This is a genomic window from Rhodopirellula sp. UBA1907, from assembly GCF_002337565.1.
Taxonomy (GTDB): domain Bacteria; phylum Planctomycetota; class Planctomycetia; order Pirellulales; family Pirellulaceae; genus Rhodopirellula; species Rhodopirellula europaea.
In genome coordinates, this window is the sequence record NZ_DDGH01000098.1 from 16,440 (window position 1) to 74,110 (window position 57,671).

The 57,671-nt window shown below is 54.8% G+C and carries 31 protein-coding genes (1 of these 31 only partly in view); 25 read left to right on the top strand and 6 right to left on the bottom strand.

What is annotated here, in order from left to right; genetic code table 11:
* Positions 1 to 166 precede the first annotated feature (166 nt).
* Positions 167 to 964 (bottom strand): type I methionyl aminopeptidase, encoded by a 798-nt coding sequence (map, locus tag B2R17_RS23675; protein WP_008660853.1) that lies wholly within the window; start codon positions 962 to 964, stop codon positions 167 to 169.
* A 323-nt stretch (positions 965 to 1,287) separates the two neighbouring features.
* Between map and B2R17_RS23680 the strand changes: the two genes are divergently transcribed.
* The 3 genes from B2R17_RS23680 (at position 1,288) to B2R17_RS23690 (ending at position 7,205) form a co-directional block, all read left to right on the top strand.
* Positions 1,288 to 4,218 (top strand): secretin N-terminal domain-containing protein, encoded by a 2,931-nt coding sequence (locus tag B2R17_RS23680; protein WP_286765956.1) that lies wholly within the window; start codon positions 1,288 to 1,290, stop codon positions 4,216 to 4,218.
* The gene (locus B2R17_RS23685; RefSeq protein WP_008660850.1) at positions 4,215 to 5,906 is read left to right on the top strand and encodes a GspE/PulE family protein; all 1,692 of its coding nucleotides are present in this window, start codon (positions 4,215 to 4,217) and stop codon (positions 5,904 to 5,906) included. Before B2R17_RS23680 ends, B2R17_RS23685 begins: the two co-directional genes overlap by 4 nt.
* An 84-nt stretch (positions 5,907 to 5,990) precedes the next feature.
* Positions 5,991 to 7,205 (top strand): type II secretion system F family protein, encoded by a 1,215-nt coding sequence (locus B2R17_RS23690; protein WP_007328284.1) that lies wholly within the window; start codon positions 5,991 to 5,993, stop codon positions 7,203 to 7,205.
* Positions 7,206 to 7,346: 141 nt separating this feature from the next.
* On the opposite strand, the gene B2R17_RS23695 is transcribed toward B2R17_RS23690, so the two are convergent.
* On the bottom strand, positions 7,347 to 8,141 hold the full coding sequence (locus B2R17_RS23695) for a helix-turn-helix domain-containing protein (protein WP_390175928.1): 795 nt from the start codon (positions 8,139 to 8,141) through the stop codon (positions 7,347 to 7,349).
* Between the two features lie 288 nt (positions 8,142 to 8,429).
* On the opposite strand from B2R17_RS23695, the gene B2R17_RS23700 reads away from it, so the two are divergent.
* From B2R17_RS23700 to B2R17_RS23795, 20 genes are all read left to right on the top strand, one after another.
* A complete protein-coding gene (locus B2R17_RS23700; protein ID WP_286765957.1) occupies positions 8,430 to 9,599 on the top strand; it encodes a zinc-dependent alcohol dehydrogenase in 1,170 nt (389 codons plus the stop codon).
* A gap of 154 nt (positions 9,600 to 9,753) precedes the next feature.
* The gene (rbsD, locus tag B2R17_RS23705) at positions 9,754 to 10,161 is read left to right on the top strand and encodes a D-ribose pyranase (RefSeq protein ID WP_037252698.1); all 408 of its coding nucleotides are present in this window, start codon (positions 9,754 to 9,756) and stop codon (positions 10,159 to 10,161) included.
* Between the two features lie 42 nt (positions 10,162 to 10,203).
* A complete protein-coding gene (locus B2R17_RS23710) occupies positions 10,204 to 11,193 on the top strand; it encodes a D-ribose ABC transporter substrate-binding protein (RefSeq protein ID WP_099263223.1) in 990 nt (329 codons plus the stop codon).
* Between the two features lie 53 nt (positions 11,194 to 11,246).
* Entirely contained in the window at positions 11,247 to 11,846 is a 600-nt protein-coding gene (locus tag B2R17_RS23715; protein ID WP_286765958.1) for a DUF2291 family protein, read from the top strand.
* Complete coding sequence (locus tag B2R17_RS23720) at positions 11,843 to 13,378, top strand: sugar ABC transporter ATP-binding protein (protein WP_286765959.1); 1,536 nt, start codon at positions 11,843 to 11,845, stop codon at positions 13,376 to 13,378. The genes B2R17_RS23715 and B2R17_RS23720 overlap by 4 nt, the downstream gene beginning before the upstream one ends.
* Positions 13,372 to 14,343 (top strand): ABC transporter permease, encoded by a 972-nt coding sequence (locus tag B2R17_RS23725; protein ID WP_286765960.1) that lies wholly within the window; start codon positions 13,372 to 13,374, stop codon positions 14,341 to 14,343. The genes B2R17_RS23720 and B2R17_RS23725 overlap by 7 nt, the downstream gene beginning before the upstream one ends.
* Before the next feature lies 1 nt (position 14,344).
* Positions 14,345 to 15,292 (top strand): ribokinase, encoded by a 948-nt coding sequence (rbsK, locus tag B2R17_RS23730; protein ID WP_286765961.1) that lies wholly within the window; start codon positions 14,345 to 14,347, stop codon positions 15,290 to 15,292.
* Positions 15,289 to 16,740: a DUF1593 domain-containing protein gene (locus B2R17_RS23735; RefSeq protein WP_286765962.1), complete on the top strand. Its 1,452-nt coding sequence runs from the start codon at positions 15,289 to 15,291 to the stop codon at positions 16,738 to 16,740. The genes rbsK and B2R17_RS23735 overlap by 4 nt, the downstream gene beginning before the upstream one ends.
* A 33-nt stretch (positions 16,741 to 16,773) precedes the next feature.
* Positions 16,774 to 21,687 carry a nucleoside hydrolase-like domain-containing protein gene (locus tag B2R17_RS23740; protein ID WP_286765963.1) on the top strand — a complete coding sequence of 1,638 codons (4,914 nt, stop codon included), beginning with the start codon at positions 16,774 to 16,776 and terminating at the stop codon, positions 21,685 to 21,687.
* Positions 21,688 to 21,717: 30 nt separating this feature from the next.
* Positions 21,718 to 23,775, top strand: a complete 2,058-nt coding sequence (locus B2R17_RS23745; protein ID WP_286765964.1) for a nucleoside hydrolase-like domain-containing protein — start codon at positions 21,718 to 21,720, stop codon at positions 23,773 to 23,775.
* A gap of 5 nt (positions 23,776 to 23,780) precedes the next feature.
* A complete protein-coding gene (locus B2R17_RS23750) occupies positions 23,781 to 25,034 on the top strand; it encodes a serine hydrolase domain-containing protein (protein ID WP_286765965.1) in 1,254 nt (417 codons plus the stop codon).
* 362 nt (positions 25,035 to 25,396) lie between these two features.
* Positions 25,397 to 26,737 (top strand): nucleoside hydrolase-like domain-containing protein, encoded by a 1,341-nt coding sequence (locus B2R17_RS23755; protein WP_286765966.1) that lies wholly within the window; start codon positions 25,397 to 25,399, stop codon positions 26,735 to 26,737.
* Between the two features lie 215 nt (positions 26,738 to 26,952).
* Entirely contained in the window at positions 26,953 to 28,554 is a 1,602-nt protein-coding gene (locus B2R17_RS23760) for a DUF5060 domain-containing protein (RefSeq protein ID WP_286765967.1), read from the top strand.
* Between the two features lie 114 nt (positions 28,555 to 28,668).
* Positions 28,669 to 29,553 carry an NAD-dependent epimerase/dehydratase family protein gene (locus B2R17_RS23765; protein WP_286765968.1) on the top strand — a complete coding sequence of 295 codons (885 nt, stop codon included), beginning with the start codon at positions 28,669 to 28,671 and terminating at the stop codon, positions 29,551 to 29,553.
* Between the two features lie 52 nt (positions 29,554 to 29,605).
* A complete protein-coding gene (locus tag B2R17_RS23770) occupies positions 29,606 to 30,523 on the top strand; it encodes a ThuA domain-containing protein (protein ID WP_286765969.1) in 918 nt (305 codons plus the stop codon).
* Positions 30,524 to 30,601: 78 nt separating this feature from the next.
* Positions 30,602 to 31,993 carry a nucleoside hydrolase-like domain-containing protein gene (locus B2R17_RS23775; protein ID WP_286765970.1) on the top strand — a complete coding sequence of 464 codons (1,392 nt, stop codon included), beginning with the start codon at positions 30,602 to 30,604 and terminating at the stop codon, positions 31,991 to 31,993.
* The gene (locus tag B2R17_RS23780; RefSeq protein ID WP_286765971.1) at positions 31,990 to 33,279 is read left to right on the top strand and encodes a DUF1593 domain-containing protein; all 1,290 of its coding nucleotides are present in this window, start codon (positions 31,990 to 31,992) and stop codon (positions 33,277 to 33,279) included. Before B2R17_RS23775 ends, B2R17_RS23780 begins: the two co-directional genes overlap by 4 nt.
* A 110-nt stretch (positions 33,280 to 33,389) precedes the next feature.
* Positions 33,390 to 34,775: a putative sensor domain DACNV-containing protein gene (locus tag B2R17_RS23785; protein WP_286765972.1), complete on the top strand. Its 1,386-nt coding sequence runs from the start codon at positions 33,390 to 33,392 to the stop codon at positions 34,773 to 34,775.
* A gap of 184 nt (positions 34,776 to 34,959) precedes the next feature.
* Complete coding sequence (locus B2R17_RS23790; protein WP_414707398.1) at positions 34,960 to 35,244, top strand: ArsR/SmtB family transcription factor; 285 nt, start codon at positions 34,960 to 34,962, stop codon at positions 35,242 to 35,244.
* 3 nt (positions 35,245 to 35,247) lie between these two features.
* On the top strand, positions 35,248 to 36,849 hold the full coding sequence (locus B2R17_RS23795) for a hypothetical protein (protein WP_286765974.1): 1,602 nt from the start codon (positions 35,248 to 35,250) through the stop codon (positions 36,847 to 36,849).
* A gap of 20 nt (positions 36,850 to 36,869) precedes the next feature.
* Here the strand turns inward: B2R17_RS23795 and B2R17_RS23800 are convergent, their stop codons facing one another.
* Positions 36,870 to 38,669, bottom strand: coding sequence for a ShlB/FhaC/HecB family hemolysin secretion/activation protein (locus B2R17_RS23800; protein WP_339886772.1), 1,800 nt, complete (start codon positions 38,667 to 38,669; stop codon positions 36,870 to 36,872).
* A 409-nt stretch (positions 38,670 to 39,078) separates the two neighbouring features.
* Here B2R17_RS23800 and B2R17_RS23805 point away from each other — a divergent pair, with 409 nt between their 5' ends.
* Both B2R17_RS23805 and B2R17_RS23810 read left to right on the top strand, forming a co-directional pair.
* Entirely contained in the window at positions 39,079 to 51,843 is a 12,765-nt protein-coding gene (locus B2R17_RS23805; RefSeq protein WP_286765976.1) for a beta strand repeat-containing protein, read from the top strand.
* Between the two features lie 246 nt (positions 51,844 to 52,089).
* On the top strand, positions 52,090 to 53,031 hold the full coding sequence (locus tag B2R17_RS23810) for a metallophosphoesterase family protein (RefSeq protein ID WP_286765977.1): 942 nt from the start codon (positions 52,090 to 52,092) through the stop codon (positions 53,029 to 53,031).
* Positions 53,032 to 53,073: 42 nt separating this feature from the next.
* On the opposite strand, the gene B2R17_RS23815 is transcribed toward B2R17_RS23810, so the two are convergent.
* The 3 genes from B2R17_RS23815 to B2R17_RS23825 form a co-directional block, all read right to left on the bottom strand.
* Complete coding sequence (locus B2R17_RS23815) at positions 53,074 to 56,130, bottom strand: FG-GAP-like repeat-containing protein (protein WP_286765978.1); 3,057 nt, start codon at positions 56,128 to 56,130, stop codon at positions 53,074 to 53,076.
* 65 nt (positions 56,131 to 56,195) lie between these two features.
* On the bottom strand, positions 56,196 to 56,396 hold the full coding sequence (locus B2R17_RS23820; protein WP_008660822.1) for a hypothetical protein: 201 nt from the start codon (positions 56,394 to 56,396) through the stop codon (positions 56,196 to 56,198).
* 80 nt (positions 56,397 to 56,476) lie between these two features.
* Positions 56,477 to 57,671: the 3' portion of a DUF1559 domain-containing protein gene (locus B2R17_RS23825; RefSeq protein ID WP_037252167.1), read on the bottom strand. 38 nt of this gene lie beyond the right edge of the window; 1,195 of the gene's 1,233 nt are visible here — the last part of the coding sequence; its start codon lies off the right edge, out of view; it ends in the stop codon at positions 56,477 to 56,479.

Genomic DNA, 57,671 nt, shown 5'->3' on the forward strand with positions numbered 1-57,671 from the left:
CCTCACCCTCGCGTACGCCTGAACGGCGTCGCTCGACCTCTCCCCAAACTTCGTTTCGGGAGAGGTGCTGTACGCGAAAGCAGCCTAAATACCCGCGTCAACAAACTGGATCGCCTCGAAAACCAGGGCTGATGCCCAAACGGCTAATCCAAATGCCGCGGCCCGTTTAGAACTTGTGTCCCTTTTGGGGACCGTCCTTGGTTTGAGTCAGGATTTCTGGGCCTGATTCGGTCATCAAGATCGAATGCTCGAACTGTGCCGATGGGCGTCCGTCACGGGTTCGGACTGTCCATCCGTCCGCTTTGTCGCATTGGGTGTACCGCGATCCGGCGTTGATCATGGGCTCGATCGTGAAACACATTCCCGGGAACAACCGATCAATTCGGCTTTGGCGGTTCGGGAAGTGTGGAATCGATGGGTCCAGGTGAAACTGCTTGCCCAATCCATGACCGACATATTCGCGAACGACGGTGAATCCGCGGCCTTCGGCTTCCGGCACCACGGCTTCGCCGATCGTTGCCACTCGGCAACCGGGGGTTAGAGCGTCGATGGCCAAGTGCATGCAATCAAAGGCGCACTGGGTGACGGCTCGTTTTTCGTCGCTGACTTCGCCCAGCAAGAACGTTTCGCTTTGGTCACCGTGCCAGCCATCGACCACCGTCGTGATGTCAACGTTGATGATGTCGCCTTCTTTCAACTCGTAATCGTCCGGGATTCCGTGACAGATCACTTCGTTGACGCTGGTGCAGCAGCTCTTGGGATACTTCTGGTACCCGAGCGTGGCGGCGCGATAACCATGACCGTACGTCCAATCGTGGATCATTTGGTCGATCTTGCCCGTCGTGATTCCCGGTTTGACGTGTGGCCGAACGTAGTCCAGTAGCGCCGCATTCGCTTGGCCGGCGGCCCGCATCATGTCGCGTTGGGTTTCGGAAAGGATCAGTTTTCGTTGCTTGGTCAGCATGCTGCTAAATGGTGTCAGTTCGGATGAATTGGGGCCATCAAAGGCACGTCGCCAGCATAGCAGGTTTGAGGTGTTGGCAAACCCAAACGGCCTTGGATCCCGGCCAAGTGAGGGATCCGGGCAGGAATGATCGGTACAATCGGCGGTTTCGATCAATCCGGAACGCCCTCGGTCGGAACTTTTGTGGCCCCGAAGGGTTAGTTCGATACGGAACGAGACCATTTGCTCGTCCGATCGCTTTTCCGGCAACTATCCTGGCACCCGAGTTTCCAGGCAAACGATTTTCACTTCGCCCAGCTCGGTCCCACATCTTATCTATCGAAATGAATCGAATTGTTTCCAACGCGACGCAAGCCGCTACTGCTTGGTCAACCCGAGGATGCAACCCCACGCAAGTGGAGGCTCGCTCTTTCCGGACCGTGATTCGAAGAAGCCAGCGTGCCAAATGGGCCCTTCGCGGTGCCGCTCTGGCTGGGATGATCGTCCTGAGCTCAGGGGCACAACACGCCGCCGCCCAGGAGGCAACTGCGTCCGAAGCAGCCTCCGCAAACGCGAGCGTTGCCACGAACTCCGACAAAGAATTGCAATTCAATTTCTCAGGAGCACCTTGGGGCGATGTCCTTCGTTGGTTCTCTGAGCAAGCCGATTTGTCATTGCAGATGGATTCGGCCCCGGCTGGAACGGTGAACTTCACCGATCCGACGCAAACCTATTCCGTTGGCGAAGGCCTGGATTTGATCAACCGGCTGCTGCTCGATCGCGGCTGGGCCGTTGTTCGTCGAGGTCGCATGCTGTTGCTGGTGGACTTGGAAGCGGAGAACGCGGAAAAGCTGATCAGCGAAATGGCCGAATTGGTCACCCCGGACACGTTCGATCAACGCGGAAACAGCGACATCGTTCGTTGCGTGTTTCCTTTGGGAGGATTGTCGCCAGATGAAGCTCGCGAAGAGTTGTCACAGATCATCGGGCCTTGGGGACGCATCAATGTCTTGGCGGGAGCTCGCCAAGTCGTCGTGACGGAGACGGTCGGCAAGCTGCGTATCATCGAGACGGTTTTGTCCGCCGCCGAGGAAGCTCAATCGAGCGTCGTCGAAATTGCGCTGGAGCATCGAGCTGCGGAAGAAATTTTGGAAGTTGCGCGTCCGTTGGTTGGTCTGGAACCGGGTGAGAACCTCGGCGAAGACCTGCGTATCTCGGTTTCGTTCTACGGCGACCGAGTTTTCGCGACGGGATCGCCGGCGAAATTGTCGTTGTTGAAGAGCATCTTCACCAAAGCCGACAAGGCAATGCCCGGCAGCGAAGACGCAGAAGAAGTTGAAATTGTCAGACCCGTATTGAAAACGCACTCGGTTGCATCAGCAAACCTGCAGACCGCATTTGACGTTTTGCAAACGATGTTGGCCGGAACACCGGAAACTCGCATCGCTCTGGACACCAAGCGTGGCGTCATCGTCGCATCGGCTCGTCCCGAGACTCAGCAGTTGATCTCCGACACGATCTCGGAACTCGAAGGCGACGGAGACAACTTTGCCATCATCAACCTGCGTCGTTTGGAACCCGCCAACGCTCTGCTGACGATCAACAAGTTCTTTGGCGTGACCGAAACGGGAGGCCAGGGCCCAACGGTTGATGGAGATCCAGAAACCGGACGTCTTTGGGTTCGCGGAACAGCGGCGCAAATCGAAACGGTTAAACGTCTGATTGATGAGCTAGAAAATGATCCGTTGGCCGGTGGATTGGGTGAAAACGTTCGAGTCTTGCCAATGACCGGAACGTCTGCGAACCAAACACTTCGGCAATTGGAAAGTTTGTGGCCAATGACCGGCCGTGAGAATCGATTGCGAGTGATCGTGCCAACGTCCAATGAAGACGAACAACTGCAAGAAGACGGCCGAGACACACAACCAATCCGTCAGCAATTCCAACGCGATCTGGATCAGGAAGCGTCTTGGAATCAACGCGAATCGCACGGTAACGGTGAGTACTTGGTGCGAGCCTTCGACGAGTTGGACGTCAATGAATCGGATAGCTCGGAATCTGCGGATGACGAATCCGAAAGCGAAGTCGCCGGCCCAAAATTGCTGCAGGATGATTCTGCCAATCCACACGCTGGTGCTGAAATCGTCGTTCAAATGACTCCCGCTGGTTTGGTGATTGCATCGAAGGACAGCGAAGCTCTCGACGCCTTTGAGCAATTGCTCAGCTCCATCAGCACATCGTCAGGAATGGCCAGCGACTTGCCGACCATCTTTCGTTTGAAGTTCATCAAAGCCGAGGTGGCATCGGAATTGATCGCCAGCGTTCTCGGTGGTTCGGAATCGTCCTCGGGATCGTTGACTGAATCCGTCATGGGCGGACTCGGCGGCGGGATGCTGGGCGGTTTATTGGGCATGGGCGGCGGCGGTGGCGAAGAGGTTTCGAGCAGCCGATCGATCTTGACCAGTCGTGGCAGCGTCAACATCGTTGCCGACGGTCACTTGAACTCATTGATCGTTCAAGCCAGCCCCGCGGACCTGGAATTCATTCGGCTGGTGATCCGAGAGATCGACCAAGAGGAAAGCCCCGAGTTGGTGCGGACTGTACCACAGCCCCGGCTGATTCCGGTGATCTACCAAGAGGCTTCGGACGTTGCGACGATCGTGAAATCGGTTTTTGCTGAGAAGATGTACAAAGAGCAAAGCAGTGGTGGCGGCGGTGGCCGGCAACCTTCACCCGAAGACATCATCAACGCGTTCCGTGGTGGTCGCGGTGGACGAGGCGGCGGTGGTGGAGGAGCTGAAACACCGAAGAGCGAACCGACCAAGATCATTGTCGCAGTGGATGAACGCAGCAACGCTTTGGTTGTGACGGCGACGCCACAGGACTTTCAACAGGTCGAAGAACTGGTTGAGATTTTGGATCAACAAGGAATGGAACAAGAAGAACAAACCGTTGTCATGCCGATCGCGGGCGGCGTCCGCGCAGAAGTGTTACAACAAGCGTTGGAGTCGATGCTCGGCATCAAAGCCACCACGGCAACATCGACTAGCGGAGGTTCCAGCGGTGGATCATCCGGTTCATCTGGATCGGCACCCACCGGTTCGTCGCAGGAAGACATCCAGCGTCGTATTGAATTCTTCCGATCACGGTTCGGCGGTGGCGGCGGAACTCCAGGTGGCTTCGGCGGACGTGGGGGCACGACCGGACGTGGAGGTGGCGGAGACACAGGTCGCGGTGGTCGCGGCGGACAAACAGGCGGAGGACGAGGAAGATGATCATGCATGCTGGCGAGATTCTGCAACGACGCGGATTGCTGACGCCCCAACAATTGGAACAAAGCCGCAACGGTGACCCTCAATCGGTCGTCGACAACGCGGTGACCCTGGGGTACGTGTCGGCGCGAGATGCTCTGTCCGCGATCGCAGATGAGGTCGGCTTGGAATTTCGCGACCTTCGCACATCGGAAATTGATCTGTCCGCTTTGGAGGGATTCCCGCAAAAGCTGATCTATCGCCACTCCATGTTCCCGATCGGTTGGGACGATGGCGCTCTATTGGTTGCGACGGCAGACCCGTTTGATCTGTATCCACTCGACGAAGCCTGCGCAACGACCGGCAAAACGGTCGTACCTGTTGTTGCTGAGCGAAACGAAATCAGCCGCTTGGTGAAGAAGCACCTCGGTGTCGGTAGCGAAACAGTCGAAGGATTGGTCGCGGCGGCCGGCGACGAAGAAGTCGAATTGCTGGAGGGCATCGAGACCGACGGCAGTGAACTGTCGGAGATGGCACAGGAAGCCTCTGTCGTTCGGCTGGTCAATGAAATTTTGATCGAAGCAGTCGATTCGCGAGCCAGTGACATTCACATCGAATCGCAATCCGATGGTTTGGTCATTCGTTATCGGATCGACGGGATTCTGCATCCGCAACCGGTTCCTCCGGAGATCAATCGTTTCCAAGCGGCAATCATCAGCCGCCTGAAGATCATGGCTCGATTGAACATCGCCGAAAAGCGATTGCCTCAAGACGGTCGGATCAAACTCCGGGTTCACGGACGCGAAGTCGACATTCGTTTGAGTGTGATCCCCATGATCCACGGCGAAGGCTTGGTCATGCGTGTCCTCGACAAATCATCGATGGTGTTTGATCTTCAAGGACTTGGGATGTCCAAAGAGATCTACGATCGGTTCAGCAAACTGATCAAGTTGCCTCACGGGATCGTCTTGGTCACCGGCCCAACGGGTAGTGGTAAAACGACAACGCTTTACAGCAGCTTGCTTGAGATTCGCAGTCCGGAGAACAAGATCATCACCACGGAAGATCCGGTCGAGTATCAGCTCGATGGAATCAACCAGATCCAGGTTCACTCGAAGATCGGTCTGACGTTCGCTGCGTCGCTGCGAAGTATTCTGCGTCACGACCCTGACATCGTGCTGGTCGGGGAAATTCGTGACTTGGAAACCGCCGAAAACGCGACGCAAGCTTCATTGACCGGTCACATGGTGTTCAGCACGCTGCACACCAACGATGCCGCCGGTGCATTTACGCGGATGGTCGACATGGGCGTCGAACCGTTCTTGGTCGCCGGTACGGTCGAAGCTGTGATGGCTCAACGTCTGCTTCGGCGGTTGTGCCCTCATTGCAAGGAAGCCATCCGGCCTGATCGTGACGATTTGCCGAAGGATTTTCCTTGGGATGAGATCGCTGGCAAAGAAATCTATCGCAGCGTCGGTTGCCGTGAGTGTCGCAACGTTGGCTACTCCGGTCGTTTGGGGATCTACGAACTTCTCGTCAGCAGCGAACACATTCGCGAAATGGCTCAGAACCGCGCCAGCAGTTGGGACATTCGCCGCCAGGCGGTCAAGGAAGGCATGCGAACACTACGGATGGATGCTTGGGACAAAGTTGTCGCTGGTGTGACCAGCGTTGACGAAGTCCTTCGAGTGACGAAGGGCGAAGCTCTCTAACTCGTCCTCGCCACGGCTTTTCCTCGTCGATAAGCCTTTCACCCTCCGTTACCAAGCCCGCCTGCTTCCCGCCTTTCGACAACCATGCCAACGTTTCAATACACCGCACGAGACATGACCGGTAAGAGCGTCCAAGGATCGCTCGAAGCCGCGTCGCAGCGCGAAGCGACGTCGTTGCTAACCGGACGTGATTTGTTCCCAACCAAGATTGCGGAACAAACTTCTGGTTCGGGTTTGTCGATCTTTGGCAAGAAACGCAAGAAGGTCAAAGGCCAAATCATGGCCACCTTCTACGGCCAGCTCGCCTCGTTGCTTCGCAGCGGTGTGCCGATGATCCGTTCTTTGACGATCCTGGGCGAACAATCCAGCACGCCGGTCCTCGGTGAAGTGCTTGCCGAGATTCGTGGACGGGTCGAAGACGGTGAACCGATTGGCGACACGATGTCTCGCTATCCCGGTGTCTTCAGCGACATGGCGGTGAACATGGTTCGTGCCGGTACAGAAGGTGGTTTTCTTGAAGACGCTTTGGACCGCGTCGGTGTCTTCACTGAACTACAAGAAGACCTGAAGGGACGCACCGTCAGTGCGATGGCCTACCCGGTTTTCTTGTTCACGATCGGTAGCGTTGTCATCTCCGCGCTGTTGGTGTTCTTCGTTCCCAAGTTTGACATGCTGTTTGATCGGCTACGTCAAAAAGGTGAAATGCCCGCGATGACGGAAGCGTTGCTGAGCTTCAGCAACTTCCTTCAAGGCTACGGATGGATCCTGATCGTTTTGGCGGTTGGTTTGATTATCTTTTTCCGCCAGCAAATGCAGACCGAACGCGGGCAAGACATCTTTGACAAGGTGAAGTTGAAAGTCCCCGTGCTGGGCGACATTCTGATGAATCTTTCGGTCGCGAGATTCTGCCGTGTCTTGGGAACCTTGCTGGCCAACGGTGTTCCGATTCTGAAGTCGCTCGATATCAGTCGCACGGCGACGGGCAACCGATTGCTCAGCCAATCGATCGCGGACGCGAGTGAGAACATCCGCAGTGGTGAAAGCCTCGCGAAACCGCTTCGTCAGTCGGGCTATTTCCCCATCTCCGTGGTGGAAATGATCAGCGTCGGTGAGGAAAGCAACTCGCTCGACCGCGTGCTCCCCGAGATCGCCGACTCGCTCGAGAAACGAACGTTCCGGCGACTGGATTTGTTCGTGCGATTGCTCGAGCCGATCATGTTGCTCGTGATGGCGATTTTGGTTCTCGCCGTCGTGATGGCGTTGCTCGTGCCCGTCCTCAAAAGCAGCACCAGTCTCTAGTAAGACTGTGATTGCAAGAATTAGCCGCTTGGCGTTAGCCACGGTTTCTGTTCTTAGCCACGGTTTTGTTTAAGGAATCGTGGCCAACTCCAAACGGCTAGTGCACTGGCCGAATGTTTGTCGCCACGCGAAGTCTCCGCGTCATCGATTGTTGAGACGGCATTCCTTTCGGAAGCCGCGAGGCGTCATGCTGGTGACTTCTTTGAATGCGCGATTGAACCGACTCAGCGAATCAAAGCCGGCAGCGAATGCGATGTCGATGATTTGGTCGTTGCTCGAGATCAGCAATCGTTGAGCTTCGGCGACGCGATGACGTGTGATCAATCCATTCAGCGTCAATCCAAACGTCTTTCGAAACAGAGTCGATGCGTAGTCCGGATGAAGGTCGACGCATTCGGCGATGTCCTTGATTTGCAATCGGGATTTGAAGTTGCGAGCGATGTGACACGCCATCAATTCGGCTTTGGCAAGGTTCGGTGACGAGTTTTTCAGGCTCGCGTCTCGTGCGTCCGACGAGAGCACCGGATTCTTGCTATACGATCGAGCCAAACGCAGCAGCCTGGCTTTGAGTTCGAGTAACACGAATTCACGCGTGTTCTCCGGATCGTTCGATACGTCCGAATGCCACTGTTGAAACAGGAACTTGTCGCGAGTCGCTGTGGTTGAATCACAGTCACCTGACAACACGTTTCCTAAAATCAGTTGCGTTTGAAGGCTCTCGGGCAATCCCCATTGCAGGAACCATCCGAATGGAATCGTGATGACGTAGTAGTGCGTCACATCGCGAAACTCGACGATTTGATGCGGAACCGCGGCCCAGAACAGCGTGAGAGTGTGTGCGTCCACCGTGATCCGATTGCCACCAATCAAATACGTCAGTGACCCAGAGTCGAGAAAGTTGATCTCGATCTCGTCGTGACGGTCCGGACGCGGCATCGGTACCGGTTCCCACAGTTCACAGGTGAAACCGTAGGGGGCGAACTCAGGTCTTTGTGTGTCAAAATGTTGCATAGTCTAAGGATAGTGCAAGTCTGGCGAGCTTTCGAGGGAGAATGTGCGAATTCCTGGTGTATTGTTACTCCTGAAATTGATTTGCAACGAGAGCCCATTTTCGCTTTTCAGCTATTCGACTTCATGAACGTCGATCATCCGACCTGCTGGCGGAATCGATTGGCGCGACCCCGATAAAGTACTCCTCTTCAGATATCAGTTAGGACCTCATTGATGAGCGTAGTGAAACCCGAGTCCGTGCGTGCCGTTGCGATGACAGCGCCTGGTGCCACCGAAATGCGGACCTATCCCTATCCCACGGTGGATCACGACTCGGCCATCTTGAAAGTCGACATGTCCGGGATCTGCGGGACGGATCGGCATATCTTCAAAGGCGAAGCATCCGAGATTCGCGGAAAGTCGATCTTTCCATACGTTGGTGGTCACGAAGTGATCGGCACGATCGTCGAGATTGGCGACAACGCCGCGAAAATTTTGGACTACGACAAGCAACTGTTGCAGGTCGGTGACCGCGTCGCGATCGCCGTCGAGGTCAATTGCGGGCACTGCTACTACTGCCGCAAACACTACAACAACACAACGTGCCTGAACCAAATTCAAGCCTACGGGTTGCATCCCAACGCGGACACGCTGCCTTACTTGCGAGGTGGGTTTGCGGAGTACATTTTCATTCGGCCTGGCACACACCTGTTCAAAGTCCCCGACGAAATGTCGACTGACGTTGCCGTATTTGTGGAAGAGATGGCCGTCGCGTATCACAGTTTGGCAAGAGCCGCTGGCCCGTTTGCTCCGGTCAACGAAGGCTTTGGTCCTGGTTGCTCCGTCGCGGTGCTCGGCAACGGTCCACTCGGAATCCTTCACGGGATCATGGCGAGCATTCACGGTGCCGGTTTGCGAATCGCGACCGACTTGTCTGATTTGCGTTTGGAGAAAGCCAAGAAACTTTACGCAGACGTGACGATCAACGCATCAAAGGTTTCGACTGACGAACGGATCGCTCAGGTCCAAGAGATGACGGAAGGCGTCGGCCCCGACTTGGTGATTGAATCGGCGGGCGAACCCGAAGCGTTCATTGAAGCACTTCGAATGGTTCGAAAGGGCGGCACCGTCATCGAAGTCGGCAACTGGGTCGACCTCGGCAAACCTGTCGCTTTGGATGTGATGCGCCATATCAGTTCGAAGAACTTGCACATTCATTCCGTGTTCCACTGCGGAACCGATTGGCGGCCCGTGCTGAACATTTTGCATCAGCAATCAAATCGTTACGACTTTGCATCCTTGATCACGCATCGCTTCAGTCTGGACGAACTCGTCGACAAATTTGGAACGGTCACTGACTTTGATGAATGCTGTAAAATCGAAGTGATTCCGCACAAAAGCTGAGGTCACTTCGCGAATCCTCGTCGGCTGAATCAAACCTTTGTCGTTGCTTTCTTGCGAAGTTCGCGACGAGATTCGTCGTGTGGTTTCGCATCGCTGCAATGCGTTTGTTGCATCATCTCCACCTTTCAAACCCACTCCATCTTTCGCGAACTTCATGAAACGCACCCGATTACTCAACAGCGAGCTGTGCTATGAAATCAGCCGGCTCGGGCATACTGCATCGATCACGCTTTGCGATGCTGGTTTGCCGATCCCTTCGGGTGTGAAGCGGATTGATTTAGCAATCGAGGACGGCTATCCGACCTTCCTGCGAACGTTGGATGCAATCTTGAGCGAGCTGAAGGTGGAGGAGATCGTGATTGCTAGTGAGATGCATGACCGCAACCAATTGTTGTTTGAGCAGATGATGAAACTCTTCGAAGCTCATCTCATGGCACCGAAGATCACCGAGGTTTCTCATGTCGAATTCAAGCAACAAACAGAGGACAGTGAGGCGGTTGTTCGCACCGGAGAATGCACGCCCTATGCGAACGTGATCCTGAAATCCGGCGTTGTGTTTTGACACCGCAATCATTCCCATCAACCTTCCAGTGAGACTTCATCGATGAGCCCAGGCAAGCAACCCAACCGATTCGCGAAATGTTTATTGTGCGTGTTCGCACTGCTGATCGGTGGATGTCGCAATGAAACGAAAAACGCGGATGGTTCGGCTGACTCCGATGCTCCCAAGAGGGTTGCGGTAATTGTATCGACGCTGAACAACCCGTGGTTTGTTGTGCTCGCTGAGTCAGCCCGCGACAGTGCGATTGAGTTGGGATATGACGCGGTGGTGTTTGACTCGCAGAACGACCCCGCGAAAGAGACGGCCCATTTCGACAACGTGATCGCTTCGGGCTATTCCGCTGTCCTTTTCAATCCAACCGACGCGGACGGTTCGGTCGCGAATGTGCGTCGAGCGAAAGAGGCTGGCGTTCCGGTCTTTTGCATGGACCGAGAAATCAACGCGACGGACGTTGCGGCTTCGCAAATTCTGTCGGACAACTATTCCGGTTGCGTCGCGATTGGACAGCACTTCGTCAAAGAGGTCGGTGAGTCCGGCGAATATGCAGAATTGCTCGGTTTGGTGGGGGACAACAACACGAGGAATCGCTCCGACGGTTTCCACAGTGTGGTTGATCGCTATCCCGATCTGAAAATGGTTGCCCAACAAAGTGCAGACTTTGATCGCGCTAAAGCGCTGGAAGTCATGGAAGCCATTTTGCAAGCGAACCCAGACATCAAGGCTGTCTTTTGCGGGAACGATGCAATGGCGATGGGGGCCTATCAAGCGTTGCTAGCTGCCAACAAAGCAGAGCAAGTCAAGATCTTTGGTTTCGACGGTGCCGATGATGTGGTCGCCATGATTCACGAAGGAAAGATCACCGCAACGGGGATGCAGTTTCCAAAGCTGATGGCGAAAACCGCGGCGGAGTACGCCGATCGATATCTCAAGGGAGACCACGACCTTTTGCAAAAGGTACCGGTTGCCGTTGAGTTGGTTCACCAAGGGAATGCATCGAAGTTTGGTGACTTTGACGAAGAAGGTTCCGAGTGATTTCCCGTCAAAAAATATGGATCCCCCGCTTCGCAGTCGCAATTGGAATCTTGGTGCTCTTGTACCTGTTCCCACTATTTCGCGTCGTTTCCCTGGATGATGCGAACGAGGCGTCTGCGAAAGCATCGGCGGCGAAGTTCGATCCGATCGTGTTCGTCGATCAGTTCTGGAACGACAAATTGCTGGCGTCGAAAGCAAACGCGGTCGATGCGTTGGAGTTGGTCAATGAAATACAAGCCAACCCCGGCAAAGTCCGTCAAGCACGCGGCCGGCAGGTGGGTTTGAGTCAATCGTATTTCTTGACTGTCACCGGTGTCGGGCGAGTTGTCTCGGTCGAAAAGAACTCTGTCGGGCTTGCAATCACTGATCAATCAGATGAAGCGGAGGTGGTTTTGGAATCGGGTATTCTGTTCGGCAACACGGTCCGAGACGGGACGGGTTTGTTGGATGTCAATGAATTCCAAAACACACAAGACTTCAATGCGATTTCAACGGAATTGAATCGGCGGATCGAAGCGGATGTGTTGCCAACGTTGCGAGACATTGCCACGTCAGGCACCGAAATCGAATTCTCCGGTTGCGCGCAAGTCAGCGATGAATCCACGGATCTGAATCCTCTGCGAGTGGTCCCATTCTTCGTGGAGGCAAAATGACTGTCTCCGGTGATTTGGTTCTCGAAGCCAAGAAGATTTCCAAGCTGTTCCCGGGCGTGAAAGCCTTGGACGGAGTTGACTTGAATTTGAGGTCAGGACGTTTGACCGCGTTGCTCGGCGAAAATGGTGCGGGCAAGTCGACGCTGATGAAAATCTTGGCGGGAGTTCAACCGCCCGATGAAGGAGAATTGTTGGTGGATCGCAAGCCGGTCCAGTTCACCGGTCCGCGGCATGCTCACGATCACGGAATCGCGATGATCCACCAAGAGTTGAGCTTGGTGCCGGACTTGAGTGTTGCTGAAAACATCTTTCTCGGACGCGAACCACTTCGATTCGAAACGCTGATCGACTATTCGGAACTCAATCGGCAAGCCTCGCAGTGGCTGAAACGGTTGGAGCTGGATGTCTCACCAACGACGCCCGTACGCCGACTTCGCGTTGGACAACAACAACTGGTGGAGATCGCCCGAGCGTTGGCGGGGAATGTTCGCATCCTGATTATGGACGAACCCACGTCGGCGATCACTGATCGCGAAACGGAAGTCTTGTTTCGCTGCATCGCTGACCTGAAGAAGCAAGGCGTTGCGATTGTCTACATCACGCATCGTTTGGAAGAGCTCGAGCAGATCGCCGACGACATCGTTGTGATGCGTGATGGTTGTTTGATCGGAACAGCTGAGTTCGGCGAGTTGAGTCACGACGAAATGGTCCGCATGATGGTCGGCCGAGAGGTGAAGGTTCTTTCCAAAGAAACATCCACCAACAAACACCCGGTACTGAGCGCGGGCAACATTTCGCTGAAGCACCCGACACGCCCCGGGGACTTCTTGGTCAATGAAGTTGACTTGCACGTTTGCAAAGGGGAAGTGCTCGGCATCTTTGGATTGATGGGTGCCGGTCGAACCGAATTGCTGGAGTGTCTGTTCGGTTTGCACCCGAAGACTTCGAGCGGAAACGTGAGCATTCACGACGAATGCGCTCGCCTGAAATGTCCTGCCGATGCGATTGCACATGGTTTGGCTCTGGTCCCAGAGGACCGCAAGCACGACGGACTGGTGCTGTCGATGAGCGTCGCTGAAAACGCGAGTCTTGCAAGTCTGAAACAGGCAGAAAAGTTTGGCTTCATCGACCGAGCGAAAGAACGCGAGCACACTCGGCGGTTCGTCGAACGCTTTCGCGTAAAAACGCCATCGTTACGAGAGAAAATTGTCAACTTGAGTGGCGGGAATCAGCAGAAGGTCATCTTGGCGAAATGGTTGGCGACCGGACCCGCCGTGTTGATGTTGGACGAGCCCACACGAGGAATCGATATCCATGCGAAGAACGAGATTTACACTTTGATTGATGAACTGACGACGGACGGATTGGCTGTGATCATGGTTTCGTCGGAGCTGCCCGAAGTGATGGCGGTTTCGGACCGGATTTTGGTGATGTGCGAAGGACGTGCGACACAAGAATTCGATCGGGCGGAGGCCACCGAGGAGGCCATCCTGCAAGCCGCTCTGCCGAAAAGGACGTCGATTCCATGTTAGAGCACAAACGAGAACACCTCGCGAAATTTCAGTCGCTGATCGCATTGGCGGTGATGCTGATCGCGATGAGTTTGTTATCCGATAGCTTCTTCACGCCCGAGAACGGCCTGAATATCCTGCGGCAAATTTCAGTCAACCTGAGTCTTTCCATTGGGATGACTTTGATCATCTTGACCGGCGGAATCGACTTGTCCGTCGGAGCGATCCTGGCTTTGTCCGGTGCCGTCGCCGCTGGGTTGCTGAAGAACGGAATCGTGATTGAACCGCTCGGCGTGAAACTGCAGTTCACCGTTATCGGTTCGATCGTGTCCGGGCTATTGGTTGGATCCGCAGCGGGATTGTTCAACGGAGTCGCGGTGACGCGATTCAAGCTGCCGCCGTTTGTGGCGACTCTGGGCATGTTCAGCATCGCTCGCGGATTGACCATGCTGTGGACCGGGGGATTTCCGGTCACGGGGCTTGGTTCATCGTTCGGCTACATCGGTACGGGAGTGCTTCTTGGAATCCCGGTGCCCGTTTGGATCACCGGCGGATTGGTCGGCGTGTTTGTGGCTCTGACAAGGACAACTCGCTTTGGACGCCATGTGTACGCCGTGGGGGGCAACGAAAGGGCGTCTTTGTTGACTGGTTTGCCCGTCGATCGGATCAAAATTGCTGTGTACACGCTGGGAGGCTTGCTGGCCGGCGTGGCAGGACTGATCGTCACGGCTCGCTTGGATTCTGCACAACCCAATGCTGGATTGGGGTACGAACTCGATTCCATCGCCGCCGTCGTAATCGGTGGAACATCGCTGTCGGGCGGCCGAGGCAGTGTCATGGGCACGGTTCTCGGTTGTCTGATCATCGGTGTGTTGAACAACGGTTTGTTTCTGCTAAACGTTTCCCCTTTTTGGCAACAAGTGGTCAAGGGCTTTGTGATCCTTGCCGCCGTTGCCGTCGACCGCATGAGTCAAAGGGATCGCTAGCATGAACAACGCCCAAACCACTCGACCGAAAATCACCGTCGTCGGATCCGCCAACGTCGATCTCACCTTCCGCACGCCACGGCTTCCCGTTCCTGGTGAAACGTTCGCGGGACATTCGTTGCATCAAGGAATGGGTGGTAAAGGTGCCAACCAAGCCGTCGTTGCAGCGCGACTCGGTGCGGACGTTTCATTTGTCGCTCGAGTTGGGAACGATGGTTTCGCAACTCAGGCCATTGATGCGTACAAGAACGACGGTATCAACACCAATTTCATTCGTCACTCCAAAGACCAACCGACCGGCACGGCTGCCATTCTTGTCGATGATGAGGCCGAGAATTGCATCATCGTGGTCGCGGGCGCCAACGCGGAGTTGTGCGCGGATGACGTCCGCTCCGCCAAGACAGCGATCGAAGCAGCCGACGTTGTGATCTGTCAGTTGGAGACGCCGGTGGAGGCTGCGATCGAAGCGTTCAAGATCGCTCGTGCGGCCAACGTGCTGACGATGCTTACACCGGCACCAGCCAAGCTTGTCACAGATGAGTTGCTCGCGTTGAGTGATGCATGCGTTCCCAACAAAACGGAGATTGCCGCAATCACGGGCAACGCGGTCGAGACAGAAGCTGATTGTGTTTTGGCCGCCCAAACACTGATGCAGCGAGGCGTTCGGCAGGTTGCACTGACGATGGGCGGCGAGGGCGTTCTGACTCTCGACCATTCCGGGATGTCTCGAATTCCGGCGACGCAGGTCAAAGCGGTCGACACGACCGGCGCAGGCGATGCCTTCACCGGTGCATTGGCAGTCTCGCTCGCCGAAGGTTTGCCTTTGTCCGACGCTGCCAGCCGCGCGGCATTCGTTGCTGCCATCTCGGTGACACGCATCGGGACGCAAACATCCTTTCCGTCGCTCGATGAAGTCAATGGTTGGAATCAACCCGAGGAGACCAAATGAACATCGCTTTGAGAATCCTCCTTACCGCCGCCTTTGCATTGCCGTGTGCCTTTGCCGGTGCGGAATCGCCGCCGAAAGCGCGAATGGTCGTGTTGACCGACATCGAAGCCGACCCCGATGACACTCAGTCGCTCGTCCGTCTGCTGTTGTACTCAAACTTGATCGATATCGAAGCGATCGTTGCCACGACTTCCGTCCACCAGAAAGATCGCATCGCACCAGAGTCCATTCGGCGCGTCATCGAAGCTTACGCCAACATCCAACCCAACCTGTTGAAGCACGAGGCCGACTTCCCAACAGCCCAATCGTTGCTCGACCTGGTTACCGAAGGGTTACCACTTTACGGAATGAAGGGCGTCGGCGACGACAAAGATTCGCCTGGGTCGAGCCGCATCATCGAACTGCTGGATAACGATGACGATCGACCGCTTTGGATCTCCGTTTGGGGCGGCCCGAATACGCTGGCTCAGGCATTGTTCCGAATTCGCGAAACACGTTCGCCGGAGCAAACTGTCCGGCTGGTGAAGAAGTTGCGTATGTACACGATTTCCGATCAAGACGATTCGGGCATCTGGTTGCGAAACGAATTTCCCAATCTGCAATACATCGTCAGCCCTGGGCGTTACGAGCATTCGACTTGGGGAGCAATCAATCAAGTCATTGACGGGATCGACAATACAACGATTAGCAACGAATGGTTCGCCACCAATATCCAGCAATCTCACGGTCCCCTCGGAGCCGCCTACCCTGACGTCGCTTGGGGAGTCGAAGGCGATACGCCCGCCTATCTCGGCCTGATTCCCAACGGACTGAATGTTCCCGAGCGGCCGGATTGGGGCGGGTGGGGCGGACGGTATGAACTGTCCCAACCAACCGATGAAGAAATCCAAGTCGGCCGCGAAGTTCAGGGCGGCGTTCCGATCAAGCCAGAAACCCGAACGATTTGGACGAACGCCGACGATACGTATCGACCTCGCGTTTTTCGCGAGTACGGGCGTGCCGAACGTCCCGACGACGAGGCTCACACGGGCAATCGGGTCACCTTGTGGCGATGGCGTGACGATTTCCAGAACGATTTCGCGGCTCGCATGGATTGGTGTCTATCAAGCTACGAAGACGCCAACCATCCGCCCGTCCCTGCGCTCTCTCATCCAGAAACATTCACCGTTGATTCCGGCGAAGCATTCAGGCTCGACGCCGGCGGAACGACGGACCCGGACGGTGACAGCTTGAGCTTCACCTGGATGCAGTACCCCGAAGCGGGTTCGTCGTCCGACATCAAAGTCGACTTTGGAATCTTTCCCGAGAACGTCTACCAAGTGAACCGTGTTGCTCCAGAGGTGAGCGATACAGAAACGATGCACTTCATCTTAAAAGTCACTGACAAAGGATTGCCGCCGTTGACTCGTTACAAGCGAGTCATCGTGACCGTTCAGCCATCGAAGTAGTTTTCCCACTTTCCCCACACAGTGAAAACACACATGAACCAGTCCACACTTTCTCGAGTGTTTGCGATTCTTCTGGTCTTCGGACTCAGTTCCCAAACGCAAGCCGAACAACTCAAGCCACGTATGCTTGTCCTCACGGACGTGTCCACGTGGGAGACCGACGACCACGAGTCACTGATTCGCCTGATGGCACACGCGGATCTTTTCGAAATCGAAGGGATCGTTATCTCGACCGGTTACAGCGTCAAAACGCTGAACAAGTCACCTGAGAACGGCTTCATCGACATCGCACGTGGCGTCGTTGATGCCTACGAAAAGGACTTGCCCAATTTGATGAAGCGTTCCGGTCAAACCGGCCACGAGCACGACGGCGGAAAACAGGCGATCGGATACTGGCCAAGTGCGCAGTACCTTCGCGAACGCATCATGTTGGGCAGCATGAATCGCGGAAAGAAGTTCATCGGCGATGACAACGGTTCACCCGGAAGTGAGTTGCTGATCGCGCAAGCCGACGAAGAGGACGATCGTCCATTGTGGATCGGAATTTGGGGCGGGGGAAACACCCTGGCCCAATCGATCTATCAAGTCCAAAAAGATCGGTCAGCAGAAGAGGCCAAAACGTTCCTGAGCAAACTGCGTGCGTACGCGATCACGGATCAAGATCGCAACTACAAAGGCGAAGGGCTCGAGGTGAGTTCACACGGTTGGATCTACGAACAAACCGGTGATGACTTGCTGTTCATCTGGGACGAAGCCGCTTGGAAGGGACACAACTCAATCGGAAAGAGCAATTGGGGCGAGTACGCGAAACACATTCAGGGTCACGGCAACCTTGGCAGTCAGTACCCGAAATACAAGTTCGGAGTCGAAGGCGACACGCCCGCGTTCCTGTATCTCATGCCCAACGGGCTCAATGATCCTGAAGATCCAACGCAATCGAGTTGGGGCGGGAATTTTGTGAAGAAGGACGGCGGGCTATGGCGTGAAGCGAGCACATGTGCGTCGAACTTCGAGCAAACGTATCCGGCGGCATTCAATAACTTCGCCGCACGGATGGACTGGGCAAAGGAAGGCAAAGGCAACCGCAATCCAAATCTCGTTCTCGATGGAGATGCCGGGCTGAACGTCCTAAGAAAGACGCCTGGTCCAGGCACCTCAGTAACGCTCGACGCCTCAAAAACCACGGATCCCGACGGAGACAACTTGCAATTCAAATGGTGGGTTCAAAGCGACGCGGGAACCTACGAGGGTGAAATCGAAATCGCCGACAGTACGTCAAGCGCGGCAACAATCCAGATTCCCGCCGACGCTGCCGGACGCAGCTTTCATGTCATCTGCGAAGTCACCGACGATGGGACTCACAACCTGAGTAGCTATCGACGCGTCGTCTTCCAACCGACGGGCGAAATGGTGGCGACCACCAACCAGAAAAACACTTCGCTTGCCGACTGGCTGAGAACCTACATTCCTGACGCTTACCCGGGCACGGACATCGTTGCCCACGGTGGTGGAGCGTGGTTCCAGGCGAAGCTCGCGGAGCCGCAATTGATCGTCAGCTGGGCGAACTGGAAAGAAGAAGTCCTTTCTTTGAAGGACGTGGAAGCTCACAGCCTGACCGAAGGCGAGTCCATCTTTGTTGACAAGACAGAGACGTCCGATTGGGCCGACCATGCCAACGTGACTTTCTACGATGGAGTGGGCTACTACATCGATGGCTACGAAGCCTCAGCCATGTCCGGATGGGACGTCGCTAAGAGCACGATCATTCAGTTCACTGGCGACTCGGACACGTTTGTCGCAGAGATGGCGGAAGCGAAAGCAGAAGGATCGTTTACTGCACCGGTTCCAAAAAGCGTAGACAAGCAATCCGACGACACAAAACTTGCGGACTGGCTGAGAAGCTACATCCCTGAGAAACACGCGGACGCCGAAGTCATTGCCCACGGCGGTGGAGCGTGGTTCCAAGCAAAGATCACAGAGCCGAATTTGATCGTCAGTTGGGCGGACTGGAAAGAAGAAGTTCTTTCATTGAAGGACGTGGAAGCACACAGCCTGACCGAAGGCGAGTCCATCTTTGTTGACAAGACAGAGGCGTCCGATTGGGCCGACCATGCCAACGTGACTTTCTACGAAGGAGTGGGTTACTACATCGATGGCTACGAAGCCTCAGCCATGTCCGGATGGGACGTCGCTAAGAGCACGATCATTCAGTTCACAGGCGAGTCGGACACGTTTGTCGCAGAGATGGCGGAAGCGAAAGCAGACAGCTCCGCCGCTGCACCGAAACCTGCGCCGGCGAAAGAGAGCGTTTCCTTCAAACAATGGTTGTACGAGTACCTTCCGACGCAGTATCCCAACGCGGAAATGATCGACCACACTTATTGGTTGCAAGGAAAAATCGGCAATGGCATCTCCGTGAACTGGACCGAATGGACAGATAACGATTCGACGTTGAAGGCCATGGAAGCTCACAATCTGACGGCTGGCAAGTCGATGTTCATCGAGCAAAAAGGCAACAAGAAACAAGACTGGGCTGACAACCCAAATGTCACCTACTACGAGGGAGCCGGTTACTACATTTCGGGCTACGACCCCGCCACGATGGGAGAATGGGATGGCAAAGGGCTGTCCGTGATTCAGTTCGATGGTGATTCGAGTGACGTAGCGAAGACGATCGCCGAGGGTTGGTCGGGAGATGCGAAATCCACCCCCGTCCCATCGAAAGCTTCGCAAACGAAAGAACCCAGTGGAGAGCCCTCGGCAGGCACGCCTTACTCGCCCTTCCCTTCCAACGTCGTCGTAACGAAAGTCAAACACTTCGACAACATGTGCTGGAAGATCGCTGCCGCTGGCGGAACGTGGTACTTCGAGAACGGCGAAACCGGCGGAAAGACAGGTTTCAGCAGCGCGTTTGACCAAGCTGGCAACGATTGGATCGGGAACGACGCCGACCGTGGTTACAACAAATCATCCGCGAGCGGCGGACGACACGAGTACCGAGGCTGGCCAAACTTTGGCAATGGAAACTTCAATCACCCGCAACGTAGCAGTGGCTCCAAATCTTGGTGGGTCGACGCGAGCGGAAACGCGGTCGCGTTCGATGAAAAGCTTGAAGGCGATCACCTGATCATGCGATCGTCTAACGCCAAGTACGAGGTTGAGTATCACTTTTTCCCGTCGCACGCCGCGATCAAAGTTCTGAAGGCCGCCGACAAATACGCGTTTCTGTACGAGGGTCCGATTGGTGGCGAGCAAGATGCTTCGGTCGAGAAGGACTTCTACGTTCTCAAAGACGGCAAGCACCGCGAATGCAAAGAAGGGGGATTGGGTTACCTGGAATCGGAGTTCGGCAACAAGTTTCCATCACCGTTCTTTTACCTCGAAGACAGCGATCCGAAAGACACGCAAGTTTGGTACGCCGGCGTCAAGAACGCGGGCCCCGAGTCGGCCGGCGACGAAGGCTGGCGTCAAGGCAGCAACATGGTGATCTTCAGTTTCGGTCGCGACGAAGACAAACGAGCTTACACCGGAACCGACGCGGTTTGCGTGTTCGGATTTCAACCAAAGGGATCGCACGAGCACATCGCCAGCTTCATCGAAGCGCGTCTCGAATCACCGTTTGCCGCTGCCGAAGCTAAAGCCAACCCGGCGCCCGCGAATGCCGGTGCCTCAAGTGCTTCTGAAAGCACTTACACGAAACCGCGAATGATCGTCACCACGGACCTGGGAGCCGATCCGGACGACGAACAATCTCTGGTGCGGATGCTTGTCTGTGCGAATGAGTTCGACATCGAAGGCTTGGTCGTGTCGACGGGCTGTTGGAAAAAGAAGCAGAGCAATACCAACATGCTGGACAAGATCGTCGATGCCTACGGCGAATGCTACGACAACTTGAAAGTTCACGCCGAAGGGTTTCCAACGCCCGAATACTTGCGTTCGATTTCCGTGATGGGACAGCTTGGCTATGGCATGAGCGATGTAGGCGACGGCAAAGACTCACTCGGTTCCGACATGATTATCGCATCGGCCGATAGGGACGACCCGCGTCCGATATGGGTCGGCGGTTGGGGCGGCACGAACAATGTGGCCCAAGCGATCTGGACAGTCAGCAAGACTCGGTCGAAGGAGGACCTGGAAAAATTCCTCGCCAAACTTCGCGTCTACGACATCCTAGGCCAAGACGATGCCGGTGCTTGGATCGCGAAGAACTATCCGCAAGTGTTCTACATCCGAGCGACCAAAGTCTACGGCTGGCAACCACCCAAGAACGGCGATTACCAAAAGAACGACATCCAAAGTCATGGTCCGCTCGGTGCTCTCTACCCCGATACCAAATGGGCGACCGAAGGTGACACGCCGGCGTACATGCACATCTACCCAACCGGTCTGAACGATCCTGATCAGATCGACCAAGGTGGCTGGGGCGGTCGATTCAGCTTCAAAAAGAAGACCGGCATCAAGAGCATGTCGGGAGTCAAAGGCGAGGAACGAAAGTTTGATCCCTACGAAATGTGGGGCAACACATCCGACGGAACGGGGGCGATCAAACGCTGGAGCAAAGGATACAACAACGATTTCGCTGCTCGCATGGACTGGAGCATCACAAGCAAATTCTCCGAAGCAAACCATCATCCAGTCGCCATCCTGAATGGTGACACGACACGAGACGTGCTGGAACTATCCGTCGCGTCGGGTGAATCAGTTTCGCTGAGCGCCGCGGGTACCGACGATCCCGACAACGATTCGATCACCTATTCGTGGTCGATCTACGAAGAACCGGCCACGTACAAGGGCGCCGTTGCGATCGACGGACCTTCCGACCCGACAGCCAAAATATCCGTTCCGGCAGATGCGAGTGGCAAAAATATCCATGTCATCCTGGAAGTTCACGACGACGGAACGCCAAACCTCTACGCATATCGCCGAATGATCCTCAACGTCAAATAGTCCCTATTCGCCCACTAAGAGATTTCTACCATGAATGTTTCAACTTCGTTGCGGCAATTGGCTTCGTCCAGCATCGCGATCGTATTCTTGGCAATGCCGCTTGCTGCACAGGACACGACAAAAGACTCGAGCGGAGCTCCATTGTCCGTTGCGACGCCCGATGGCTACGCGACGCAGAACGGCGGAACCACCGGTGGTGGCGAGGCGCAACCGATCACGGTGTCGACCGCTGAAGCATTCAAATCGGCTGTCTCAGGTGAAAAGCCTGCAGTCGTCGTGGTCGAAGGCCAATTCGAAATTGGAAGCGTCAACGTTGGGCCAAACAAAACGATCATGGGCGCCGACGTGAACGCTGGGCTTTCTGGCGGAACGCTGAAGATCAAAGAAGACAACGTCATTATCCAGAATTTGACGTTCGGGCCGTCTGACGGTGACGCCATGGAAGTGTCGGGGGCTAAGAACGTCTTCATCACCAAGTGCGCATTTCACGACAGCAGCGATGAGCTTTGTTCCGTGGTTCGAGAGTCCGACTTCGTGACGATCTCTTGGTGCAAATTCTATTTCGACGAGACTCACGGTCATGCGTTCGGCGGACTGATCGGCAACCGCGACGACCGTGAATCGGACCGGGGAAAGTTGCACGTCACGATGCACCACAATTGGTATGCCGAAGGAGTGCGAGGGAGGATGCCAAGAGTCCGCTTCGGACACGTTCACCTATACAACAACTACTACAACAGTCCAGACAGCGGATACTGCATCGGAACCGGCTTTGAATGCCACATTCGGCTGGAGAATTCCTGTTTTGAAAACGTCAAAACGCCATGGCGAGAGCAGAAGATCGGTGCCCTCGAAAGCGACGGCGAAATTGGCTGGCAAAACCTAGCCTTCCAAGGTTGCGAGGTACCCACCTACATCGAAAACAAGTTTCCCGTTTTCAAACCTGCCTACGCCTTTCAAGCAGACAAAGTAAACGACGTGAAAGGACTGGTCACTGACCCGAATTGCGGCGCGGGCAACTGCTTGCCTCACGGTGAGTCTTCCGATGCCGACGTGGACGATGAAAATGTCGATTCGACAAAGCCACGCGTTGTCATGATGTCCGACTTTCCGCCGATCGGTGTTGTCAAAGGCGGCAACGTGCCGAACACGATGAAGAGCGATCCCGATGACATGCAGTCGATCGTTCGTTTCCTGCTGTATTCAAACGAGTTGGAAGTCGAGGCACTGATCGCATCCGCTGGCACGTTCGCGATGGAGGCACACAAGAAAAATATTCTTGAGGTGCTGGACGAGTACGAAAAAGTTCACGCAAATCTAAAAACTCACGATGCCGACTACCCAACCGCTGATCATCTGCGCTCGATCACGTTCGAGGGCAAGGCAAACAACCACGGTGTGAACGTTAAATGGGGACGCAACAAACAACCTTGGTCAGACATCATGGGCGAGGGGCTCGATAGCGAGGCTTCCAACGCGATCATCAAGATCGTGGACCGTCCCGATCCGCGGCCGGTTTGGATCAGCGTTTGGGGTGGCCCCCGCGAAGTGGCCCAAGCGATCTGGGACGTGAAAAACACACGCAGCGAAGCTGAACTCAAGAAGTTCATCAGCAAGCTTCGGATCTTTCTGATTGCTTATCAAGACGCGACGCACGGCTGGTTGATGGACGAGTTTCCTGATCTGTTCATCATCGATTCTCGCAAGACGTACCAAGGCATGTTTGGAGGTCGCGACCCGCTTTCAAATCTCGATTGGGTCAACAAACACATTCGCCATGACCACGGACCACTCTGCGATGTCTACCCGCACGAAGGCATGGGCTGCACGGGTGTCTGCGAAGGTGATTCGCCAGCGTTCATGCACTTGATCAGCGAACTCCGTGGGCTGAACGATTCCGAAGACCCAACGCAGCCCAGTTGGGGCGGCCAATACAAACGTAAGCCGGGAACAAACCACTATGTCGACGGTCCCGGTGGTTCGAGTATTTCGCGATGGCGAAAAGACTACCAAGCGGAGTTCAAAGAACGAGCCGATTGGTGCGTTGAACGAGGTGATGGTTCGGACGCGTCAGGCTCGAAGGAGTAGGGCTCATGCGTTTCTTTGTGACTGCATCCAGGGCTGCCTGTTCTTTGGCGTCCGTTTTGGTAGTGGGCCTTTCGGTTACCGCAAGTGAACCTGTGATCGACGGCGAAGCGGTGACTCGTATCAACGCGACGCTGGATTCGTTCGTGGAAGCTGGAGCCGTTGTCGGCGTCTCCGCGCTTATCTACGAGGATGGCGACGAGGTTTATTTCGGTGCCTTTGGAATGGCCGACGAAGAAGCCGGTTTGCCGATGTCTCGCGATACGATCGTGCAGATCTTTTCGATGACCAAGCCAATCACCGGCGTGGCGCTGATGCAGTTGCAGGAACGAGGCCTCTTTGAGTTGGACGATGACGTTGCCAAAGTCATTCCGTCTTTTGGCAATTTGATGGTTGCGACGGGGGTGGACGATTCCGGGGGCTTTCTCCTCGAATCGCCGAAGCGTCCCATGACAATCCGCGACTTAACTCGGCATACATCGGGGCTGGCGAATAGCGTTGATCACCCGATCGTCGGAACGCAGTTGAAAGAGCTGGACCCATTGAACCGTGACAACCGCTTGGCCGATGCTGTCGAGAAGTTCAGTCAGCTTCCTTTGATGTTTCATCCGGGGGAGCAGTGGGCGTACGGACCATCGGTCGATGTGCAGGCCCACATTGTGGAACGACTGTCGGAGATGAACTTCGCAGACTACCTCGACCAGAATGTTCTCCGCCCGCTGAAGATGAACGAGACTCGGTACGTGGTCCCCGAAATGGATCGAGATCGATTGGCAGCGGTCTACTGGCGGGACGATCAAACGGGGGAACTTTCGAAGAAGTCGGGTGACGAAGAATTCAATGCGAAACCCTGGCCACTGACACCAGCCGGTTGGGGTTTGACCTCGACGATCGACAATTACATGCGTTTCGCTCGCACGCTTTTGAATGAGGGTGAACTCGAGGGGGTTCGAATCTTGAAGGCCGAGACAGTTCAAGCGATGGCGACGAACCAGCTTTCAAACGAAGTCACCGAACGTTCTTGGCTTCCAAGCAAAGGACAAGTTGGGTTCGGCATTGATTTGGCGGTTCGCTTGCAGCCACCTGCTTCAAACGAAGAGAACAAAGGTGTGGTGGGCGAATTCTTTTGGGACGGAGCCGCTAGCACGCTGTTCTGGGTGGATCCGCAGAACGAACTGGCTGTGGTGTTGTTCGTTCAACTCAGACCATTTGACAAGGTTGGATTGCACAAGGCGTTTCGCGACGCCGTGTACGGCTCATGACAGGATCTGTCTGAACCAATGAACGTCTCTCAGCATTGACGCACCGGCTGCAAAGCCGGCTGGAGCGTCGCGCCCAGAACTCACTTCTTGTGAGCTTGAGGTGGACGGATCGCTGACTTGAATTGGCCAGGGAATGGCAAAGATCTCGAGGGATCGAAGATGGTTGTCAAACATCGTTTCAGATGCAGCCTACTGGCTGCGTCGTGTGAAACGTTGCTGGTTCTCATCTGTCGATCATGGCCCAAATCATCCTTCTCCGCACTCAAGTTTGTCTTATGAACCATTGGAAGAAGCCACTGCGATCTTTGGTGGTCATATTTGGTTGCTTCGTTTCAACCTCTTCGGCGGTTGCGCAGATCCCGATGTTAGAAACGAACGAAAAGCATCGAGTCGTGTTGCTAACCGACATTGGTGGCGATCGCGACGATGAGCAATCGTTCACGCGGTTCATGATGTACGCGGACCAATTTGATATCGAAGGGCTGATCGCGACGTCCATCCGAATCTTCCCGAAGGAAACACATCGACCGATCGATGGCGATCCGCAACCGGAGTATTTGGTGAGGGGGATTCAGGCGTATGCGACGGTTCGCCCCAATCTTCTCAAACACAGTTTTGGGTGGCCATCGGCCGAGGATCTGTTGCGAGTTATCCGCAAAGGCGTGAAGACCGGGCGAGACGCACCGTTCAACATTCGGACGGGGAGAGCCAGCACAGACAGCGGGCACTATCCGTTGGAGGAGTTGATTGGGGAGAGTTGTGACACGGACGCTTCTCGCCTCATCATCGACGTGGTCGATCGCGATGATTCTCGTCCGGTGTGGATCCCCGTTTGGGGAGGGACGGCCGAGTTGGCACAGGCTCTTTGGCGTGTCCGCAATGATCGCGATGAAGATGCCGTAAAACGTTTTGTTTCGAAGCTCCGCGTCTACACTTGGGGGCACCAGGATGCGACGGGACTCTGGATACAGGAGAACTTTCCAGACCTGTTCTATCTCGTTTCAACGGGCGGCATCGTCTACTCGGCTCCCCCCGAACTGCACACGGCGGAATGGCTCAATACTCATGTCCGGTTTCAACATGGTGCCTTTGGTGAACTCTGCCCGCTACGTCACGGCAAGCTTGGAGAAGCCGACTCACAAACCTTCTTGGGCCTGATTCCAAACGGTCTCAGCGACATGGAGCATCCTGACTGGGGCGGATGGGGCGGTCGCCTGCGTCCAACCTCGAACACGCGCAAGCAATGGGCCGACATTCCATCGAACCTATTGCCAAGCCAACTCGGCCACACGATCAGTCGTTGGGCTCCGCACTTCCAAAACGACTATCAGGCCAGGATGGATTGGTGCGTGAAAGAATTTGACGATGCGAACCATCCCCCCAGTCCCACGCTTTCCGGAGACGCCTCACGGAAGGCAATCGAGATTGTTGCGAAGCCAGGAGAACGCGTCGAACTGGATGCGACGGGCAGCACGGACATCGATGGCGACGCATTGTCTTATCAATGGCGCGTTTACCCGGAAGCCGGGACTTATCGAGGTGTGATCAAGATCCAGGACGCAAACCAAATGTCTGCGCACTTCATCGTTCCCGAAGATGCGGCGGGGACATCAACCCATGTTTTGCTGATCGTGTCCGATGACGGAACACCGTCGTTGACTCGTTACAGACGCCTGATTGTTTCGTGTGAAGGAGGGCGTTGATGTATGTCCCACTATCTGGCGGTGAAAGTGCAGATGGAAGCACGTTAACCGCTGGGCGTAAGCCCCGGTTCGCTCCACCAACAACCGCGGACAACGTCCTCCAGTTGACGCGTTGGTAGATCCAACCAATCGCCGTGCATCCAAATCGACACTGCAATTCTCTTCTTTGACCGATTCAAACCTGCTCACTACTACCGATTTCTATGAGGGAAGCCATGTATCACATTCCAATATCGTTTACGAATGCCATCGCCGCAGTGACGTTGGTTCTGCAAATCGCCTGCTTTGCCGGCACAGGCGTCGGCCAAGAACGCCAGTCTGTCGAACGCTGGGACACGTTTCAATTGGAGCTCAAGGGACCAACGACGGGCAACCCATACGTTGATGTCGAATTTGAAGCAGAGTTTTCGAAAGGCTCCAAAAGTGTCACGGTGCCTGGTTTCTACGACGGAGATGGCGTTTTTAAGATCCGCTTCTCTCCCGATGAAGTCGGTGAGTGGAGCTATGTCACCAATAGTGGTGCAAGTGACCTCAACGGACAGACGGGGGCATTTGATTGCAAAGAAGCCGTGGGCGACAACCATGGTCCGGTCAAGATTGTCAACACGCACTACTTTGAATATGCGGATGGCGAACCCGTGTACTTGGTTGGCACCACGGCTTATCAGTGGACCAGCGTCAAGCAGAGTGTCCAAGAGAAGACGGTTGAGACGCTCGCGACATCGCCGTTTAACAAAATTCGGATGTGCGTCTTCCCAAAATCGTATAACTATGGAAACGACACAGAGCCTTGGCAATATCCCTTTGAATCGAAATCAGACTTTGAAAAGCCAAATGTTGAGTTCTTTCAGAATTTGGATCAACGGGTGCGCGAACTTCGTGATCTGGGGATCCAGGCCGATGTCATTCTCTTTCATCCCTACGATCGCTGGGGATATCAGGAGATGGGTGCTGAGAACAACGCACGGTATGTCCGTTACTTGATCGCTCGGCTGTCCGCGTACCGGAATGTTTGGTGGTCGCTCGCTAATGAATGGGATATTCCACGTATCAAGGATGCCATTGATTGGGAGGGCATCGGAACTCTGCTGCAGAAAGAGGATCCGCATCAACGACTGCGAGGCATCCACAACTGGTACTATTCCGAGAGTCACTTTTACGATCACTCTCAACCATGGGTGACCCATGTCAGTGCGCAAACGTTCTTCTTTTTCAACGCGATTCCGTGGCGAGAGAAGTATGGCAAACCACTGATGTTCGACGAGATGCGATACGAAGGTGACGTTGCCAGCAGTTGGGGCAACATGTCGGCTGAGGAGATGACGAGCTACTTTTGGAAAGCCGGATTGAGCGGCGGATATGGCACGCACGGCGACACATTCCGAAATGATTCCGATAGTGAGACCGAAGTCCGTTGGTGGGCAAAGGGAGGAACGTTGCCAGGAAAGAGCCCGGATCGAATCGCATTCTTTCGCGAGATCATGGAGCAGGCTCCCGTCACCAAGATGTCACCTCGTTTGGTGAAGTTGAGTTCGAAACCGATTCCTGACGAGATTCCGGATCGGATGGATCGAAGCATCCTGAATGAATTGAACAACAACGTATTTGTCTTCAGTGAAGAGGGCGTCCACTACCTCGCGTACACGCAGGACGCTGGCCAAGCGATTGAATTGGATCTTCCGCCCGGCAAGAAGTATCGTTTCGAAGTCTTTGACACCTGGAACATGAAACGGGTCTCAGAGAAGGTAGTCGATGGCGGCGAGTTCAAATTCACGACCGAAATTCCATACACGGCGATTCGTCTGGTTTCGCTGTGAGTGCAACGATAGGAAGGCATTCCTTCGGGACCCCTTGCCAATTGAGTTGACGAGGAAGCTCACGTTTGGTCGTGTGAATTCTCAAATGAATATAGTTTTACAACCTGAGGGAGAATGATGCGGATTCTGTTTACTGGTGGGTCGGGCAAAGCCGGACGTCACGTCGTTGCTCATTTGGTCAAACAGGGGCACCGAGTTTTGAATCTCGACCTTGTTCCGTCCAATGTCGACGGTGTGTCTGATATCACGGTTGATTTAACCGATGCCGGGCAAGTCTTCTCCGCTTTCTCGGGGCTGACAGAATTGGACGATTTGGATGCAGATCCGGGAAGTCTTCGATTCGATGCGGTCATTCATTTTGCTGCGATCGCTCGGATCTTGCTGCGTCCCGATACAGAGTGTTTCCGGATCAACACGACTTCGACTTACAACGTTCTTGAAGCGGCAGTGAAGTTGGCGATTCCCAAGATTCTGTTCGCGTCTTCGGAAACGACCTACGGAGTCTGCTTCGCTCAGGGCGAAGTCAAGCCGAGCTATGTTCCGGTGGACGAACAGCATCCGACGGTGCCGCACGACGCTTACGCAATGTCAAAGGTTTGCAATGAAGCGTGCGGTCGTAGCTTCCAAGCTCGTTCGGGCACGGACATCTATGCCTTGCGAATCAACAACGTGATTGAACCTCATGAGTACGAGGAATTGGTTCCTCAATGGAACAGCGATGCTTCGTGCAGACGTCGCAACATCTTCGCGTACATCGACACGCGTGACCTGAGCCACTTTGTGGAACGTGCTTTGGCGACCGATGGACTTGGGTATCAGGTATTCAACGTTGCCAACGAAGATTCTTCGGTGGGAATGTCGAGCGCCGAAGTGATCAAGGATTTCTACGCCGATGTCCCTCAGCGACGGGAGCTTGGTGAATACGAAACGTTCTATTCCATCGACAAGGCAAAAGAGATGCTGGGATTCTCACCGCAATCACGCTGGCGAAACGCGTGATGATTTTACTCTCAGTTCTTCCCTATCCTTTTCAACTACAGGTCATCGCATCATGAACAGAGCATTCCGTTTTCGTTTCGTCACTCTTTCGTGCATGTTGGTGACGTTGCTGTCGGGGAGGTCGGCGGTTGGACAAGAAAAGATTGACGTGTTGTTGATCACGGGCCAATCGTCCAAGTACCACAACTGGCAAGTCCAAAGCACGGCATTCGAACGAATTCTCAAGGACGCTGGGTTGTTTGAAGTGAAAACGCTGACGACCCCCGCATCAGGCGAAGACATGTCAGGGTTTGATCCGGTGTGGAGCGACTACGACGCGGTGTTGCTGGATTACGAAGGCGACGATTGGCCCGATGCCACGAAGAAGTCGTTTGATGAGTATATGAAACAGGGAGGTGGCTTGGTCGTCGTTCACGCAACCAATAACGCATTCCCGCAGTGGCAAGCCTTCCTTGAAATGACCGGGCTGGGCGGCTGGGGGGGACGCACGGAAGAGTGGGGGCCGAAGGTTCGTTGGCGGGACGGAAAGACTGTCTTGGACATGTCTTCAGGTACCGCCGTGCACCCGTCGCGTCATGACTTTCCGGTCGTCTCCCGTGCACCGGATCATCCGATCATGAAGGGGTTGCCATCGATGTGGATGCATGCAAACGACGAGCTGTATTCGCAACTTCGCGGACCCGCGAATGATTTGACTGTGCTGGCGACCGCGTCGGCAGTTACGTCGATGCGCAACGGCACCGGCGAGAACGAGCCTATCTTGATGACGATCCAGTACGGAAAGGGCCGTGTCTTTCACACCACGCTTGCGCACGTCGGTCCCAATCAAAAGGAACCGGTCGACTCGCTGCAGTGTGTCGGGTTCATCACAACTCTCCAGCGTGGCACGGAGTGGGCAGCCACCGGAACAGTGACCCAAAAGGTTCCAGAGGATTTTCCAACCGCAGATCACACCTCGCTTCGTCAATAGTTCATCACCCATCCCCAAATTTGAAAGTACGTTCCCGTGCCGAGATTAAACCGTCAACTTTCTTTCCTTGTTCTTTGCGTGACCCTCGCGATCGCTGGCGTTGCAAACGCAGACAAGCCTCGTCTGTATGTTTTGACCGACATCGAAAATGAGCCCGACGATGCGATGTCGTTGGTTCGATTGCTGACCTACGCCAACCAGATCGACATCGAGGGGCTGGCCGCGACGACTTCGGTACACCAGCAACGGCGGACGGCACCGGATCGGATTCGCCGAATCGTCAAGGCTTACGGTGAAGTTCGTGACAACTTGGAAAAGCACGAACCGGGGTTTCCGACTGCGGACGAACTTCTTGACCGCGTGACGGAAGGTCTTGCTGTTTATGGCATGCAAGGCGTTGGTGCGGGCAAGGATTCCGAAGCATCCGACGACTTGATTCAGGCCGTCGATCGCGAGGACTCTCGTCCAATTTGGGTGACGGCCTGGGGCGGGCCAAGCGTGCTGGCTCAGGCATTGTGGAAAGTTCGAGAGACCCGCACCGCCGATGAACTGAAAGCGTTCATCCAGAAAATTCGCGTTTATACAATCTCGGACCAGGACGACAGCGGCCCATGGATCCGCGAGCAGTTCCCGGATCTGTTTTATGTCGCCAGCCCAGGGTTCTATCCGGGCGGCGCCTATCAGCATGCAACTTGGAGTGGGATCAGCGGTGACTATTTTCATGCCCGTTGCGACGGAGCGGATTTCTCGTTGGTGACCAACGAATGGCTCGACAAGAACATTCGTCGCAAAGGGCCACTCGGCGAGGAGTACCCGCATTGGGAATACTTGATGGAGGGTGACACGCCGTCCTTTTTGAATCTAATCGACAATGGTTTGAACGAATCTGAACACCCGGATTGGGGTGGATGGGGCGGACGCTACGAGTTGTACACACCGCGAATGCAGAAGTGGTTTTTGCAGGCCGAGACTCGTCCGTTCTGGTCCAACGCCGAGGACGAAGTGTTGGGAATAGACGGCCGTTGGCATCGCGGCAACCACGAAACGATCTGGAGATGGCGAGAGGCTTACCAAAACGATTTCTCCGCACGAATGGACTGGACGATCAAATCCGTGGAAGATGCAAATCATCCTCCGGTCGTGAATTTGGCGCACGCGAATCGTCTGACCGCGAAGAAGGGCGACGTCGTTGAATTGAGTGCGAATGGATCCAGCGATCCGGATGGTGATCTTCTGTCTTATGAATGGTTCTACTACCCAGAAGCAGGAAGCTTCCTTTGCTCGAGTGGCACGAACGCTCGTCCAGTCGTAATCAATGGATTTGACAACGAGACAGCTTCGTTCACCGTTCCGACGCGAACAGTGATGCCGCCGGGCACTGGTACCATGCATTTCATCGTGGCGGTCACGGATCATGGTTCACCTCGGCTGACCCGCTACGCTCGTGTGATCGTGGATGTTGTGAAATGACCAACCGCTTGGTGAGATGTCTGCTTGCTTTGTGTGTCCTGGCCGGTGTTAGTCGGCCTGTAGCGGCGCAAGATGCTTTGGTGTCAGACGTCGGCGAGCGGCATCGAGTCATCGTTTCGACCGATATCGGCGGGACGGACCCGGATGACTTTCAGTCGATGGTGCACTTGTTGTTGTATGCGGATGTGCTGGACATCGAAGGTCTCATTGCTTCGCCTTTTGGTGATGGGCGAAAGAGCGATATCCTGCGAGTGATCGATTGCTATGAAGCGGACTATCGCAATCTGCAGAAGCATTCCGATGGCTATCCCACGGCAGATCAACTCCGCGGAATCACCAAGCAAGGTGAAATCGAGCGGGCTCCGTACGCGGGTTTCCGCAAGTCAACCGAAGGGTCTCGCTGGATCATCAAGTGTGCAAATCGCGAGGATTCGCGTCCGCTGCATGTGTTGGTATGGGGCGGTTTGGAGGATCTGGCTCAGGCACTGCACGACTCGCCCGGCATCTTGCCGAAGTTGCGTGTGCACTGGATTGGTGGCCCCAATAAAAAGTGGTCGGCCGACGCGTACCAGTACATCGTTGCCAACCATCCGCAATTGTGGATGATCGAATCGAACTCGACGTACCGAGGTTGGTTTGTCGGCGGGAATCAATCGGGTGACTGGAGCAACAAAGGCTTCGTCGCATCGAAAATCGAAGGCCGAGGAAAGCTCGGTGAATTCTTTGTGCGTCAAATGGCCGACATCAAAATGGGTGACACACCCACGGTCGCTTGGTTGTTGCACGGAGACCCTTCTGATCCATCCAAGCCCAGTTGGGGTGGACGCTTTGTCCGAGCCTGGGAACGACCGATGCTTCGTCTTGACCGTATGCCAGTCGAAGAAGGTCGAATGGATATCTTTGGCGTTTTGGAGTTGGGGCTAGCGATCGATTCAAGCGATCGTCCATCGAAGGCAGTCTTGGTGGTCGAGAACCAGCGTTTGGAAGGTCACCTTGGTGAGGACTCGACGGTTCGATTTCGGTTTTGTCCCAAGGCCGCCAAGCGATACGACTTTCGAATCGAGAGCGACTCAACAGTGCTGAACGGTCAACGCGGATCAATCACGGTTGTGAACTCGTCAACAAAGCTCGCCAATCAACCGTCCGCGGACTTACCGAATTGGTGGACGGACGACCCAGCCATGGGGGCCTCGGAGGGGCCTCATCGCGGTGCGAAAACCGTCAATCGTTGGCGGGAAGACTACCTGCACGATTTCGAGTTGCGATTGAATCGCTGTCTTCCTTGAAAGTCGACGCCCCGGCGATCGCTTGTGACAAATCGCTGCGTTTGTGCCCCCTCGAACGAAACTGCCTGCCGGAACTGGCACGACTTTTCCATACCGTTTGATACAGTCTTTTGCTGCGTGTTGACGGTGGAAGCTCGGTCGATCTAGACATTGTCAACGAAGGCACGCAGCAGCATGGATGCCATTCAGCTGAAAATGTCTTGTCGGGGACCGCGAAAAGCATGGATCAGTTCTCTTCTTACCCCGCCGAAATGGCGGCGGTGCTGGCGAAACAATGGGAATCGCTTGGGTTTCCGTTGGAGTTGCTTCCGTCGACAGCGTCCATGGTTTCTTTGTTGGATGTTTGCTATCAAGCAAGCTTGTTGCGGGAGGAAGACACGCCGGTTCGTTGTCGCGTGATTTACGCGAGTCCCACTCAATTGCGAGGCATGGTGATCCAGGAACCTCAGCCGCATGTGTTGTCATTTGCGGAACCAGCGATCCTAAGCCCGCACAATTTGAGAAAGTTGTATGCTGCGGCGGACTTCTATCGTGCAGCGCTCGCCGTCACGACAGATGAGTCGGGCGCGTTGGTGATTTGGGGCTTGGTGGTGACCGGAACCGAATGGGTCAACCGAGTTGAAGGCAGTCGTTTTGACGGTGTTTCGCTGCCTCCCAATTTGGTTGTCCAAGCGATCCGGCCCGGGCACTTGGTTGCATCTTCGGGGTACATGCGAGTTCTCGAGACCAACCAAGGCCAGTTGTTGATCGATGGATTTGATCCGTTTCGATCGACATGGATCTCGGGCCGATTCTCAAGCGTACGGGAGGCAATGCTCAGTCGGCTTCCGGAGGACCATGTCAACAACTCTGTCACCACCAAGGTTTGCGAATCTTTTGTACGAGATTTGGCACAAAGTGTTGTTCGGCGCGTACTTCGATTGGTCCGCAATCGACGGCACGGCGGACTGATGGTCGTGCTGCCAAACGGGGCGCACGAAGATGGAACGTGCGAGCGATGGTTGCGTTTTCGCGTTCAGTTTCAGTCCGATGATTCGACGCTGCTCTACCACGGCATGATGGTGCGATTGATGGCAAGAGCTTTGGAGGTCGCGAAAACGCGGCAGCTGGCCATTTTGACTTGGAGCGACTACCAGCAATTCCGTGACGCGGAGCTGCGACGCTTTGACGATCAGTTGATCGATTTCAGCCACTTTCTGGCGGACATGATGACGGTTGATGGAGCATTGATTCTCGACCATAGCTTTCGATTGATCGGATTCGGCGGAGAGATTCTTGGCGACACGCCCGTCCAAACGATTCATCGAGCGACTGACATCGAGGGGCACCAGACCGTTGCTGAACGAGCCGATTCGGCTGGTACGCGACATCGCTCGGCCTACCGTTTGGTCAACGGGCTGAACCAGTCGATTGCCGTGGTGGTTTCGCAAGATGGCGACGTTCGATTCGTCGCTCACCACAATGGAAAGCTCACCTACTGGCCATATTTGCCGTAGTCGAGTGTCTTCACCAAGGCCGTTGAGATTTTCGCGAAAGCTTGGTTTGAACTCAATTTGTGACCTCCAAACCGTTGACCGCTGCGGCTGATTCAGCTAGCATTGATCGCAGATCAACGATAAAGAAAAATGAGGCAACGGTTTGGCAAAGACAACGAAGAAGAAATCCTGCGATTCAACTCCGGTGAAGCTGAAAAGCGATCCCACGGCGGAGGATTTCGCCAAGCTCGCGTGGGCGATCGCTCATCCGGCTCGCGTGCAGATCGTTCGGTTTCTGATCGGTCGAGAAGCGTGTATGTGCGGCGAGATTGTGAATCAGTTGCCGCTTGCACAGTCGACCGTTTCACAGCATTTAAAGATCCTGAAAGAGTCTGGATTGATCCAGGGCGAGGTGGATGGCCCGAAGGTGTGTTACTGCATCAACGAAGACCGTCTGCAGGAGCTCAAATCATTCGTCACCGAGCTTTAGTCGATGTTCACGTCGCCTCGCCATTTCGCCGCAATGATGGCCACCGGGGCGTGTGTGCTTTTTTGCCTGTTCTCGATTGAGAACGCTCAGGCGGAACCGGAAGAGTATTTCGCCATCCGCGTCGTGGATCGCGAAACCGGTCGCGGCATCCCGTTGGTCGAACTGCGAACGACGGACAAGGCTCAATATTTCACCGATAGCAACGGTTATGTCGCGTATCGTGAACCTGGTTTGATGGACCAGCAGGTTTGGTTTGATGTCAGCAGTTGGGGCTACGAAAGTCCGGTTGGTCCGTACGGAACAACCGGCGTCGCACTAACAACCACACCCGGAAGCGAATCCGTCGTGGAACTCCAACGGACAAATGTCGCGGAGCGTTTGTACCGACAAACCGGAGTCGGTATCTACCGAGATACTATGTTGCTTGGCAAGACGCCACCCCTGGACGTTCCGTTGGTCAACGGGCAAGTGGCGGGATCTGACTCGGTTCAGACCGTGATCTACAACGGCAAAATGCGTTGGTTCTGGCAGGACACGAACCAGGTGAAGTTTGCCTTGGGGAATTACAGCATGACGGGTGCGACGTCGCCATTGCCGCTTGAATTGAATGCGAACATTGGCATTCCTTTCACTTATTTCCTGCGTCAGCCTGGCGGATTCGTTCGCCCAATGGCGCGTGTGGAACAAGATGGCAACCATCCGATTTGGGTCGATGGTTTGATGGTCGTGCGTGACGGCAACCAACGGGAGCGGTTGGTTGCCCGCTACGTGGCCGCTCGCAAGGATTTCTCAGTCGCTCAGACCGGATTGATGGTCTACGACGATGCCGGAGACGTCTTCATCGAACACCGTCGTCTGCCGCTACCCACTGAGTCACCCCTGTACCCTCGAGATCATCCGATACGAGTGACAGCGAATGGAACGGAATACTTTTACATTGGCGCTCCACCAACCGTTCGCGTGCACGCTGATTTTGACTCGGTGACAAATCCGAGCGAATACGAAGGTTTGACTTGCTACGCCGCCGATGGTTCGATCGATCGTGATCAAGGTGGGCGGATTCGATTCAGTTGGAAACAAGGACAGCAACCAATCTCGCAAAATCAGGTCGATACGCTGATTCGCGAAGGATTGCTCGAACCGGAAGAAGCACCGTTTGCATTACGAGACGTTGCCTCAAACAACCCGGTTCGTGTGGCGAATGGGTCGGTTGCCTGGAATCCTTTCTTGAAGCGATGGACGATGCTCTTCTGCGAGCAAGGCGGTGATAGCTTCTTGGGTGAGGTCTGGTTTGCGACAGCGAATGCACCCGAAGGCCCGTGGGTTGATTGCCGGAAGGTGGCGACTCATGCCAGACCAGGACAGAACATGGATTTCTACAATCCCAAGCAACATCCCGAGTTGATGCGGGATGGCGGACGAACAATTTTCTTTGAAGGAACGTTCGTCAATACATTCTCGGGAACGACGGTTCCCGTTCCCCGGTACAATTACAATCAATTGATGTACCGTCTTGATGTGTCTGATGAACGCATCGAGATGCTGAGTCCGCCGCCGGGATTGACCTTCGCACAAGCGTCTGAGCCATCGGCATCAGCCGACTGAAACGTCGGTCGAGATTGCAATCAGGGACGAGGTCCGGGGACCCAGGTCACACCGAAATGGAATCGGTTGGAGCGGCCTGAACTGTCAAGGTCGACCAATCCAACGCCGTAGTCTCCTCGAGCGATCAGGACGTCGCTGATTTGGAAGCGTGCTCCAACGCCGGTGCTCATTGCAAATTCGTAAGCGTTTTCAGCAGCGATTGGATCGTCCAAGTAGCCGTTGGCCAGATCGGCGAATCCGTACATCCTCAAAACTCGTGGTTGTCGTTCGCATCCCCAGCGTTTCGTACGCGGACCGAATTCGAAGTTTGCGATCCACCCATGATCGGCATTGAACTCACGTTGATCAAACCCACGCAGCGAGTCATAGCCGCCGATGCCAAGCATCTCGCTAAACAGCAATCGCTCCGAGGCTACCTGGCCGGTGAATCGACTGAGTAGTTGGTAATTCCGTCCCACAAAACGTGATTCTTCCAAACGCAACCGCCCGTAGGCGTAGTCGGGTGAGGTGCCCGGACGGATCGTGTTGAAAGCTTCTGAGGAGTGAGGTCCGGACATTCCTCCGCCGGGACCAAAAAAGCTCTCCAGTCTGAGAACCGCGTACTCCTCGGGTTGTTCACCCCGGACGACACGATCGAATTTCAGGCTGATTTGGAACAAGTCAGCTGCTGAGTCGGAGACAGTGGAACCAGCGAATTCCAAGTTGTTGTCCGTGCTCTTGAAGTCAAACCCGAGTTGAAGATTGGCAATGTCTTTTCGAGTTCGAATCAGGTGCCGAGTGATCCCGCCTCCCAACTGCCAGCTCTGGCCGTCTTGATTGAGGCCACCGCCCAACTTTGGCGAAACATTTGCCAAGCTACCGAAAGTGTTCGCGGACCATCTGCGAATGATGGGGTGAGAGTAGCTCAACGAGTGAGCGTGCAGGTATCGGAACTCTTGGTCGGATGTGTACTGGTAGCCCAGGATGCCGCCTTTGCCGAACATGTTGCCCATGGTGAAGCCAGCGAAGAGCCGTCCGTAGTTCAACGTTTCCACACCTGTGTCATCCGCTCCGATGTATCCGCGGATTGGTCGAACATCATGACTTTCGAAAATGACGTCGGTTGTTCCAGGCTGAGTCCCTTTGTCGAAATCGACCGTGACACGTCGAAACGGATTTTGGTTGAGCCACAACAAGTCATTTTCAATGGGCGGCTCATAGAGCCGATCGCCAATGCGTGTGCATTTAATCCATCGGGAGAGTTCCTCGCGATCGAAATAGCACCCGGGTTGGATCCTGATGTCACCAACCCTGGATTCGATGACTACCAAATGGACGGTGCCGCCCGTGATGCGTTGCTCAGGGATTTGCACATCAACAATCGGGAACTTGCACTTTCGATAGTGCAGGATGAGTTCTTTGGCAAGCATGTTCAGCTTGCGAAGCGTGATCGTACCACCTAGGTAGCGTTGAACGATTTGGCGAGTCCCCTCGCCGTACAACACCGATCGACAGACATCGAAGTCGTAGTGAATGCCTTCGAGCGAATCGATGGACTTGTCCTTGATGATCTTGTCGGCCGAGTTGACGAACCGGACCGAATCCCAGGATTGGACTAGGACGCGGTCATCACCTTTGACATCTGGCTCATCTTGCTCTGGCAAATCGGCCGGCGGGATCTGCCGAAGCAGATTGTCGGCTTCGGTTGCTGCACGCGGTGCGTAACGATCGTAGTTTTGAGCAGATGCTGGAACGCCACAAAGTAGCACCATGCCAACGGCGAAGACTGCTCGAATGACTGCGCGCCGATTGATCGACACGGAATGCTGTGTTTGCCCCACAACGCAACTTCCTTGTATAGCCCCGTTTTGTAAGCCGTGTGCCGACGACTCACTTCCCCTTCGATTAGGGATTTCGTTTTCACCAGAAGGATCGAATCAATCTTCTGATTCCGAAACCGAATCGCATCTTCCATTGAGGTCGTCTTGTGATTGCTGAACGGGTTATGCGGCCATTTGCCGACTGAACAGATGTGTTAGGAGGCAGTGCAACCGATGCAGCCGGTTCATATTGCCTCGTGGGAAGGGTTTTCCTGCGTTCCTTAGGTCATAGAAAACAGAGGGGCGGTAAAAATCGGCGAAGATTCCCTAGGTTGGTGCCCTCTGCAGAGGTTCGAGCGGCAACCAGCTGATGGGCAGAACACTGTCATCGAGAAGCTTGCTTGGGCGCAAAAGAGCAACTGACTTTTCGATGAAATCAAAATGGGGCACACGAATGATTCATGGAAAGAATGCTGCGCGCCGTCGCAGTTTGTCGGCACGTTCACGTCGAAATGCGCTTCGACTTGTAATCTTAGGATGGGTTGCCGGAGGTGCGGGTAGCGCTGTTGCTCAATCACCTGCGCTGCCAACCGGTGCCGATATCGTGGCAGGGCAGGCCGCGATCTCTCAAGCAGCCGGTGTGATGGACGTGACAGCGTCATCTTCTCGCACCATCGTGAATTGGGATTCATTCAATGTCGGTGCCGGCAACGTTGCCAACTTCAATCTGCCCGATTCCAACGCTGCGATTCTGAATCGAGTAACCACACCTGACATGCCGTCGACCATTGCCGGTGCGATTCATTCGAATGGCAATGTGATGCTGGTGAATCCTTCAGGCATCATGGTCAATTCGTCTGGAATGGTGAACACCAACGGATTCACGGCGTCAACGTTCGACGTGACGAATGAATCCTTCTTGAATGGTGGACCGCTTGTATTCACCAACGACGGAAGCGATGCATCCATCGTCAACGAAGGTTCCATTCAAACTGGTTCCGGTGGAGCACATCTGATTGCGAACGAAATCGCGAATGATGGAATGATCACATCGGATGGCGGCAACATCACGCTTTCGGCTGGTGGAACGGTGACCTTGGACAACGGAGTCACCTATGTCCAAGCGTCAATGGACACTCTTGCAAGCGGCATCAGCCCTGCGGCCGGATTGATTCAGAATACGGGGACCATTCGAGCCACGGGTGCAGCTTCGGTTGGCGGGGAAGTGTACTTGGTCAATCCCGGTGGTGAGATTCTGCACGACGGGACAATTGAAAGCCAACTCGCAAGTGGCAACCAAGGTGGCAAGGTGCATCTGGAGGCGGATCGAATCACGTTGAAGGAGAACTCTGTAATTGATGCCATCGGATCACATGGCGGCGGCACCGTTCTGGTCGGCGGTGAATGGCAGGGTTCCGGAACGATGACGCAGGCGACATCCGTCGCGATGGAGACGGGAGCAACGATTGATGCATCGGCAACCGAGGATGGTGACGGCGGAACGATCGTTCTTTGGTCTGATGTTTTCAACAAGGATTCTGTGACCCGGGCGTTTGGAAACTTGATCGCTCGAGCGGGTCAGTTGTCAGGCAATGGCGGGCAGATTGAAACGTCAGGGGCACAAGTCGACACGGCCGGTGTTCGAGTCGACGCGGGGGCTCCCAGTGGTGAGGGCGGCGATTGGCTGATTGATCCGTACAACTTCATCATCGACCTTGCCGCTTCGGTCACATTGGTTGGGGCGTTGGACTCAGGAACTAATGTCACGGTGGATACAACCGTCGATCTGCCGTTACTAGGCGGCTTGGGCAGTGATCTGGAATTGGGCGACATCACGCTGACCAGTGACCTGATCACCGGCGCGATGTCGGGCGATGCAACGCTGAGCTTGAAGGCGCACCAAAACATCATTCTCGATGCGGGCGTCACCATTGATGCCACGCAAAATTCGAATGCGAACAAACTGAACGTTGTGCTTTGGGCGGACCAAGACAATTCGGGCACCGGAACCGTTCGAATCGGTAGCGGTCTTGTCGGAACAACAATCCACACAAACGGTGGCGGCTTGGCAATCACCGGTGGAGCAGCCACGACGTGGACACCATCGGACGGAGAGCCTGACATCGCAATCGGATCTGGGCGAGCGATGGCTGGAGATCTGTTGGGGTTGCTAAACGGAGCTGAGATCCTCAACACCGACATCGATACCGATGGCGGGAACGTTCTCATTCGCGCTGGTTCGTCAGGATCCTTGTCAATCTTCGACGAAGTGTTTGGGATCGAATTGAATGACACCAGCATTTCAACCGGCTCCGGCTCCATCACGTTGGATGGTTTGGTTGAAGATCAGCTTGGGCTCAACGTCGACAACGCGGTGGGAGTTCACTTGGCGGGCGGTTCGTCGCTGACCAGTTCTACCGGAGATATATCGATCACTGGTGAGTTGGCGAATACGAGCGAGTTTGTCAACGGATCCGGTGTTTGGATTGGGCGAGAAATCGACAGCGTGTTGACGGCCAGTGGTGATGTCAGCATCACAACTGGAGACGGCGACATCAATATCATTGGTATTGGTGCCGACAACTCCGGTTCTGGGTGGCGACATGGTTTGGCCCTGGTGACGAGCAACGGATCCGACGAGATCAACATTGCGACGGTTGGTGGAAACATCACGTTGGACGGTACTGCGAACTTCCGTGACGGCGCGACAAGTGACACTTCTGGATTGCATTTGCAACCTGGTTCTTCTGGAGCGTTGTTGGTCACATCGCAAACCGGCGATATCACTCTTCGTGGCGTCAACTCGCAAGAAGCCGCCGCCGATGAGAATGCAATTCGCTTCGCAGCGGACAACGTGGCGGGTGATATTACGATCGGATACGACGGAATCAACCCGTTCAGCGGCGACATTCTGATCCAAGCCAACTCGATTTCGCAGCACTTCACCAACGCGGGTAGCGGTTCGATCTCAATCCAAGGTCTTGGTGGACTGACGATTGAATCGGTGGGTTCTTCTTTCACCAAGGCAATGGTGTTTGACGACGACTGGAACTTCGGTGCAACCTTCGGATCGATGGTGTTTGGCAAGATCAACAACACCGCGAACCTGACATTCAATGACCCTCTTACGCTTGCTGGTGGCTTTTCCGCCTTGGGTGGTGAGTTGACTCTCAGCGACGATCTGACCAGTACTTCAACTGGCGATTTGCTCTTTAAATCCAATCTTGCGACCAACGCTTCCATTCAGTTGTTGGGTGAAATCTATAAAACCGGTGGTGAGCGTTCGATCCTGACCGCGCAGGCCGATGGTCGCGTTCAAGTCGTTGGAAACATTACCAGCAGCGGAGGCGCGCTGTTGGATACGATTCTTTGGTCGGACTATCACAACACCGGATCCGGCGGAACGTCCATTCTGGGAAACATCACGACTGGTGGTGGACACTTCTGGGCTGGCGGAAGTGGTAGCGACGGGGGCAGTCAAGAATGGAATGGAATGACCGTGGGTGACGGAGCCTCGGTTGGTGCGAGCGGATTTAACCACAATGCGTTGGACTTGTTTGGCGACATCAACAGCGGTGGTGGAGACATCCTGTTATGGGCTGGATTGGGTTTCGATACAGGCATCGATGGAATCGGAATCAGCGGGACCCGCTTGTTGAACGGAGGTGCTGGTGACATCACGCTCATAGGCGACGACTTCGACGGAGGCACTTTGAATGTCGATTTGTATGGTCATTTGCGAATTTGTCCAAACGACATATGGGCCAATATCGGTTCGCAACTGGACTTTGATGGAAGTGTGAGTGCAAACACTTTCACTGGTGTCAACGCGGACATTGATTGGTTGGTGATTTCGAACCTCAACTTGCTCGGCGGACTGTCTCTTGGGAAGGCGGGTTTGTCGCAAGACATACGGCTATACGATTCGCTGGCGATTGACGGTGGATTGGAGTTGTTCGGTCGTAACATCACGGTCGAATCGGGTGCGGCATTGGATCTGAGTTCCGCTGGTTCGCTTGGAAGTTTGTTGGTGGATGCGTCAGCTGACGTCAACATCAACGATGCAATCACGCTGGGTGGTGATTTAACGATCACCGGTGGAAACGACATCAACTTGGCAGGCCTGATCACTCGCGTTGGTAGTGCAAACACCGACATGACTTTGAAAGCGGACCGTCACATCGTTTTGGATGGAAACATCGACACGGCGGCAGGTTCGCAAAACGTCCAGTTGTGGGCCGACGCCGATGATTCCGGTGATGGTATCAACATCTTTCGGGCAGAATCGCTCGTCACGGCAGGCGGGAACTTCACGACCGGAAATGGAAACGTTGCGGAACTGAATGGAGTGGATGTGCAAGTCGGGGGCGATATCTACATCACGAATGCTGCGGCTCAGACGTTCGAAACCGATGGTGGTGAAATCGCGGTTCAAGGTGAAACGATCATCGCTAATGCGTCCGTTGCTGGAGTCACCTTTGACTCGAATGGTGGAGACATCGACTTTTCAGGGCTGCTGAACTCGGGGAACCAATACGACTTCGTTGATGGTCCCGATGGGGCTGGCTCCTGGGATTGGGCTCGCACCGACGCAAGGAATGGAACCGCTGGCGGAAGTCTGCTGGGTGAAAGCTACCTCGTCACGATTACATCTCGATTGGAGAACGCAATCGCTGGCATCGAAGCGGGATATCAGGGTGCGTGGATTGGTGCGTACCGCGATACCGCAACGCCGCTGGATTGGAAATGGGCCGACGGCCCCGAATCCGGCCAACACTTCTGGACGGAAGTTGACGCTGGAGGTGGTGCCGCTGAACCAGGAGCGTTCGCAAACTTTGGCTCTGGCGAGCCCAACGGAGGTCCGTCGGTTGCGGGTGAATCAGTCGGGCAATTCTACGGCAACTCGGGACTTTGGAATGACCTCAGTTCCAGCACCACTTTTGCCGCGACTCAAACCGGTGACTATGACGTTCTTGGCTACGTTCGAGAAACCAACGCTGCGCCCGCCGCGCTCACCATCGATGCCGGTGCGACGGGACTGGTGACCATGGGCGGCGTTGGAGCTGGGAAGGCACTCGCTTCGCTCAACGTGACCAGTGCAGGCGTGACCGTCAGCGGCGATTCGTTGATCACAACGGGGACGCAAAACTACGATTCCGGATTGATTGCGACCAGCCAATTGGATTTGACGGTTTCGAGTTCGGGGTTGACCGCCGATGGTGACATCCACTTGGAAGGAACGGCACTGACGCTCGCGAGTGATCTGACTGCGAACCTATCGGGTGACATTCTTTTGCGTGCCGACACGTTGTTGCTCCCCGGAACGGCGGCGGTTGATACCTCCGGTGAACTGACCATCGAACCGTTGAGCACGTCTTTCGCGTCTCCATTGACGTTGCCGCTCGACACGCTGACGCTTTCGACCGATTTGTCTGGGTTGCTTGTCGGCAAAGATGGAAACACGGCTGACTTGACGCTCGATGGCGAGTTGAACATCAATGGTGACGTGTCTTTGATCGGTGGCAACGCGACCTTGCTAGACGATGTGAATACGAACGGTGGCGATCTTCTCGTGCGGACCACTGGTTCAGTGGTTCAATCCGCCGACGTCGATGTCACAACCGCGGGCGGAAAAGTGACCTATTGGTCTGACAGCAACGCGGACGGTGTTGGACACATTGAGATTCAAGCGGGAGCAACGGTTTCAACCGAAGGTGGCAACGTCTTGTTCGCTGGTGGCCTCGATACGAATGGCGATGAGTCGCCCAACGGGTTCGCATCCGGTCAAGCTTTGGTCGACGACTCGGGGCGATTCCATTCCGGTGTTTCTTTGCACGACGCGTTGATTGATACGCGTGTTTCTGGATCTCTCGACGCAACCGCTGGTGACATCACGTTGCGAGGAACCAGCACGTACGCCGGCGGAGACAATGCCAGCGGGATTTTGCTTTTTGGTAGCCAGCTTTTCGGAGATCAAATCGACTTGTCGGGAAGTGTGACTGACACGGGTGGAACGACATCCCGGTTTGGCATCTTGGCCAATGGCGGTGCGTCGCCGAACAATACCGACCTACAAGCTTTCAGCGGGATCTCTCTGGCCGGAACGGCAGCGACCACTGCTGATCAATACGCAATTCGTTGGGACGCCGATCATTCGATGAGCGTTGTCGATGGCGATGTCAGCGTTAATGCCACCGGGCAATTGGAATATCTCAGCAATCAATCATTGACGCTTGCCGCTGGTCACTCGTTGACTTTGGACGCAGACCAATCAGCGATCTGGCAGAGTGTCATCGCGGGTGATGGCGGAATCACCAAGCAAGGTGCCGGCACGCTATCCCTTCGAGCAACGAACACATTCACGGGAGCATTGCAAATCACAGAGGGAACGGTCTCGCAAACCCAAGCCGAGGCGATTCACAACTCGGTTGCCGTGATCATTGATTCGGGCGCCACCTGGAATCTTGCCGGTTTCGATGAAACCGTGACCTCCTTTGCTGGTTCCGGAAACATTTTGCTTGGTGCTGGAACGCTGACCGCATTTGGTGACAACTCAACTGGTTCATTCGCGGGAGTGATTTCTGGCTCGGGAAATCTGGTGAAGCAAGGCAGCGGCGAATTGGTGCTGTCCGGAGTTAACACGTACACCGGTACCACGACGGTGGATGGTTCTCTGCGATTGCGGACTGATCAGCTCAGTCTCTCTTCGTCCGGCTATGTCGGGACCGGATCTTTGTTCCTTGAGCCACTCAACACGAGTTTTGCCTCCGCTCTGGATACAACTGGGACCACATTTGGTGGAACGTTGGCCGGTCTGACCATCGGCAAGGCTGGCAACGCGGCTGACATCACCATTGGATCTGACATTTCGATCGAAGGAGACCTCCGATTGTTCGGTGGTGATCTCAGTCTGAATGCAGGTATCAATTCCAACGGAAACCTGATTCATCTCACCGGATCGGGCAGCGTCACTCAAAATATCTCCGGCTCGCTAGTCTCGGATCAACTTCAGCTATCCGGTGGCGGCGATTTCGATCTGGATCAGCTGACCAACAACGTTGCGACGATTGCCGCCAATGGAGTCGGTGACGTTCAGTACGTTGACAGCAACATCGTTGCAGTTGGAACTGTTGGGGGTGACGGAATTGATGCGTCTGGGATCGTCGCGATTGAAACGTTGGCCGGAGACTTGACGGTCAGCCAGGACATCGCAACGACGGATGCGACCGCGTTGGCCGTCACATTGAACGCAGGTCGCAATGCGGACGCGGGAACTGCGACAGGCGGAAACGTAGTGCTCGTTGATGCTCCCGCGATCACGACGGGTGACGGTGGACGCGCCACGTTGATGACCGGGAGCATCGATGACTCGACCGGAGTGACAGACATTGTGGGGACTGGTAGCGGAGGATTCCGATACAACAGCGATGAAAGTGCGTCCAACTTCAGTACGCCGTTGACCGCCGGTTTGCAAGCGATCTACCGCGAGCAACCGACCGCGAATATCGTCGCCAATGACGAATCAGTCACTTATGGAGACAACGCACCCGTGCCAAACGGTTCTGCTACCGGATTGGTCAACGGTGATGTGATCGGGACTTTTTCAATCGTCGCTCCCGTTTTTTCCAATGCCAGCAAGCTGCGTGCGGGGACCTATGATGTAACCGACACTTCCTTGGCCGCTTTGGGATACAACGTTGTTGATGATGTTGATGCGGTCGCAGTGGCACAAAAGGTTGTGACTCCGAGCGGTTTCGCTGCATCAACGAAAGTCTACGACGGCACAACAAGTTCGACTCTCACTGCAAACGGAACGCTGACCGGAATCGAACTCGGCGATTTGGTCTCGATCAACAATACCGGCGCAACGTTTAGCGACAAAAACGTCGGGACGGACAAGACAGTCACGGTCAATGGACTGACTCTGTCGGGAAGCGACGCTGCGAACTATTCGCTGGGCGGAGTTTCCACTGCCGGCACGACGGGTGACATCACGGCGAAGGCAATCAGCGTGAGTGGTCTCGCGACCGCTGACAAAGTTTACGATGGGACGACTGTCGCAACCACACCGTTGGTAGGAGCTGTCTTTAATGGAATGGTCGCGGGCGATGAGCTTTCGGTGACGAGCATCACGGGAACGTTTGACGACAAAAACGTTGGCACAGGTAAGGCCGTAACATTTAGCGATGCGCTCTATGGCGGTGCTGACGTTGGAAACTACATCATCTCTGATCAACTTACGTCCTCAGCAGATATCTCGGCGCGAAGCTTGAGCGTCAGTGGGATCAGCGCTGGCGACAAGGTCTATGATGGAACCACTTCGGCCGTGATCGACCTCAGCGGAATCAGCTTTGCTGGTTTGATCTCTGGCGACGTAATCAACGCCTCGGGCACCACCGGGACTTTCGCGGATAAGAACGCTGGTGCGAACAAGTCCGTCTCTTTGACGGGGACGACCTACGGTGGTGCAGACGTTGGCAACTACTCGATCACGGATCAGGCGAATGCCGTGGCTGATATCGCGACCAAGTCAATTTCGGTCAGCGGAATCGCTGTCGACGCGAAAGTTTACGATGGTACGACGAGTGCATCAGTCGACTTGAGCGCGCTGACGTTCAACGGCCTTGTTAGTGGTGATGATCTGTCGGGATCAGCGACGGTTGGCACGTTCGCCGACAAAAATGTCGGCACTGCCAAGTCCGTTGTTCTCTCGGGCACGACATATGGTGGCACTGACCTCGCGAATTATTCAATCACCGATCAAACCGCCTCCACTGGTGACATCACGACGAAGGCATTGACGGTCAGTGGAATCGCGGCGGCGGATAGAGTTTACGACGGAACGACAAGTGCGACTTTGGATACGTCGGGAGTCAGTTTCTCTGGCTTGGTGAGTGGAGACGAACTGAGCATCGAATCAGTCACTGGTACGTTCGCCGACAAGCACGCCGCGGCAGACAAAATTGTGACGTTGTCCGGCAGTAGTTACAGCGGCGATGACGTTGGGAACTATTCGATCACGGATCAGACGACGACGCTTGCGACGATTGTCCAGAGGGCACTGACTGTCAGCGGCATTGCCGCGGCTGAGAAAGTCTACGATGGAACCACGTCTGCATCGGTCGATTTGAGTGGCATCAGCTTCGCAGGACTCGTGTCGGGAGATAGCATCAACGCGTCGGGAACGGCCGGGATTTTCTCAGACAAGAATGTTGGCGTAGACAAGACCGTCACGTTGTCGGGAACAACCTACGGTGGTGCGGACGCAGGCAACTATGCGATCACGGGCCAGTCCAACGCGGTTGCTAACATCACCGCCAAGGCGATCACGGTTAGTGGCATCACGGTCGGTGACAAGGTCTACGACGGAACAACAGTCGGGACCGTCGACCTGAGCGGTTTGACATTCAATGGTCTGGTCGGTGGCGATGATCTCACCGGATCGGGGACGGTTGGTGTGTTTGCTGACAAGAATATTGGAACAGCGAAGTCCGTCGCACTCTCGGGAACGACTTACGGAGGTTCGGACGTAGGTAACTACGCCATTACAGATCAAGTAGCCTCGACCGCAGACATCACCGCGAAAGCGTTGACGATCAGTGGAATCACCGCCGGCGACAAAGTCTATGACGGTACAACGAACGCGACGCTGGATACCTCCGGGATCAGCTTCACCGGTTTGTTGGGCGGGGATGATCTGAGCATTGCCTCGGTCACTGGCACGTTCACCGACAAGAATGCCGCCGCAAACAAGACAGTGAACTTGACCGGCAGCAGCTACAACGGAGTTGATGTCGGAAACTATGCAATCACAGATCAAGCGTCCGCACTAGCGTCGATCAGTCAGAAAGCATTGACTGTCAGCGGAATTGCCGCAGCCGACATGGTCTACGATGGGTCCACATCGGCGGTTCTGGATGTTTCGGGGGCTGCGTTTGCTGGAATGGTCAGCGGTGACGACCTCAGCGTTGCTTCGGCAGTAGGATCCTTCGCCGACAAAAATGCAGGAACAGCCAAGCAGGTCGCCATCTCGGGAGTCAACTATGGTGGAGTTGACGTTGGCAACTACAGCTTTGTTGACCAGGCGTCCACGACAGCCAGCATCACACCACTGGCGATCAGTGTTTCCGGGATCACCGCCGCCAACAAAATTTACGACAGCGAGACGGGTACTGCTGTCGACACCAGCGGCCTCTCGTTTGATGGCATGATCGCAGGCGACAATCTGACCGCGAGCGGAACGGTTGGCAACTTTGTCAATAAACACGTTGGCACCGGAAAGTCCGTTCTGTTGACCGACACGATTTACGGAGGCACGGATGTTGGCAACTACCTGATCACCGATCAATCCAGTGCGACTGCCAATATCACTCCATTGTCCGTTCAGCTGACGGGGCTAACTGGATCAGACAAAACGTACGACGCCACGACACTAGCGACACTCAATGGTTCCGCGGCCGTCGCAACGTTGGCAGGCGATGATGTAACACTCAATGGAACCGCGATTGGAAACTACGCCTCCAAGAATGCAGGGGCCGATATTGCGATCACTGTCAGCGGCCTTCATTTGCAAGGTGTTGATTCAAACAACTACGAACTGCAGTCACCTGTTGGGCTGACCGGCAGCATCTTCGCTGCACCGCTGACTGTCACTGCAAATCACGACGCCAAGTTCGTCGGCATGGCCGATTCGGCTACCTTCGCTGGCGTGAACATCACTGGGTTTGTCGGGGGTGAAACGGCATCGGACTTGGGCGGATCCCTGGCAATCTCTCGCAACGGCGTTGGTGTGGACGAATCCGCGGGTGACTATTCAGGTGTGCTGACTCCAAGCGGCTACCTGTCTGGCAACTACGACATCGCCTACGAGGCCGGTGATTTCAAGATCGTTCCAGCGGAAGAATTGCTCGTCCGATTTGGCAACAGTGAGTCAACCTACGGTGAAGCCAACGGTTTCAGCTTTCTATCCGCTCAATACATGGACAGCGGAAACGTCGTCCATGATTTGGCTGCTCCTGTCCAAAACGGCGACACCTACACATTCGACGACGGCGTGGGCGGTACCGCCGAATTGACAATCGCTGCTGAGGCGGCGGCGTATGGCGGCGGCGGAACGCTGGCGGTTGGAAGCTACGACCTGATCGCACTAGGTGTCAGTGAAACCAGTGCCAATTTCTCTAACCAAATCAGCGTCTTGGGAAACCATTCTGTTTCGGCGGCCCCGGTTGGTGCTACGCTCTCGAACGCGGCGAAGATTTATGATGGAACGGTTGCGTTTGACCTGAGTGGTATGAGTTTGACTGGTGGTGTCGCCGGCGACTCCCTCTCACTGAGCGGTGTCGGGGAATATCTGACAAAAAATGCAGGAACCGGCCTGTCCTACACGATCGATGGGTTGACGTTGTCGGGAGACGACGCGGGCAACTATTTCCTAACCAGCGGAAGCTCGCTGTCGGGAAATGACGGATCTATCACGGCGAAGAATGTTGTGTTGACAGCACCGGCCGGAACGAAGACTTACGATGGAAACACGTCGCTCGTTCCTACTCAAGAACATTTGTCGGCGTTGTCTACGCAACTTGGTGTGGACGGCGACTTCGTTGATGCGATCACGCTGACGTTTGACGACAAGAATGTCGGAACGGGCAAAACTCTGACTCCATCCAATGCGACAATCTTGGACGGCAACGGAGGAGCGAACTACAGCATTGGCTATGGTGCAAATTCCGGAGCGTCGATCGAACGACTCGATAGCGTTCAATGGATAGGCGGTTCGACCGGTGACTGGAGTGACCCGAACAACTGGTCCGGTGGGGCAATTCCTGACTTGGCAAACGTTGCCAATGTGATCCTTCCATCCGGAGTGACTCCTTCGATCGACAATTCAGTCGCGGGGCCAATCCAGATCGATTCCATCACCGGTGACAACCTGCTCGTTGAGTCGGGGACCTTGCACATACAGAATGACGCCAACTTGGATCAGCTCGATCAAACCGGCGGGACATTGCAATTCGATGGTGATTTTGGGGTTGACGTGTTGAATCAGCAAGGCGGTTCGCTGGAGCTGGGCGGCACATTGTCTGTTTTGCAAAGCTTCACACAGGCGTTGGGCGGTGTGATCGATGCGATGGAAAACATCGAGATCACACAAACAACCGGACCTCTGAACGTTCAGGATCTGAGTGCAAACCATGTGGAACTGAATGCAAACACCGGCGATGTCCAGGTCGGGGACATCGTCTCGACGGACGGCCTGGATATTGTTGCCGGCAATGGGAACATCAATCAGGCTCTGGGGACCACGATCGTTGCGGGCGGGGCAACCTCATTCGAAGCCAACGGTTCGTTGACGATTGATAATGCGGGCAATGATTTCCAAGGCGGAGTTAGCGTGAGTGCCCAGCACGCTACTCTACGCGACGATGTCGGTGGATTGGAACTTGCCGAGATTCAAACGATCGGTGATCTGGTCGCCGAATCGAAAGGTGGAGCTATCACACAGGTAGCAAACAATTCAATTGCCGTTGGAGGGCTAACAGACCTTTCGGCGGAAGCCGCTGGTAGTGCAGCCGACATTCTGCTGGACGCTGGATACAACGACTTTCAAGGAATGGTTCATGCAAACGGACGTGACGTTCAGCTCAAGGACAACGCCGGTGATTTGACGCTCGGGCAAATCTTCGTGAACGGGCTTCTGGAGGTGGTGACCAACCGCGGTGCAATCGTACAGGATGCGACGTCCACGATTGAATCAGTGGGCGAAGCCTCATTCACGGCTCGGAGTGCCGCGTCACCAGCCGACATTCGACTCAACAATGCGAACAATCAATTTAGGAGCCTCGTGAATGTCGACGGCCGTAGCATCGAAGTCAACGACATCGATGGACAGGTTGATTTTGGACAGTATCGATCGTTTAGCCAGAGCAACGTGCTTCGCGAATCATTGAGCCAGAATGTTCGTGACACGAATACTCGTTACATCGACGAGACTGCTGAGCAAACGACAAAAGGCACGCTTGGCCGAGTGTGGATCGGCATACGTGAATTCGTGAACCGCATTTTTGTAGACGCTGAGGTTCCCGGCGAACTTGGTAAACCGCTGACGATCAAAGAAATCACTCAGTCGGGTGAAGAGATCTACGTTCACCAGGGGCGCGACAAACCGATCGATTTGGTTGGGTCCCAAGAGAATTGAGGTCCAACGAAAACGATTGTGGTTTGGGGTAAGACATGCGTACCTGGCATGATGTGCGTGTGTCGGATTCGCGATGGGGGGCCTGCTTCATGGATCCTTCGCAAGTTTTTTGCGGTCTCTTCGTGAAGATGGTCGTCAATCGAATTCTTTCTCGTTCGACAGCGCGTCTTCACTTTCACAGGGAAGCGAAATCGGTAGATTGTTGAAAGTCAACCTTCCGAGATTCCCACCAAGTACCTGCCGACCATGAATCCTGCATCAAGTTCGTCCGTTGAATCAACAGATCAAACCAGCCAGTTGAATCGTCAAGTGTTTGGAAGACGCGCCCTGTTGCGGAATGGATCGCTCGTTCTGGCCGCTGCCGCGTTGACCAAAGAAATGCTGTTTGCCAGAGAATCGAAAAGCGATCCCAAAGCAGTTCGCGTTGGGGTGATCACCGATTTGCACTACGCGGACAAATCGCCCGCGGGATCACGTCACTATCGGGAAACGCTTGGCAAGCTGGAAACGGCCAGCAAGCAGTTCGCCGCCGATCAGCCGGACTTCGTCGTCGAACTAGGAGATTTGATTGACGCCGCGGATTCGGTGGATGTTGAACAGGGATACCTCAAAACCATCAACAAACAATTTGCTTCGATCTGTGACGATCGACACTACGTCTTGGGCAACCATTGCGTTGACACGTTGACCAAAGATGAATTCCTCGGTGGTGTTGGGCAAGAGCGTTCTTTCTACTCATTCGATCGAGAAGGAATTCACTTCATCGTTCTGGACGCTTGCTTTCGAGGCGACGGAAAGTCCTACGGTCGGCGGAACTTTCATTGGACTGATGCAAATGTGTCGGCAGAAGAATTGGAATGGCTGCGTGGTGACCTGAAGTCCAACAGCAAGCCAACTGTCGTCTTCGCTCACCAGCGTCTTGACGTCAGCAACAATCACGGCGTCAAGAATTGTGTGGATGTACGCAAGGCACTCGAGGAGTCCGGGAACGTCGTAGCGGTTTTCCAAGGTCATAGCCACCAGAATGACCTGAATGAGATCGGCGGCATCCACTATTGCACCATGGCGGCAATGGTCGAAGGATCCGGACCCGAGAGCAATGGCTACTCAGTCATGGATATTCAACCCGACGGTACGATCGAAATCAAAGGTTTTGTACGCCAGGCCAGCTATCATTGGGATGCATAGCGTCCGAGCCTAGTTGTCAGATGCATCAATCAGTCGATGCAATTACTCTGAGATCGAAGTTTCCTCCAATACAAACGCGGTCGTTTGATTCTGGACCACCAACAATTCTCGATCGGGTCTTGTCTGGATTGATTGCGTGGTCCCATCGGGCCAAGTGATGGACACGTCGAGTCGAGCGTCCTCGGCAATTGTTCCCAGACCGAAGGAGAGGACTTTGTCACTCGACGCCATGTAGCCATTGCCGGCAAGAAGCCAACGTGTACTTGATTGGCTACCGTGGGTGACCGAAACCACCGAGCCAATCGCGTCGCGAGTTGATTCGGTTCCGACCAATCGAAGTTTCAAAGAATGGTTTTCCGATGCCTCTTTGGTACGGTTGCACAAAAGCTTGGGGCTTTCGCCCTGGTGGGTGATCACCAGATCCGTTTTGCTATCGCGATTGATATCGAGCTTCCAAACCGAACGACCAACATATTTCTTTTGAAAGTAGTTGGACAATTCGGGGCGGGGGACAACTTGGAAACCTCGCTTTGATTGCGTCCAAAGGTGTGGATGCTGTTCGTAGCCGGACGGCGAGTCGTGATGAACGTGACCGTTGCAGATCATCACCTCGTGGGACGTGTCATTGTCGAGGTCGATTGCGATTGTTCCGAATCCAAGCGATTCGAAGCTTGATTCGTAAAGCCCGGCTGATCGAGTTTGATCGGACCAGATCCCCGGGTTTTGTTGCAGATACAGCGTGTTGTGTTCTTTTTCAAAGTTGGTGACGTAGAAGTCCAGGTCATGGTCGCCATCAAAGTCGGCTGCGGCAATTCCCATGCTGGCCTGGGGACGGGACCGCCAGTCCAAAGCGAGCCCACACAAGGTACCGCTTTCTGCGAACTTCGAATCGTCGAGCATCGATCGCGACCAAAAGTGGTTGCTGGTCATGTCGTTTGCTACAAAAACGTCCATGGACGGCGATCCGTCCAGCTGGCCAACGATCAGTCCCAGTCCGCGACCGGGATTGGTTGGGATGGTGTCCCAAAGCTCGGTCGCGGTTTCGAGTCCGCCAGTTGGACTGCCGCGAAAAAACTGATCGATGTCCGCGTTGTAGTGGGTGGGGACACAGTAGTCGACCGAACCATCCGGAGTATGACATCGCTCACGAAGGGGAGCGTCAGGCTCGCAATAGCGAAGGACGATCATGTCGGAGATGCCGTCCGCGTCCAGATCCGCGATCGCACCACTGGTGGACCACGCCATTTCGTTTTGATCAAACCAAGAGGAGGCTTCAGAGAAGGTTCCATCGCCGTTATTTAGGAACACTTGGTCCACGCCGTAGTTCAACTGAACTAGATCGACAAACCCGTCCGCGTTCAAATCACCAGTCACGGTCCCCTGAGGAAATCCCCGGTTGAGCAAGTTGGATTGCAAACGAATTGGACGCAGTTGCCCTGCTTCGTTTCGAAAGAACTCGCTTTCGCTGAGTCGGGGCTTTTTTGAATCTATCATCTCGGAAGAACCAGCCACGAAGATGTCGGGCCAGCCATCCAGATCGTAGTCCAGGGACGCGCCGCCGGATCCCAGCTGCGAATAGATCGGAATCACTCCGTTTGGCAACTGGATCGGATCGTTCGACATCGCCATGAGTCCACGAGATTCGCTCTCGTCGATCAGTCGATACTCGCTTGCATCCTGTTTCGCTTCTTCGCCGGCCAGCTTTACCGGTGCGGGCGAGATTGGTTCGATCTCGTCAAGCAACGATTCGATCGATAGCCCCGGTAAACTTGCACGGACATGCGAATTCAATGTTGTGAAAGATTCAGGTTCTATTTGCCATGGAAGATCCGAACGTAGCTTTGCAACAATCTTGGCTCGCAGTTCCACTGCAGCTCTTGCCTGGCCATTCGATTCTCGAATCGCATTCGCCAGCCAAGCTTCTGCTTCCCAGTTGCGACCGAGTTGAGCTAGCAGATCAGCGATGGAAGTTGCGATTTCGGGAGACTTCATTTCTGAGCGGTAGAAGCGGTCTTTGACCTGCACCAATTGCTCCAGCAACTCCGCTCGCAGCGTCAGATCCTCGAGCAGTTCTGGGGTGATCCAGTCATGTTGATCCGCGATGAGCTGCAATGCTCTCGCCAGCTTCGCATGAATCTTGCCAACGCCATCGTTGCGTTGAATTGTTTCCCAGTAAGCACGGGCGGCCGAGGCAGGCTGGGCGTTTTTCAAGGCAAGGTTGCCGACGGTCGCCCAGTACTTCCACGCGTCTCGTTTGACATTAGCGGGTACGTTTTGCAACCACTTCAACAAGACCTCGTGTTTGCCGGCCAAGAACAAGCGTTCGGCTTCCAAACACCAGGCGGGCGAAAACGTGGGGTGCTGTTCCAGAATCTTCTGGAGCAACTCACCTGATTCGGCAAATTCGCCCCGGTCTAGCGCGAGTCTCGCCATTCCGATGGTGAGTCGGGCATCGGAAGGGTTGCGACGGGATAGGATCGTTAGCGATTCCACTTCACGGTCGCGTTGCTCGTTTTGTCCCATTGAGAACAAGAGAACCGAATCGAAGTGCCGTTCACGAATGAGCTGGCGACCGTGCGGCAGAGCCAGATTGATCTGTTCTGAATTCACTAAGCAATCAAACAGCCATCGGCGAGTTTCATTTCGGTCCGGATGATTCTCGACAACGTCTTCGAGTAATTCGATTGCTTCGAAGAGTTGCCCGTTCGCCATCAAGCCCGCGACCGCTTGTAGAACCAATGTCTCGTTTTTGAAGTGGTCGGCGCGTGTGGCGTCGACTAACAGAATCGCCATCTCGTCATTCTTGCCGAGCCGCTGTTTCACTTCAGCGGATGCAACCAAAATCCCCACGTCGTCGGGCGAGTGAATCAAAGTTTGGGTTGCAATCTGTTCCGCGACTTCCCATCCCCGGGTTCGCCCCTCGTTCAGAATTTGATCGGGGCCGAATGTTTCAGTGTCAGCTTCACCTTTTGCGGTGGAGCGATCGTTGCCATCAACGTCGGTGACCTTCGAGGTTTTCGACGTCGAGTAAGTCGGGCCGCATCCGACAGAGATAGAACAGGCAGCGGCGCATAAAAAAACTCTGAGCACGACACGCACGGCGTCGAACTCAGAGCAGGTTTCAAAGTTGGAAGCGGAGGCTACCAGCAAAACAGAAGTCTCCGTTAGCGTTTGGACTTCATTTCCTTTTTCATTGCTTCGTCCGATTCTACCATTTGCTTTTGCGACTCTTGGAGCATGCGGTTGTACTCTTCAATCTCGCTGTCGCTCACTTCGCCAGCGAGGTTGGTTGGTTCACCGCTGTCACAACCGACGGTCAGGGAAAAAGCGACAAGGCAGGCAAACAAAGCGAATCGATATTTCATGGTTCTGTTGTGGGAAGGATGTTTGGAAGAACGTGCGTCCGCCTGCGACTGAAGCGGACGCGTGTGAAAGTTAGCTTTGATCAAAAGACGTCTTCGATAATTTCCTTGGCTGCTCGTGTGCCGAGGGCACCCCAAACGCCGTAGGGGCTCTTCGATCCGGCAGATCGGTAAGCGTTGACGCCAAGTTGGCTTTGATTGCCAGCTTCGACCGAGTCAGTCATGAACTTCACGGCACCGTCGCCCATCAAGACGTGAACACCACCTTGGTGACGACTCGATGCGGAGTACCAACCTGAGTTGCCCGCGTTTTGCTCGTTGCAGATGGGGCTGTTTGGTGGTTGAGCGGTGAAGAAACCACTGAAGTTTGGCAAGTGCTCTGCCCAACGGAAACCGCGACCATCGACACCGCTGACGGTGGTTTGCGACGCATCCCAGAATTGAGGACGAGCCGGATCGACCAAGTTGTCGCAGTCGTTTGGTGGATAGTTGCGAACGAACGACCAACCTCGGTTGAGGGCGGCGGTGCGAGCGTCTTTATCGCCCAAGTCCGTTGCGATCTCACCAGCAGCAATCGTGTTGGACAAGCCGTCCAGAACATCGCGAAAACGTCGGCTCTTGTGCACGGTGAAGAATCCACGTCCTGCACCTTGGATCTCGTTCGCCAAACCGGAGCTGATATTGCCGTACCCGATTGGGGCGCTGTTGTTCCAATCACCTTGGTGAGCGCGTTCGGCGGAATCACCCAAGTTGGCTGCGTAGTTCGTACGTCCGAGCGACGGCAGGCCAACACCTGGATCGCTTGGGCAACGGAACGTGGGCATTTGCGTGACCCATGGCGTGTAAAGAATCTCGTCTGGGGTCGGGCCCATTGCGCTGAATGGACCACCGTTCCGAGTCGCTCCGCCACTGACACCGCCGTTGCCGCTTGCGGCTGGAGGGCTGGCACCACGCGAATCCACGTTCAATGGGTTTGAGATCATCTCCCAAAGACCTTGTTGTTCGATGAACGGAGTCAAACCAACCAACCAGCTCAAACGGCCGTTGTTAGAGACTTCCGAAGGTCGCCAAATTTGGGCGGAGTGTGGATCGGTCGTGCCGCCACCATGAATTGGCAATTGGTTGTACGCACTGTGGTAGTTGTGAATTGCCAAACCGATTTGTTTGAAGTTGTTGCTGCAGCTCATGCGGCGGGCAGCTTCGCGAGCGGCCTGCACGGCGGGCAACAACAAACCAACCAGAACGCCGATGATCGCGATCACGACCAGCAGCTCGACG

Excerpts from the sequence above, each read along its gene's own strand:
- map (WP_008660853.1), bottom strand. The coding sequence starts at position 964 with ATGCTGACCAAGCAACGAAAACTGATCCTTTCCGAAACCCAACGCGAC.
- B2R17_RS23680 (WP_286765956.1), top strand. The coding sequence starts at position 1,288 with ATGAATCGAATTGTTTCCAACGCGACGCAAGCCGCTACTGCTTGGTCA.
- B2R17_RS23685 (WP_008660850.1), top strand. The coding sequence starts at position 4,215 with ATGATCATGCATGCTGGCGAGATTCTGCAACGACGCGGATTGCTGACG.
- B2R17_RS23690 (WP_007328284.1), top strand. The coding sequence starts at position 5,991 with ATGCCAACGTTTCAATACACCGCACGAGACATGACCGGTAAGAGCGTC.
- B2R17_RS23695 (WP_390175928.1), bottom strand. The coding sequence starts at position 8,141 with ATGCCGCGTCCGGACCGTCACGACGAGATCGAGATCAACTTTCTCGAC.
- B2R17_RS23700 (WP_286765957.1), top strand. The coding sequence starts at position 8,430 with ATGAGCGTAGTGAAACCCGAGTCCGTGCGTGCCGTTGCGATGACAGCG.
- rbsD (WP_037252698.1), top strand. The coding sequence starts at position 9,754 with ATGAAACGCACCCGATTACTCAACAGCGAGCTGTGCTATGAAATCAGC.
- B2R17_RS23710 (WP_099263223.1), top strand. The coding sequence starts at position 10,204 with ATGAGCCCAGGCAAGCAACCCAACCGATTCGCGAAATGTTTATTGTGC.
- B2R17_RS23720 (WP_286765959.1), top strand. The coding sequence starts at position 11,843 with ATGACTGTCTCCGGTGATTTGGTTCTCGAAGCCAAGAAGATTTCCAAG.
- B2R17_RS23725 (WP_286765960.1), top strand. The coding sequence starts at position 13,372 with ATGTTAGAGCACAAACGAGAACACCTCGCGAAATTTCAGTCGCTGATC.
- rbsK (WP_286765961.1), top strand. The coding sequence starts at position 14,345 with ATGAACAACGCCCAAACCACTCGACCGAAAATCACCGTCGTCGGATCC.
- B2R17_RS23735 (WP_286765962.1), top strand. The coding sequence starts at position 15,289 with ATGAACATCGCTTTGAGAATCCTCCTTACCGCCGCCTTTGCATTGCCG.
- B2R17_RS23740 (WP_286765963.1), top strand. The coding sequence starts at position 16,774 with ATGAACCAGTCCACACTTTCTCGAGTGTTTGCGATTCTTCTGGTCTTC.
- B2R17_RS23745 (WP_286765964.1), top strand. The coding sequence starts at position 21,718 with ATGAATGTTTCAACTTCGTTGCGGCAATTGGCTTCGTCCAGCATCGCG.
- B2R17_RS23750 (WP_286765965.1), top strand. The coding sequence starts at position 23,781 with ATGCGTTTCTTTGTGACTGCATCCAGGGCTGCCTGTTCTTTGGCGTCC.
- B2R17_RS23755 (WP_286765966.1), top strand. The coding sequence starts at position 25,397 with ATGTTAGAAACGAACGAAAAGCATCGAGTCGTGTTGCTAACCGACATT.
- B2R17_RS23760 (WP_286765967.1), top strand. The coding sequence starts at position 26,953 with ATGTATCACATTCCAATATCGTTTACGAATGCCATCGCCGCAGTGACG.
- B2R17_RS23765 (WP_286765968.1), top strand. The coding sequence starts at position 28,669 with ATGATGCGGATTCTGTTTACTGGTGGGTCGGGCAAAGCCGGACGTCAC.
- B2R17_RS23770 (WP_286765969.1), top strand. The coding sequence starts at position 29,606 with ATGAACAGAGCATTCCGTTTTCGTTTCGTCACTCTTTCGTGCATGTTG.
- B2R17_RS23780 (WP_286765971.1), top strand. The coding sequence starts at position 31,990 with ATGACCAACCGCTTGGTGAGATGTCTGCTTGCTTTGTGTGTCCTGGCC.
- B2R17_RS23795 (WP_286765974.1), top strand. The coding sequence starts at position 35,248 with ATGTTCACGTCGCCTCGCCATTTCGCCGCAATGATGGCCACCGGGGCG.
- B2R17_RS23805 (WP_286765976.1), top strand. The coding sequence starts at position 39,079 with ATGAAATCAAAATGGGGCACACGAATGATTCATGGAAAGAATGCTGCG.
- B2R17_RS23810 (WP_286765977.1), top strand. The coding sequence starts at position 52,090 with ATGAATCCTGCATCAAGTTCGTCCGTTGAATCAACAGATCAAACCAGC.
- B2R17_RS23820 (WP_008660822.1), bottom strand. The coding sequence starts at position 56,396 with ATGAAATATCGATTCGCTTTGTTTGCCTGCCTTGTCGCTTTTTCCCTG.